Origin of the sequence: Janthinobacterium rivuli, assembly GCF_009208735.1 — a bacterium.
Lineage (GTDB): Bacteria > Pseudomonadota > Gammaproteobacteria > Burkholderiales > Burkholderiaceae_D > Janthinobacterium.
In genome coordinates, this window is the sequence record NZ_WFLJ01000007.1 from 226864 (window position 1) to 279986 (window position 53123).

Here is a 53123-nt window from a genome sequence, read left to right on the forward strand (position 1 = left end):
ACTTCACGGCCACTCGGTGTCCGCCTGACGCCTGATGAGGTGGACGAGGTCGAGGGTTATGCAAAGAAACTTGAACGTTCCCGTGCCTGGTTCCTCCGCTTCCTGATCCTGCGCGGCCTCGCCGACTACAAGCGCGAACTCGCCTCCAAACCCACCCACTAAGGACAACGTCATGTACCCCGATGCAAAACGTATCCGCAGCCACCGCGTCATGCTGCGCCTGGACGATTACGAGCACCAGCTCGTTTCCTCGATCGCCAACTACCAGGGCGAAGAGCTTGCGGTACTGGTGCGCCAGATCGTGATGCGTGAAGCCTTGGCCGTGATCGCCTTGGATGACGCGACTATCGACAGCGTACAGCGTCGCAGCGTTTAAACCGAGTCACTTTTGAGCAACTCTAAAGTTACAGAAAATGCCAGACCATCAAATTAACCTCAATGACGAAGAGCGCGCGGTGCTGGAACTCGTGCGCCAACGCCAGGGGCTGGCAAGTATCGATCAGGCGGCCGAATGGCTCGTCAAATCGCGCTTACGCATACAGTCGAAAAACATGACGGGTCGCGGTCGCGCCCTTTACCAAGTGGAAAGAAAGCTGAAATGAGAGTCATCGGCCTGCCCTGCCCGCATTGCGAATACACAGTCCGCGCCGTCAAAAGCCGCACGATGTCTGCCATGTTCAAGGAAATCACCTATATGTGCCAGAACCCGGACTGCGGGCACTCCTTCGTGGCTGGCCTGGAAGTGCTGCGCACCCTCTCGCTGTCCGCCATGCCCAAGCCAGATATCCGCATCCCGATGTCCCAGCATGCACGTACTGCGGCCACCAGCCAGCTGGCCCTGGATCTGACTGCGGGCTGCTGATGACTATCCCGATCCTCGCGCCGCCGTAGCCCGGCCGCTTTAACTCCCCCTCTTTTGCTGTGCCCTGCAGCGCTCCCTTTTGAGCGTGCGGGATTCGTTCAACCTGAAATAAGGAAAACCGATGGAAAACACGCTGCACGCCACCCGTCATGCCGACAAATCCATGGCATCAAGCACGATCCGCCCAAGCTTGCAAAATTGTATTGTTCCCGTGGCGCCGACGTGTTTTCTGCTGCAAGCCAGCGCGGGCATCGGCATCGCGGCGCTGACCGCCCACATCCATGAGATTGCCAAGACCTATCACGCCTACGGCGCGGCCAATCTGACCTTCATCGTCAGCGATGCGCAGGCACTGGAGCGTGACGGCTTTTTCGCGCCAGCCAAACAACGCGCCCTGGTCGGCAAGCTGCCCATCGAGTTGAACTACATTTTCGCCAATGAAGCGGGTTCCCGGCACTGCTGCGGCGCATCGCACACGCTCCCGTACTGGGCAGAACACTTTCTCAAGCCAGGGGCACGCTGATGCTGCGCCTGGCCAAAACCTGCGGCATCTGGCTGCTGACGCTCCTTATTGTCATTGCCCCCGACGTGCTGCGGGCCATCGGCGCCATCAAGGACTGAACCATGCCGGCGTCCCTTATCGACAATCACCTGTCCTTCCAGCCTGCCGCCGAGATTCTGGCCGCGCGCGACAAGGACATGCCGACGCCACCAGGCGCCGGGCATGCGCTGGCCGCCATCGCCGAAGCCAAGGCCCAGCTACGCAACATCAAGCCGCGCAACCTGGCGCCCTTCATGGCCCAAGCCTGGGGATTGTCGCCGCGTGGCGCGCGCCGCTCCGTGCTGATCGCCGCCGGCATGGACGCTGACCGCTGGGAATCGCCCATCCATTCATTTACCGAGGAAGAGCGCATCGAGCTGCGCGCCGCCACCTCCGCCGCTATCCGTGTGTACGAAAGACTGTTGAATGCAATCTAAACAAATCCTGCTGCCGGCCCCGCAGCGTCACGAAGCCTTTTTGCGATCCGCCCAGTTCGCGCCCGAGTTGGCCCGCATCCCGTTCAAGTGGCGCAACCGCGTCATCACGGCCGCCATGGCCAAGATGGCCTGGTCGTCCTGGTACAAGGTCTATGAATCCGTCGCCACCAGCTTTGTGCGCGAATTTGCCGAACAGTACGTGCCGGCCGGCGTGGACCTGTCGCAAAGCGACGCCGACATCGTGGCCACTGCCGAGCGTGCGGCCGATGGCGTCACCAAAATGCTGTGGATGGCCGTGTCAGACACGCATGCCCTGCAGATCATGGCCGACGAATGCGCCTCGTATGGCATCGAGCTGCCCGAGTTCGATGCGCTGGCCGACACCATCGCCCGCCTGGTGGACGCCCGCTGGTGGCGCCGCCAGTTGCGCAAGCGCGTCAAGCGCGCCTTTGAAGCCGGCAATATCCGCCTGGGCTACGTGAACTATCGCGGCGAACCCTACGCCAGCAACGACGCCGTGCTGTCGCGCCTGGCGCAAAACCGCCGCAACGCGGCGGCGCTGGCCGCCACCCTGGTGCAAAACGAAAACGGCCAGCAATTCAGCATCGCCGAGCTGGCCGAGAAAACGACCGCCAACAAGGCAATCCGCCGGGGCGAGCTGATGTTGCGCATCAACGGCTTTGAGCAGATCGCCCGCGAGTGCGGCGACCAGGGCATTTTCATCACCTGGACGTGCCCGTCTCGCTTTCACGCCATGCAGCACAGCGGCAAGCCCAACGACAAATTCGACGGTTCCACGCCGCGCGAGGCCAATGCGTATTTGGGCAAGATGACATCGCTGTGCCGCTCCGCACTGGCGCGTCGTGGCATCGGCCTGTACGGCTTTCGCATCGCCGAGCCGCATCACGATGGTTGCCCGCATTGGCATCTGCTGCTGTTCGTTCGCCCCACCGCGAAATACAAGACGGCCCACCTGCAGGACGTGGCCGGCCGCGCCATCCGCATCATGAAGCGCTACGCCTGGCGCGTGGACCGTGGCGAACCGGGCGCCTTCGCGCGCCGCCTGGACGTGAAACGCATCGACTGGGCCAAGGGCAGCGCCGCCGGCTACATCGCCAAGTACGTGGCCAAGAACATCGACGGCGTGGCCGAGCACAAGACCAAGGAAGGCTATGTCGTCACGGCCGACACCGAAGGCGATGTCGAACTGACGCCATCGGCACGCGTCGAGTCCTGGGCCGCGTGCTGGGGCATCCGCCAATTCCAGCAATGGGGCGGCGCGCCCGTCACGGTCTGGCGCGAACTGCGCCGCATCGAGGCAAGCATGCTCAACGAAGCCCCGGCCGCCATGCGCCGCGCCTGGGACGCCGTGCAAAAGATCGACGGCGAAAAGCGCGCCTGCTGGGCCGAATACCTGCGGGCCCAGGGCGGCGCCCTGGTGCCGCGCAAGGAACTGGTCGTCACGCTGGCCAAGGACGAAAAGACCGTCATCGGCCGCTACGGCGAAACGCTGCGCACCACGCCCTACGGCGTGCGCTGCAGCGACCTGATTGGGGTGGTTTTCAAGTCCGTGCGCCATACGTGGACGCCGGTACAGGCCACAGGCGGGCGCGGGGTGGCTGTTGGGGTTGCCGTTCCTCGGACTCGTGTAAATAACTGTACGCACCCCGACCGCCCTGCCCCGGCCACGCCGCCAGCGGCGCCCATACCCAATCTGCCCGACGAGGCAAAAACAGCGCTGATTGCCGCCTGGGCGGCCGTCAACGCCTGCCCGTATCCCCGGCTGATCGTCCCCGACACCCCACCCCAAGAAAGAAATGGCACATGAGCACCTATGCCGTGATCGTTCGCACGCAAACCGAACGCTTTGAATACGCCGCGATTGCCGCTTCCAGCGGCGACGCGATCCAGGCCGCCCTCGACCACTTCGGCGTGTGCGGCGTTACCGCCAAACTGAAAGGAGCACCGCAATGCTGAACACCCTGACCAATTCGCCGCGGCAAATCGCCCTGGGCGACCGCGTGACATTCGATACCGACGAAGGCTCCCAGGCCGGCACCGTCAACGACCTGCGCCGCGACGTGGGCAATGGCGAGCTGCATGCGTGGGTGGAGCTGGATCACCAGTGGCCGGGTATGTTCCGGGCCGTGCCGCTGGCCGCCATTGAGGCGATCAAGAAGGCAACCGCGCCAATCGGGTGCTCAGCATGACAACGGCATCCCCCGCCGAGGAAGCGGATTACAAGGAATTTTGTCGACTGCGCGATTACCGCAAGCCAGGCGCTGAGGTGCCGCAATACACGGAGGCCGAAGCGTTTGCTTTGGCGGTACAAACCGATTCCGAGAATAGGAAAAAGAAATGCTTCGCTACATGACCATACCGAAGTTCTCTACCGAGTCGGGTTACACGCCCGACGCGATCAGAACAAAGATCCGAGACGGGATCTGGCCGAAAGACGCCGTCTGGATCAAGGCGCCAGACAATCGAATTTTAATTGACGTGAAAGGGTATGAATCATGGGTAGAGACGGGCGAGGTGTTAAAGCTGCATCGGAAAGCAGCATCGAAATCACCTTCATGTATCGCGGCACCAGGTGCCGGGAAAGGATCGCGCTCAAGCCCACCTCCGCTAACCTGAAACGGGCCGAGAACCATCGGGCGGCGATCCTTCATGCGATCACCACCAACAGCTTTGACTACACGGCCACCTTTCCGCAGTCGTCCAATGCAGCCAAGTTTGCCGACCAGGTCGGCGACGTGCAGACCATCGAGGCGTTTCTGGATAAGTGGCTGGACAGGCAGAAAAAGCACCTTAAGGCCAGCACGTACAACGGCTATCGCAAGATAGTCGTTGGCCAGCTGATCCCCTGGTTCGGCACCATCATGCTGTCGGCACTGCGCAAGAAGGATGTACGGGCGAAGCTGGAACCCATGAACGCGACCAACAAGACCATGGCCAACATCCAGAGCGTGCTGCGCAAGGCGCTGGACGACGCGATAGAGGACGAGCTGATCGAGGTCAACCCGCTGGCGCGCTGGTGCTATTCCAAGGTCGAGGCGCCGCAACCAAAGGATGATATCGACCCGTTCACGAAAGAGGAGCAGGCGGCGATTCTCACGCAAGCAACCGGCCAGGGGCGCAACCTGCTGCAGTTTGCCTTCTGGACAGGCTTGCGCACGTCTGAACTGGTAGCCCTGGACTGGGGGGACGTCGACTTTGTGCGCGGTGTGGTGATGGTAACGCGTGCCCTCACCCAGCACTCCAAAATGGCAGAAAGCACCAAGACAAACGCAGGCCGCCGCGAAGTCAAACTGCTGGAGCGCGCCATGCATGCATTGCAGGAGCAAAAGGCATTCACCTGGGTGAAGGGCGAGGAAGTCTTTCAAAATCCGCGCCTGGAACGGCGTTGGGAGGGCGATCAGCCGATCCGCAAGACGCTATGGACTGGAGTCCTGCAAAGTGCTGGAGTGCGCTATCGCAACCCGTACCAAACGCGACATACCTATGCCAGCATGATGCTATCGGCCGGCGAGCACCCGATGTGGGTGGCAAAACAGATGGGGCATGCGGACTGGACAATGATTGCACGGGTGTACGGGCGATGGATGCCAGATGCGGATATGGGTGCAGGGACAAAAGCAGAGGCCATTTTTGGTTTTTGACACTCTACAAAAAAGCCACGTTCGTAGGAACGTGGCTTCGGAACTTACTCAAGAGGACTAATTCAGGACTGCTGATCTGGAATCTGTGCCTTTAATCTGCTCAGCGCATAGACATATCGCGGCGCCCTGTTTCTCTCCCGAATCTCTCGTGTCTTAACATCTACCTTCCATGCCCCTTGAGTCACTTGTCTCACATCAATATGTTCCTCGCCAAGCTCCTGCTGGCCAGCCAATTGTTTCAATACTTCGGGTCCTAAAATACCCTTCAGTACAACCCGTTCACCATTTTCGGAACTAATCAAATCGAAGCGCCGCGACTCCGGCAGTAGGAAAAGCGTACCAACATACTCTTTCCCACTTTCAATAATTTCCATTTCCTTAATTCGATTGCGAGCCAAAGAAACAGCGTCCCGATCAAGCATAAAGTCTCGGCCGCCTTGGACAATCCTCAACGTCGCACCTTGTTCATCTAAACGCTGAAAAAATTGTTTTAATGTAACAAGAATTCGCTCATCCAATTGAGCTGCGGCCTCATCAAAAACAGCCTCATCAGCAGCACCGATCCGCGACAAAATATCAGACACTTCGTCAACAACGTCTTTCAACGGCGTACTCACCATCTCAACGGTATCTCCGGCCTCTTCCAGAACGAAACCAAACGAACCACGCATGACATCGGTGACGATCATTTGTGATTGGTCGTGGAACGGCAGCCGTCCTCGTTGCTTTAACGGGCCAATCTCTCGGCCCGAAAAGCGCTTCGAGATCAGCGCCTGGATGTCCTCTAGTGCCTTCCCTGCAAAATCAGCATTTATTCCACGCGACCCTTGAACAGGTCCCCCACCGAAGAAAATTCCCAACTCAGCATGCATGCACATCTTAGCGTCAACACTAGCTATCTTGCCCTCAAGCATCGTCTTACGTGCAGCGAATTGAAAGTAACCTATCGGATCGTCCTCCCGTGTCCGCGATTCTAGAAGTGCCTCAACGGACGACAGATCTGCCTTAAGGGCATCCAGCTCAAGTTTCTTAAGCATGTTGCACCTCCTGCTCTTCAAGTTGTACTGCGGCCAAAAATTCCATGGCATCATCATCGTTAGATTGCATCGGTACTTGAATCATACCCTTCCACAACGAAGTGGCGCGTTGATGCGAAAACAAACCGAACCAGTAACTGGTATCTTGAACCAAAAGATCAGGGCGTTTCCGAAGATCAACGAAAAACGCGTCACATCTAAAATTTTCCTTAGTCTGACTTGGATCAAACAGGGCCCCATTTGAAGTGATCCACTGCTGCATATCGGGACCGTCAGAGCCTGCTGGCCTTGAAGCAAACGTCACTAAATCGATGTCTGCAGGGGCACGGTTCCGCACCCGCTCCACATCTTCAACGAAGCTACCATCAAGCCATTGAAAGCCATCCACAACACCACATTGCCTCAATGCCTTGCGATACGATAGCAATCCTATCAACAACGCAACACGCTCTGCGGACGTAGCAAATCTTTTTACTACATCAAAAATTTGTACTTTGTATGGCGACATCGATGCACGAATGCCTGGATTATCCCCAACAAATGGAGGAAGTACCATAGATGCATTAAACGCTGGGATCACAACTTGGCTCCATGACAAGTATTTCGGTTCGCGATTATGACACACGAAAGTGTATAATTTCCAAAATGCAACAATGTGTGAGTTTTCGGAAAAGCCATCTTTATGGCGGCCATTGTGCGGTATCCCGCAAGAAAGCTGAATAGAAGGTAGGTTCGATTCCCGCCGTCTCCACCACTGAATAAATAAAAGGGCTTCCCCGTTTTGGCGGGGAGGCCCTTTTTATTTATTCCATGCATGCAGAGCGCGGGCGTCGAATCCGCGTCCGGTACGGACGCGGGGGTTTTGCGGGGCTTCGGCGAGCGCAGCTCGGCGCCGCAAAACCGGGTTGCGCTTGCAAGCGCAACCCCCTCCGATTCGTCTGACTAGGTTTTGCGCCGCAGGCCGTTTTTCCTAGCGACAACATCAGCCGCTCAGGTCGTGTACGAATGGCGAACCTGCCCCTCGCCCTTTAGCCGGTAAAATCATACGCAAAGGTGGCCCGGCAAGCCACGCCGGCGACGAGAAAAATAGCAAGCAAGACTACAAACACGGCCAGCGAGCCATATTCAGCAAAGACAAGACTATCCAAGTAACCAAACAGAAGGGCCAGCTAATCTGCGCTATCTCAAGGCATTGGCAGAAAAACCCAAACCATGAAAATTGCTCGCCTGCTTTCCTCCAGTTTCCTCGTGCTAGCCGTAGCCCTCGTCGCCTATGGTCTTTTCGGCTTCTCCCGTTTTACCTGGTACACGGGACCATACTATGATGAACGCATGATCCTGTTCGACCACGGCTTCTATCCCTTTGTGTGGGGTATCGCGCTGCTGCTGATGGGGCAAATCGCCCGCTTGCACCATCGTCGGCCGGCCATGCTGCTCGCCGCGGGTGCCGCACTGATGCTCCTTCTCTGGAAACGAGCAACCGTGCCCGATGCCGTCTCCAATCAGCAACTTTTCCCTGACCCTGATTTACTGGCGGGACTGATTGTGACCGCTGTCGTGGTCATCGTTTTGGCGCTGATAGACCGCCCCGTCGAACAAGCGATCCGCAAAGCTCTTGCTCGTACCCGGTGACCGGCCGCCCCCACTACTCCCCACACACCGCCCCACCCACCGCTCCACCAATACTCAACCCCGTCGACAAATCAAAACCAAAATCACAACGATAACCATCTTTCGGGTGGTGTCGGCACAGCAGCATGTCACGATTGCGAATGCGTATGTGCGGATCGGGGCAGCCATCGCGCATATCCGGCCCGATGGCGTCAAACATGTCTTTGGCAGCGGCTCCCGTCAAACGAAACGCGACTTTGGTATCGCCCGCAACCGGGGCCACCGCATCATCGAGATATGCGCCATAAATCGCGTACGCACCGGAGAATTCCTTCTGCACGAATTCCCATACGGCCCGGGCCTGGTGCGCCAACAGCAAGCACAGTAGCGCAACGAATAGCAGGCTGGAGCGTCTCAGCATAGGGAGCCTCCGATGCTGCGCCCGGTTATCAGATCAAACCCGAAGTCGCAATGGTGGCCGTCACGCGGATGATAGGAACAGCGCACTTCCGCCCGCTGGCGCAGGCGATACTCGCCATCCACGCCGCAGGCATTGCGCAAGTCCGGGCCCATCGCATCAAATAGCTGTTTCGCCACCTTGCCGTCGATCCAGAACGCGATGCGTTTGTCTTTCCTGGTCGGTGGCCGCGGATCACTCAGGCTTCCGCCATAGATGGCATAGCGGCCTTTGAATGACTGATAAGAAAACAACCACTTGGGGGAGGATTGGGCCATGGCCATCGCCAAGACAAGGAGCAGACAAACAGCGAGAAGGCGTTTCATGTGATCCGTCCCGCTATCTGATCGTGACGTGAAAATGGTCGGTAACGCATTTTATTGACGATGCCTCGCTCCGCTTTACCTGGCGGACTCCTCGCACGATCGCCCACAGATGCACGCTCGATGATTTTTGCCGTTATGCATTTTCTGAGCATTGCGATGGATCAAATCCCTGTACGTTAATGGAGTTATCGCTAATAGCAGCCATGACATTGAACCACCACAAGGTCGCCCCGCCCCCCTTTGAAACTAACGAACATCCCCACTTAAATACCCCATCGCCCTTCGATACTTCTCCCCCCGCTCCACATCCTTCTGTGTCGGCATATCTATCCGCGACAAATCGCTGTTCTCAGCCAGATCAGCCAGCTTGACGGCCTTGCCGACCGCGTTCAAGGCCGCGCGGGCGATGAAGTCTTCGTACGATTCGCCCTCGATCTTGGTCACGGCGCGCACGCCGTCGATGACTTCCTGGGAGAATCCTTCGCGCGCCAGGTCGTCGAAGGTGGTTTTTCCATCGCTGTCTTCCACCACATCATGCAGCACGGCGACTATCTGCTGGATGCCAGGCGCGACGCGCAGCATCACGCGCAAGGGGTGGAGGATGTACGGCGCGCCGCCCTTGTCCGTCTGGCCGGCATGGGTGGCGGCGGCGATTTCAATCGCGCGTTCCAGGGTGCCGCGTCTTGCGTGTTCACTCATGTTCACTCCTTGTTCAGTCCACTTTGATTGATGTGTCCGTTGCACGCCAGCCGCGGCGCTGCAAATGGCAAACGCTGGTACACAGCAAGGCTGGCAGCAGTAAATTGAGCACCGGCACGAGCATTAGCAGACACAGCAGCAGCCCCAGGGCAAAAATCGCCGGGCGCTGTTCGCGGCGCAACGCCGCTTGCTGCTCCGCGCCAAGCACCTCTTCGGCCGCCGCGCCGTAGATCATCCGGACGTTCCAGGTCAGCAGGTATGAGATCAGCACGCACAGGGCCCACACGGGGATCAGCAGGGAAAACAGCAGCAACAGGCGCCGCCACCAGGCGGGCCGCGCGGCGGATGCATCCAGGCCGGTTGGCGCTTGCCACGCAACATAGCGGCGCGCCACCACGGCCTTGGCGCGCCCCAGCAACAGCCAGCGCAGCGGCAGGCGCGCCGTGCCGATGGCGCCGACGATAAAGACCATCACATAGAAAAAAGCGGCCAGCGCCAGCAAGGCCAGGGCGATCTGGCCGATCGACAGCAGGGCCTTGGCGGTGCTGCCCAGGCCGCCGGCAATATTACCCATCTGTGAGAGGGTGGCCGGCCCATTGGCCAGTGCCCCGACGCCATCCATCACGCCCAGGCCCAGCAAACCGGTGACCGACACCAGCGCCAGCATGGCGCTCAGCTCGACAAAGAAGCGGCCGAAATAGCCATACAGTCCCAGCCACAGCGCCACGACCGCCATGCACCACAGCGCGGAACGCCACCACAGCCCCGCATGACGCGCATCGCCCAGTCCCAGGCCGACGCACGTGAAGGCTTCCCGCCAAGCCAGCAGCCAGGTTTGCAATATTTGTGTCACGCTCTGGCGTACTCCGCAATGAAGGGGCGGATACGTCGATCCGGATGTTGCCGATTGTACATGGACAAGGCTGGCACGCGCGCCGCCGAGAGCAACGGGCAAATCCGTCATGCAGGCATGGTGATCAACGCCTGCGGCGCCATGGCATCGAAGAATCCGGCTCCAGCTTGCCATAGTTTGCGATATCGCAATTCCATATGGAAAGGAATGCGAAACAATGCCAGCTCCCCCACCGTTGCGCATAGCGGAGTTGACCATGCTTGAAGTTCAGCCCAGGGACAAGCGCGGGTTTTTCATCCTGCCGCAAGCTCCGGAAGATGCCGGATATTACGTCTACGGCCCCCCCCGGCAGGGGCGCGGGCCAATATGCACACCCGAACATGATGACGGCACTCCTGTACGTGGAGCGCGAATGGCAAGCGACGGATCATCGGAAATTCGGCATCGGCAACATTAGCCTGGCTAACGGAACCGCCTATGGGCAACACTCAACGCACAAATCCGGCTTGGAAGTGGACATTCGTCCACAGCGCAAAGGTGGCCTGCCCGTCCCGGTATATTGGTACGACAAAGAATACGATCAAGCCGCGATGGCAAAGCTCATCGCGATTTTTCGCGCCCATGCCAGTGTGCGCAGGGTGCTGTTTAACGATACTGGCATTCCATTCGTGACGCCATTCAAAAATCACGACCATCACTTTCACTTGGAACTGCGCGCCTGATATGAAAAAACTGCGGGCTATGGCGCTCGGCGCCCTCACCCTGTTTTCACTGGCATATGCCGGTGGTAACGGCGACTGGGGCGGATACAGGCCGTTCAAGGGTTCTTACCTGATCTATTCGAATGAATTAGGCGAGCAACAGCCTCCTACAGCGCATGACCGCAAGATTTCTTTCATGGTCACGGGGACCGTTGCCAGGGACATGTTTGACTCCATGGCTCCGGATTCGAAAGAGCGCTGCAGTGTGGAGAAAGGCTATCGGGAGCGCAACAAGGAGAATGTCTCGTGCAGCCTGGATCACGACGGTTATGTATGCCACTTCGGCTTTAACCTGCGCAGTGGAAAAAGCATTGCTGGATCGATTTGCTAGATCGCGTGGGGTGACCGGGCCATATCTGCCATTGGTACACCATCCCATCCTTGGCTGGTCGTAAGCCAAGGACAAAACCGCCATTCACGCAAGCTGATCAGCCTTCGTACCGAAGCGCTACCCGAGCCAGTCCAGCACTAGTCCCCCGGTCCTGCAAGCAGGCTGTGCAGATGCGCGCTCTCCATCCAGGCTTCCGCAAGCAACATATCCCAATCATCTGACCGCTGCCCTCCCTCGAAAAATGGCTATCGAAGCGCAAACGCAGTCGCGGCCTGCCGGACAGGCTTGCAAGAAGATTCATGACAGACCTGATTTCTCCCGCATGCCTTGGCCTGGTACAGGGCCTTATCCGCGAGTTCAACCAGCTCGACCGCCGTGTTTTTCAGGTGCGTCGGCATGCAAGTCGCCACGCCGACACTGGCCGTCACCACGCCAAGGGGATTGCCCCGATGCTCGATTCCCAGCGATTGCACGGCCTGGCGGACCCCTTCCGCCACCGCCAAGGTACCCTGCACATCCGTTCCGGGCAATAAAATGACCATTTCCTCGCCGCCGTAACGCGCCGCAAGGTCACCCGGCCTGCGCATGCTGTAGGCGACCACTTTGCCGATTTTTCTCAGGCACTCGTCGCCGGCCACATGGCCATAGATATCGTTGTATTGCTTGAAAAAGTCGACATCGATCAACACCAGCCCAAGCGAGCTGTTGTCACGCTGCGCACGGCTGAACTCGGCAAGCAGCGACTGGTCGAAGTGACGCCGGTTCGCCAGCCCCGTCAAGCCATCCTGGTTGGCAAGGCGGGACAGGGTTTCATTGATCATTTCCAGCTCATTGCGCGCCTCGAGCAGTCCCGCCTCGCTCTTGACGCGCAAATCAATCTGCCGCACCACGCGGTATCCGATGAAGGCAATCAGCAGCACCAGTACGCCACCCACCGCGTTCTGCAAAATCGTATCGAGACGCCACTCGGCCAGCACTTCATCCTGTGACAGTGCGGCGGAGACCACCAGCGGATATTCCTGGATTCTTCGGTAGCTATTGATACGCGTCACGCCATCGACTCGCGACTGGATCACGGCGGTGCCAACGGGACTTTTGGGTAAATAATCGTGAAACAAGGGGAATTGGGAAATATCGCGTCCCAGCAAACTCGCATCGAAGGGCCTTCTCAATAAAATAATACCTTTGTCATTCGCAATGAAGATGGCGCCCTTTTTTCCTATCGAAAAGCGTTCATAAAACAGCCTGAAATAATTCATGTCGATGGTCGCCAGCGCCACGCCGCCGAAACTTCCGTCAGGCATATCGATCCGCCGCGACACCGTAACGATCCAATGCCCCGTCGACTTGCTGCGCACGGGAGGCCCCACATACGGCCCCCGGTCCTGATGCGTCCGATGGTAGTTGAAATACTCCCGGTCAGAATTATTCAGATTGCTCAACAGCGTTTTCTGCGAGTTCACGAGCCAGCTGCCATCCTTGGCATAGAGGAAGATGCCATGTAACTGGGGCAGCTCGGCGACACGGGCGACCAGCAATTTATGCATACGGGCCAGCGCAAGATCGGAGACACCATCCGTCTCCACCCGCTCCACCAGTCCGACCAGCGCCGTATCGGCTTCCTTGATGGTGTCATAGGCATGCTGCGCAACGGATTGCGCCAGATTGGCGCTTTCACGGGCCGCTTCATTCAGCTGCACTTCCCGTGCGCGCAAGGTCATCCATAGCTGGATCGCCAGGAGCGACAGGCACACCAGCACGACAAAGGAAATGGCCAGCGGCAGCAGGGAAAAACCACGAAAACCTGCTCCCAACAAGCGTGGCGGCAAGCTGCGTGACCTGGTCATGGAGGCACTCCCGGATTGATATCCGGCAAAGTGTGCACCAAATAAGCAACAACATACTCACCTATTGTCACAAGCAGCCATGAAGAACACACTTGCTCGATAACATCTCTTCGTCGCCATGGCATCGAAGAATCCCGCTCCAGCCCGCCATAGTTTGTGATACCGCAATTCCAGAGGGAAAGGAATGCGAAACAATGCAAGTTCCCTCAGCCGGAACGCAATCCCCCATCCCTCGCCGCAACGGCGTACACTGGCCCATCTTCCATCAACGCATTGGTCCATCGTGAAACTATCGCGCTTTATTACCGCCCATCTGGAGCAGATCCTGGAGGAGTGGGAACTTTTCGCCAGGTCGCTCCCCATTCCTGGAGCCGCCATCTCGAAAGCAGAATTGCGCGATCATGCAAAGCAGATGCTGCAAACCATCGTGCGCGACATGGACGTCATCGAGAATGCGGCGCAGCGGAAAAAGAAGTCGACCACGGGCGTGTCCGAAATAGAAGGCGAGGAAACGGCGGCCGCCACGCATGGCTCCCTGCGCCAGCAGATCGGCTTCACGCTGCCGCAGCTGACGGCGGAGTTTCGCGCGGTGCGGGCCAGCGTTCTGCGGCTGTGGATGGCACAGGTGTCGGTGGCGTCGAAGACGGCAACGGAAGACATCCTGCGCTTCAATGAAGCGATAGACCAGGCACTGCAGGAATCGGCCATCCGCTATTCGCAGCAGAGCGACCGCACCCGCAATACCTTTCTCGCCATCCTCAGCCACGATCTGCGCAGTCCGCTGACCACGATGACGATGGCAGGCGCGCTGCTGAGCCGGCAGAGCGCGAGCGCTTCTTCCACGGTACAGATCGGTGCGCGGGTCGCCCGCAGCGCGGCCGCCATGACCACCATGGTGAACGATCTGCTGGAATTCGCCAGGACCCAGCTGGGCGGACACATGCCCGTGTCGCCGACCTTGGGCGACCTGGGGGAAATCTGCAAGACGGCCGTCGAGGATGCCTCGGCCGCTCACCCGCAATGCAAGTTTGAACTGAGCACCACGGGCGAGATGATCGGCGACTTCGATGCGCCCCGCCTGGCCCAGCTGTTTTCGAATTTGCTCAACAATGCCGCGCAATATCGCACCGACGAGCAGCCGGTCACCATCACGGCCTCCGGCGACGCCGATACGGCCGTGGTGCAGGTCAAAAATTTTGGCCGCCAGATCCCGGAGTCCTCGCTGAAGAGCATCTTCGACCCCTTGGTGCAGCTGGCCATTTCCGACGATCACAAGGCACCGAATGCCACCAGCATCGGCCTGGGCCTGTTCATCGCGCGTGAAATCGCCAGCGCGCACGGCGGCACCATCGGCGCCGAGTCGAGCCTGGAATGCGGCACGATATTTACCGTACGCCTGCCCAGGGTATCGCTGAACGAAGGCGCGAACAGCGTCTAGGGGCTGATATCCCGGCAGTGGACGACGTCTTCCGCCGGCGCCCCCCGCCGGGACCGGACCGCCCTACCTGCGGCTGAGCGGCACATATTCTCCCGGCAAGCTGGCCGCTTCCAGCGCATCGGCAAAGGCCAGCAGGAACTTCGCCGGGCCATGGTCCGACACCAGCAGCGAGGCGCCCTTGTGGCGCAGCAGTTTCAGTACTTCCTGCTGGTGCTCCTGGTATTCGCTGGAGTGGCCGTAAAACGTTTGATACATCTCAAGGGTTTCCATGGCCTTGGCGGCCAGGATGAATTCGGGTTTGTCCATCATATCTCCTCTTGATCGGCTCGGAAGCACAGCAGACGCATCGGCCCCCTGTGCGCACGGCCATCACCGCTGGCATGGCCGCACTTCCATCATACGCTTCAATGCCTAAGCCCGGTAAGGCTCGCCCGACAGGATGCCCTGATACTGGCTGAGAGTGGCGCCGAGCTTCAAGCCCTCAGCATCGATATCGTAGAAACGGATATCCTTGCTGTGTCCGCTGCCGCGCACCTTCACCACCGATACCACACGCTTGAACTGGCCTTCAAGCTCGATGTAGCGCTGCATGACGATGGCGTCGGCCAGGAAGGCGTTGCCGTAGGAACTGAAACGCAGCACCGTGTACTGGTCTTCCAGCTCGGCCGTCATCAGCACGGACACGCCCATGTCCGTCAAGGCCGCCACCAGGCGGTACAGCGATTCGCGGAAATCCTCGCGGAACATGGAGGCCAGCGCCATTTCAAAGCCGGACAGCGAGTCGATCACCACGCGCTTGGCCTTCATGCGCGTGATCATGCTCACCAGATCATGCAGGATTTCATCCAGCGACAAATCCAGGGTGCGCGTGTTGATCACGCCGATCTGGCCGGAACTGACGAGGGCATTCAGCTGATGGCTGAGCAGCTGGTTCGGACTTTTCTCGAAGGCGGCGATCACGCCGGGCTCGCCGCAGCGCACGCCTTCGGCGAGAAATTGCGTGGCCAGCACGGTCTTGCCGGAACCGGACGGCCCCACCAGCAGCAGCGAATAGCCGGCCGGCAAGCCGCCGCCCATCATCTGGTCGAGCTCCGGCACGCCCAGCGACAGGCGTTCACTACCGGAGATGCTGACCTTGCCCATGCCGCTGGCCTTCAGCACGGCGCGGGAAAAGATTTCCACGCCATCGTCATTGATGCGGAAGGTATGCGCGCCCAGGCTTTGCGACTGGCCGCGCATCTTGACCACCTGGATCTTGCGCACCATGGCGTCGCGGTGCACGAGCTGCGACAGCCACAGGATGCCGTCGGCAACCGTGAACACGGCGCTCGATTCGGCCTCGGGCGTCAGGTATTCGCCGATCAGGAAGGTCGTGGCCAGCCAGCTGGTCATTTGCGCGCCCAGCTGCTGCACGAAATTCTGCAGGCCGGCGGCCCCCGTGTCCATGGCCTTGGCCGACTGCACCACGGAGCGGAAGGAGTCGACGAAGACGAGGCTGGGCGAGAACGCCTCCACTTCTTCGGCGATGCGCGCCAGCACGCGGTCGAAATCGCCTTCCAGCAAGTCAGCCGACAGATTGACAAACTTGATCGACTGGTTGATCTTTTCCACATCGAAAAAGGGAAACTGCTGCTGATAGCGCAGCATCTTCAGCGGTGGCTCGCCCAGGACCGTGAAAAACAGCGCCTTGCGCTCCGGCGTGGCCAGAGAAAACATGATCTGGTGCGCCAGCGTCGTCTTGCCGCTGCCGGGCGTGCCCGCCACCAGGTTGAAGGAAAATTCCGGTATTCCGCCGCCCAGCAGTTCGTCCAGCCCTGGCACGCCAGTAGCCAGGCGGTGGATGGTGACTTTGTTCATTCGTTCGGCTCCGTTCCAGCATTATTCACAACGTCATCACCCCAGGCTTTGAGGAGGATGCTATTCGTTAAGAGTTCGCCAATTAGTAAAATAAGGGTATTGATGAAGTGCATCAACATCGCCGTGCTTGCCGCGCAGGCGACGGTGTCCGCCTGTCCCTGCAAACTGGCGCGCAAGGCGGTCATGGCAGCTTCCAGCGCTTGCGGCGGATGGGGCGTCAGCCAGCTGAACTGTTTCTGACTCTGGTGCAGGCTGCGGGCATACATCGACTCCACGCCCCGCTCACCAATGATCTGATTCAATTCAGTGGCCAGCTGCTCCCAAAGGCGAATACTGACGTCTACCACCGCACCTGGCTCGCGTAACAGCGCGTGTTCTATCCTGCGCTGCCGCTGTTCATGGACTGTGGCCATAATCGGATCTTTTCTCTGCGGTTTCGGTGCATGGACCATGTTTAAAAAAGCATCAGGACTCCCTCGCCTGTCAGCGGGGAGCCTTTGCCGTGATTATTTTCGACAAAGCGTCGATATTGATGGGTTTTACCAGGTAATGGTCAAACCCAGCCTGCCCGGCGCGGTCGAACTCGCCAAGCTGGCTGTAGCCGGACGCGGCGACAAAGCATGGCAGCGGCGCCACCAGGGCCGCGCGCGCCGAACTGATGACCTGAAAGCCATCCATGCCCGGCAAGCCGATATCGCAGACGATCACATCGTAGGGCGCATCGAGCGCGGCGCGCAAGCCGCTGGGGCCGTCATTGCGCACGTCGACATGGTGGCCGTCCTGCGTCAGCAGCAGCGCCAGCATTTCAGCCGCATCGGCATTATCCTCGATCAGCAGTATGCGGCGCGGCGCGGCATGCGCCGCATGTTCCACATGCAAGTCCTGCGATGGCGGAGCCAGCGACGACAAGGGCAACTGCAAGACAAACTGGCTGCCGAAGCCGACCCCGGCGCTGAACACATCCACGGTCCCGCCATGCAGCTGGGTAATGATGCGCACCAGCGACAGGCCGATGCCCAGGCCGCCCTGCGCCCGTTCCAGCGAACGGAAGCCCTGGGTAAACAGGTCGAAGATGAAGGGCTGGATATCGAGCGCGATACCGGCGCCATCGTCGTTGACGGCAATTTCCACCAGATTATCGTGACGCCTGACGACGATATCGATATGGCCAAACTCGTGCGTGAATTTGCTGGCATTGATGAGCAGGTTGGCAAACACTTGCGTCAGGCGCACCAGATCCCCTTCGATCACCAGCGGTTCGCTCGGCACGCTCACGCTCAGCACCTGCTGGCGCTGGCTGATGCTGGTCTGGCCCACTTCCATAGCGCTGGCAAGGATGTCGCTCAGCAGGATGGGTGCCAGCTGCAAGGTGATCTTTCCGCTGCTGACGCGCGAAGCGTCGAGCAAGTCGTCGATCAGGCGCGCCATGTGCGCCACCTGGCGGCCGATCACGCCATGCACGTGGGCCAGCTGGGGATCGAGGTCGACCTTCTTGGCCAGCAAGTCATTGGCCATCGCCAGCGGCTGCAAGGGATTGCGCAACTCATGCGCGAGCATGGCCAGGAATTCCGTCTGGCGCAAGGTCGTCGCTTCGGCGGACGCCTGCATATCCTGTGCGCCAAACGTTGCCAGCACGAGATTTTGATTGGCTTCGCGCAACTGCATGATCAACAGGCCGAAGGCGTCGGATTTATCCTTTTCCTGCACCTGCATCTTGGCCATGATCAACAATTGATTGATCGTCTCGCGCAGCAGCTTGACTTCACGGCAATGCAAGGCATGCAGATTGTTCTCGGAAGGCGACTGCTGGGGCACATCCTCAGGATCCGGCGAGAGTGCTGTGTGGTGCATGGTGACGGTGTACGGCCTGTGGGGGCCGGCCTCAAGGACAACTCTTCGTTCCGCGGCGTTCACTCAGACCTCGCCGCGCACGCCAGCTCTATTGCTGCATACGGTGTATTGCTTTCTATCCGAACACGATACCCTATTTCCCTTACCAAATGAAAGCATTAGATTACTTATCGTCAACAGTGCGCAGGGGTAGCACGTAATTGGCCAGCTGCCAGCCCATGGCCAGGGCCGATTGCTCCGCCTCGTGCTGCGTGCTGCGATTTTCCAGATTGGCTTGCCGGACATCTTCAAAGCCGCACTTGCTCAGAACCAACTGTCCCTGCCAGCATCCCTCGGGCAGCTCGCAGGCGTAGGCCGTGATCAGGAAGCCGTTATGGGTGGTGGGATTCGCATAAGACATGAGGCCTCCGTGGGGTTGCCAGCGCCGCCGTGCACCAGAAGCACGGCTGTCATTTCAGTATAGTCAGACTTAGTGTAACCGCAATGCGGCCCGAATCGCATTTAAATCAAGCACATACGCATCAGGCCGCTTGATATGGCCCGCACGCACGCATTGGCAGCGTTTGGCATCCTGTGCAAAAATATGCCCCTCGATACCCTCCCCCGCATTGCCATATGGACCCATACCATTTCCTCGTTGGCGAATTCAAGAAAAACACCCCCTTCATTGCCGCCACGGCCAGCGCGCAGCTGTTCGCCTGGTTCGCGCAGATCGGCGAACCCGTCGAGCGCTACGGTAACAAGCGCGGCAAGATCGTCAAGTTCTCACAGCGCAATTACGAGAAGATGCTGTTCGCGCCAGAGAACGACGGCATCGGACTGCTTTCGCCGCGCATCGTGCCGCCCGACGAGGCTTACGAGGCCGTCAACTGCGACGCGCAGGCCATGTATTTATCGGGCTCGGAGCTGGTTCTGTCCATACGCGCCAGCAAGCTTGCGCTGGCGCCGTTGTTCGACACCGCGCGGGCCATACCCGGCCTGTTTGAGCATTGCGAATATGTGTACTGCTACGCTGAAACGCAGGGCTATGGCACCGGCTACGCACTCGGCTACCGGCAGCTCGATGAGGCCCATCCGATGACCTTTGGCACTCCTTGCCCCGCAAATAACTGGGCCGCCATCAAGCGGCGCGGGCTGCAAGATTCGCACCTGCGCGATGTCTATCCCATCAATGGTTTCACGCAAGCCAGACTGGATGCGCTGCCGCCCGAGCGCCGCCGAGCGCTGCGCGACGCGATGCAGGCGTATGGCCGCTGCGAAGAGCATGCCGGCCTCACCTTCTGGTACCTGCCGCCCGGGGAACTGGAGGCCGTCCGCACCGCACTCAACGCACACGCCATGCTGGGCGCGTACGTCAACAATTGATACCCATGAGCACACATTTATCGCTGCACTGCTATCTGCAGGACGCCGCCGCCGAGCGGCCCTTGCCCTGCTCCGACGTGACTATCCAGGCCGACCCGGCCACCCTGCGCGCCATCGCCCGCTTCCTGCTGGCCAGCGCGGACACCTTTGAGCAGGCGCAAGACCGGGCCGGCATGCACGCCCACCTGCAAGACGAGTGGGACGGCTGGCAGGACGACTTCCCCGACCTGGTCGTGGTGGCGGCCTAGGTGGCAGCCTAGCCCGGCGCCCGCGTCCGCGCGCGTCGGGTAACATACGCCACCTTTGCCACACAGAGAACACCCGATGCCCGATTTCCGAACCGCCCTGCCGGCGCTGCGCGCCGCCGTGCTGACCGCCGCGCTGGCCAATTTGTCCGCCTGCGCCAGCCCGCCCGCGCACGAGACGCTGTTCCTCGCCACCACCCTGACGCCCGCGCACTCGTTCACCAAGGGCGTCGAAGGCCCGGCCGTGGATGCGGATGGCAATATCTATGCCGTCAACTTTGCGCGCCAGCAAACCATCGGCAAGGTCAGCCCCGCCGGCAGTGGCGAGGTGTACCTGACCCTGCCCGGCACCAGCATCGCCAACGGCATCCGCTTCGGCAGCCGCGGGCAGATGTATTTGGCCGACTACATGGAACACACGATCTACCTGGTCGACCCGACCACGCGCGCGCTCACCATCCACGCGCGCGAACCGCGCATGACGCAGCCGAACGACATCGCCATCACGGCCGATGACGTGCTGTATGCGAGCGACCCGAACTGGAAGGAAAACACGGGTCGCGTGTGGCGCATCGCGCAGGACGGCACGGTGACCCTGGCGCTCGACACCATGGGCACGGCCAACGGCATCGAGGTCAGTCCCGACGGCAAGATCTTGTATGTGAATGAAAGCGTGCAGCGCAATATCTGGATGTATGACATCGCCGCGGACGGCAGCCTGAGCGGCAAGCGATTGCTGATCAAGTTCGACGATTTCGGCATGGACGGCATGCGCGTGGATATCGACGGCAATCTGTACGTGACGCGCTACGGCAAGGGCACGGTGGTCAAACTGTCGCCGCAGGGACGCATCCTGCGCGAGATCAGCGTGCCCGGCGCCAAGCCCAGCAACATCACCTTCGGCGGACCCGATGGCCGCACGGCGTACGTGACGGAAGTGGTGCAGGGGCGGCTGCTGCAATTTCGCGTCGACCGCCCGGGCCTCGAGTGGCAGCGGGCGCGGCAGCATAAAGTAAATGCGGCCAATGCGGCGGCAGCTCCGCCTTCAACTTCTCGAACAGATGGAAGAAGGCGTCCTGCGTATCCTGGTAATCGAGGAAGCCCGCCTTGCGGCTCTTGCCCATGTCCGTCATCACTTCCATCGGCCGGCCCAGGTCGGCATCCGTATGCCACCAGGAGGCGAGGCGGCCGACGTCCGCCTCCACCAGGCCATGCTGCTCCGCGAGGGCGCGCCACTGGGCCGGAGCGTCCTGCATGCGATCGGCCAGCGGCGCCATCGTCTCCGGCAAGTCTACCGCCTCGACGCCGAAGTAGGCGGCCAGGCGCGGCCACAGCCACTTCCAGCGAAACACGTCGCCATTGACGATATTGAAATCTTCGTTGCGCGCGGCCGGGCTGTCCGCCGCCCACGCCAGGTGGCGCGCGATCTGGCCCGCGTCCGTCATGTCGGACAGGCCATGCCACTGCGCGCTTGACCCCGGAAAGACGAAGGGCTGGCCGCTGGCCTTGCACAGGCTGGCATACACGGCCAAAGTTAATCCCATGTTCATGGCATTGCCCAGCGCATAGCCGACGATGGTGTGCGGGCGGTGCACGCTCCACGTGAAGCCGTACTGCGTGGCCGCTTCAAACAGGCGGTCTTCCTGTTCGTAATAAAAATTCTCCACGGGCTGCCGGCCCTGCTCTTCGCGGAACGGCGTGACGGGCACGCTGCCCTTGCCATACGCGTCGAACGGCCCCAGGTAATGCTTGAGGCCCGTCACCAGCGCCGCATGGCGCAGGTGGCCGTTCGGTCCCAGCGCGGCCAGCACATTGGCGACCATGGCGCCATTGACGCGGATGTTTTCCTGCTCGTTCGCCTGGCGCGCCCAGGCCGTGAAAAAGACGTGGCTGGCGTCCAGGCCCGTCAAGGCGGCGTTTACTGCCGCGCCATCCGTGGCATCGAGCGGGAGCGCTGCGCAGCCGGCAGGCACGGGCGTGCGGCCGCGCGAGACGCCCGTCACCCGCCAGCCCTGCGCCAGCAAATGCGTGGCCAGGTTGCTGCCGATGACGCCGCTGGCGCCGATAATCAATGCGTGCTTGTTCATGGGGACTCCCGCCGGTGTAAAGAACCATGATATATCGGACAGAAATTCTTATCCGCGATAGTATTTCACCTTATTCATGAAAAATATTCCGCAATCATGTCCGAACACTTGAAAGGCATCGCGCCATTTCTTGCCACCGCCGACGCCGGCAGTTTCACGAAGGCGGCAGAGCGGCTGCACTTGAGCAGCTCGGCCGTGAGCAAGAGCGTGGCGCGCCTGGAAGCCCGCCTTGGCGTGATCCTGTTCGAGCGCAGCACGCGGCGCTTGCAGTTGAGCAGCGCGGGGCATGCCTATTACGCCACCTGCAAGCGCGTGCTGCAGGAACTGGTCGATGCGGAAAACGTGCTGGCCGAGCAGGAAGGGGAACTGGCGGGCAAGGTGCGCATCGGCGTGCCCGCGTCGTATGGCCGCATGCGCGTGATGCCGGCGCTGATCGCGCTGTGCGAAAAATATCCGCAGTTGCAGCCGTCGATCACCTTCAGCGACCGCTTTGCCGACCTGTTCGAGGAGCGCATCGATATCGCCGTGCGCATCGGCACGCCCGGCAGCTGGCCGCCAACGCTGGGACAGATGGCCTTGGGCGAAGAGCGCCTGATCTTTTGCGCGGCGCCCGCCTACCTGGCGCGGCGCGGCACGCCAGCCGCCATCATGGACCTCGATGGCCACGACTGCATCGCCTACGGCCGCGGCGACGGCACGCCGGCGCCGTGGCTGTTTGCCGGAGAGGACGGGGTGGAACGGCGCGCGGTCCGTCCACGCCTGACGGTGGGCGACGCCGAGGCGCAGACGGCCGCCGTGCTGGCGGGCCTGGGCATCGCGCAGCAGGCGACCTGGCTGGTGCACGAGCACCTGGCCAGCGGCGCCATCGTCGAAGTGCTGCCGGCTTGCGCCACGCCAGGCTTGCCGCTCTCCCTGGCCTGGCCGCTGGCGCGCCAGCTCACTGCAAAGACCGGCACGCTGCTCAAGGAATTGAAGCAGCGCCTGACGATCAGCTGATACGCAGATATAAGACTCAATACAAAACGTTCTTCGCTTCCGGCTGGTCGACATTGGCCTTGGTGACGATCACCACGCCCGTGTTGACGAAGGGCGCGACCTTCTTGCCCTCGATCAGGCTGACGAGGGTCTTCACGCCCAGCGCGCCCATCGAGTAGGAACCCTGCACGGCGGTCGCATACAGCGTGCCATCCTTGACGAAGTTTTTCAGGTCTTCATTGCCGTCGAAGCCCACGGCGATCACCTTGCCGGCCTTGCCCGCCTGCGCGATGGCGCGCCCCATGCCCACGGCCGTCGGCTCATTGGCGCCGAAGATGCCCTTCAAGTCCGGGTTCGAGGCCAGCACGTCGGTCGTCTGGTTCAGCGCCGTGGCCATCTGCGACTGCGAGTAATACGTGCCGACGATCTGCAGCTGCGAGTTCTTTTCGATATAGCGCTTGAAGCCGCCCACCCTGCCCGTCTCGGAACCGGCGCCCGCCACGTAGGACATCACGGCGATCTTGCCCGTCTTGCCGACCTGCGAAATGAGGGCCTTGGCGCTTTGCTCGCCGGCCGCTTCATTGTCGGTCGACAGGAAAGACTGGTAGTAACGCTTGCCGCTGTCGGCCACCAGCGAGTCGATCAGCACCACGGGAATCTTCGCTTCCCACGCCTTCTTCAGGGCCGGCACCAGCGCGTCCGGGTCGGACGCGGCCAGCACGATGCCGGCCACTTTGCGCGTGACGGCGTTTTCCACCATGCTGACCTGGTCGGCGATGGCCGATTCCGAGGCCGGTCCTTGGAAGGTCAGGCTGTAGCCCTTGGCATCGGCGGCGCTGGCCGTGGCGCCCTTCTTGACGTTTTGCCAGTAGTTGGAATTGGTCGTCTTGACGATCACGGCGATCTCGCCCGGAGCGGCGAAGGCGGCGCTGGAGTTCAGGGCGAAGGCTGCGGTCAACAGACCGAGCAAGATGGTATTGAAGGCTTTGATGGTGTTCATTGTCGTCCTCATGTCATTTTAGATTTATGGGTGTGACTACTTTCAGCTGCTGCTTCAGGCGCGGTTGCGCTTCTGATCGATCCAGACGGTCAGCAAGATGACCAGTCCGATAATGATTTGCTGGATAAAGCTCGATACCCCGTTCATGTTCAAGCCGTTGCGCAGGATGCCAATGACGAAGGAACCGATGACGGTGCCGGAAATCGTGCCGATGCCGCCGATCAGCGAGGCGCCGCCGATCACGGCGCTGGCGATGGCATCGAGTTCGTACATCACGCCCTCGTTCGGCTGCGCCGTCACCAGGCGCGACATCAGCACGCAGCCCGTCAGGCCGGACAAGGCGCCGGACAGCGTGTACACCAGCAGGGTCACGCGGCCCACCTTCACGCCCGACAGGCGCGCCGCTTCCGCATTCGAACCGACGGCATAGATATGCCGGCCGAAGGTGGTGCGGCTGAGCATGATGGAGACGGCCACGGCGATCACCGCCATCAGCACCACCGGATATGGAATGCCGGGGAAGACGACTTCGGGAAAGGTGCCGCCCGTGTCGCGCTCGATGCGCCACAGCACGCCGTTGCCCAGTTCCCCGAACGATTCGCCCAGGCCCGAGATGGCGCGCGCGCCCGTCACCTGCAGTGCCAGGCCGCGCGCGATCAGCATCATGCCCAGGGTGGCGATGAAGGGCGGCAGTTTCAATTGCGTGATGCAAAAGCCGTTGACGGCGCCGCACATGGCGCCCACCACGACGCCGCCCAGCATGGCGACCGGCACGGGCACGCCGCTTTTCACCAGCAGCGCGGCGGCCACGCCGGCCAGCGCCAGCACGGAGCCGGAACTCAAGTCGATGCCGCCCGTGATGATGACGCAGGTGGCGGCGATGCCCAGGTAGGCGATCGACGTCACCTGCAAGGCCACGCTCATGCCGTTGCTGACGGAGAAAAAGGCGTTGCTGGTCAGGGAAAACACCAGCAGCAACAGCGACAAGCTGCCCAGCGCGGCGAATTTTTGGATCAGTTCTTTGTTCATTTTTTTAAGCTTTCTGTTTTTAATGGGCTGCCGCCTGGCCAGGGGTGGGATGGACTACGCGCCCCGACGCCAGCTGCATGATCTCTTCCTGCGACGACTCGCGCGTATTGACGATGCCGCTGATGCGCCCTTCATGGAACACGGCCACCCGGTCCGTCATGCCCATGATCTCGGGCAGTTCGGACGTGATCAGCACCACGCCGATGCCTTCCGACGCGAGTTTGTCGAGCAGCTGGTAGATGGCGAACTTGGCTCCCACGTCGATGCCGCGCGTCGGTTCGTCGAAGAAGATGATGGTCGATTCGCGGTACAGCCATTTGCTGATGACGATCTTTTGCTGGTTGCCGCCCGAGAGGTTGCGCGCGATCTGTTTCGAGGTCGGTGTCTTGATGCCGAGCGCCGCGATGTACCTCTGCGCCACCGCCTCTTCCCGGGCGAAATCGATGAAGCCGAAACGGTTCGCCAGCCCCGATACATTGGTCAGTGTCAGGTTGGCCGCCACCGACATGCGGATGGCCAGGCCGTGGCTCTTGCGGTCTTCCGACAGATAGGCGATGCCGTGTCCGATGGCGTCGATGGGGCTGGTGATCGATACTTGCGTGTCGCCCAGGTGGATCGCGCCGCCGGTGAGGGGGTCGGCGCCGAAGATGGCGCGCGCCACTTCCGTGCGTCCCGCGCCCATCAGGCCGGAAAAGCCGAGGATCTCGCCGCGCCGCAAATCAAAGCTCAGCGGGCCGAAAACATCCTTGCGGTGCAAATCGGTCACGCGCAGCAGCACGTCAGCGGTCGGCTTCGAGACGCGGTCGGGAAACTTTTCATCGAGGGTGCGGCCCACCATCCTGGCCACGATGGCGTCCAGGCTCGTGCTGGCGAAATCGTCGGTGCAGACGAATTTCCCGTCGCGCAGCACCGTCACCCTGTCGATGATGTGCTGCATCTCCTCCAGCCGGTGCGAGATGTAGACCACGCTCACGCCGTTGCGCTTGAGTTCATTGATAATGTCGAACAGCTGGCCCGTCTCGCTTTGCGTCAGCGAGGACGTCGGTTCGTCCATGATCAGCACTTCCGTATTGAGCGACAGCGCCTTGGCGATTTCCACCATCTGCTGCTGCGCGCAGGACAGGTTCTTGACCAGCTGGCGCGGGTCGATGCGCAGTTTCAAGCGGTCCAGCAGGGCTTGCGCATTGGCGCGCATCTTCTTGCGGTCGATGAAGATGCCGCGCACCGGTTCGCGCGCGAGGAAGATATTCTCCGCCACGCTCAGGTGCGGGATCAGGTTCAGTTCCTGGTGGATGATGGCGATGCCGGCCGCCTCCGCCTCCACGCTGCTGGCAAAACTGCACACCTTGCCCTTGTAGACCAGTTCCCCCTCGTCGGCCTGGTACACGCCGCTCATCACCTTCATCAGGGTGGACTTGCCGGCGCCGTTTTCGCCGCACAGCGCATGCGCCTCGCCCTTGCGCAGGCTGAAGCTGACGTTGTCGAGCGCCAGCACGCCGGGAAAGCGCTTGCTGACCTTGTTCAGCGCCAGTATCTCTTCGGATTGATTCATGGTGTGTCTCCTCCACTCCACTGCCATAGGCCGGCGCGCCGATGTCTGAGCACCTTGGCGGCACGCCGGTCAGAAATTCGCTTAACCGTCGATCAGCTGCGGATTCCATGCATGCACAGTCTGCCGCTGTTCGCCCAGGCCGTCGATCCCCAGGCGCATGGTATCGCCCGGCTTCAGGTACACGGCCGACGGCTTTTGTCCCATGCCCACGCCGGGCGGCGTGCCGGTGCTGATGATGTCGCCCGGGTACAGGGTCATGAAGCGGCTGATGTAGCTGACCAGATTGGCCACGCCGAAGACCATCGTTCTGGTATTGCCGTCCTGGACGCGCTTGCCGTTCACTTCCAGCCACAGGCCCAGGTTTTGCGGGTCCGCCACTTCGTCGGCGGTCACCAGCCAGGGGCCGATCGGGCCGAAGGTGTCGCAGCCCTTGCCCTTGTCCCACTGGCCGCCGCGCTCCAGTTGATATTCGCGTTCGGACAAATCGTTCACCACGCAATAGCCGGCCACGTGCGACAGCGCCTCCGCCTCGCTCACATAGCGCGCGGTGGTGCCGATCACCACGCCCAGCTCCACTTCCCAGTCGCTTTTCCGCGAGTCCTGCGGCATCACCACGGCATCGTGGGCGCCGATGATGGCGCTGCTGGCCTTCATGAACAGCACCGGCTCCGGCGGCACGGCCATGCCCGATTCGGCCGCATGGTCGGCATAGTTCAAGCCCACGCACAGGAACTTGCCCACGCCCTTCCACGGCGGCGCGATGCGGCCAGGGTTGGCCACCACCGGCAGGCTGTCGATATCGACGGCGGCCAGGGTCGCCAGGCCATCTTTGCCCAGGGTCGCGCCCGTGATATCCGACAGCACGCCGGACAGGTCGCGCACGGCGCCATGCGCATCGATCAAGCCTGGTTTTTCAGCGCCCTTGGCGCCATAACGCATCAGTTTCATGTGGTTCTCTCGTTGTAGTGATTAATTTGACCAACCGCCATCGATGACGTGCGTCATGCCGGTGGTGAAGGCGGATTCGTCGGAAGCCAGATAGACGGCCAGGGCGGCGATTTCCTCTGCCCTGCCGACTCTGCCCATCGGCTGGCGCGCGACAAACGCGGCTTGCACGGTTTCCACGCTGACGCCAGTGGCTTCGGCTTGCGCCGCAATGCGTTCCTGCAGCGAGGGCGATTCGATGGTGCCGGGGCAGATCGCATTGCAGCGGATGCCGCGCGTGACAAAGTCCGCCGCCACCGACTTGGTCATGCCCACCACGGCCGCCTTCGAGGTGCCGTAGATAAAGCGGTTCGGCGCACCCTTCACGCTCGACGCCACCGACGCCATATTGACGATGGAGCCGGCGCCCCTGGCCAGCATGCCGGGCAGCACGGCGCGCATCAGCCGGTACATGGAGCGGGCGTTGATGTCGATGGAGCGATCCCAGGCGGCGTCGTCGCAATCGAGGATGGTGCCGCCGTCGACGAAGCCGGCACAGTTGAACAGGATATCGACGGGGCCGATCTCGTCGACCAGCGCGGTGATGGCCGCGCCATCGGTGACGTCGAGCAGGCGGATGGCGCAGCCCGTCGCTTCCTTCAGCGCGTCAAGCTGCGCCTGGTTAATATCGGTGGCGATCACGGTCGCGCCTTCGCGCACGAACGCTTCGGCCGTGGCGCGGCCGATGCCCTGGCCGGCGGCGGTGAGCAGGGCGATTTTGCCTTGTAGTCTGGCGGTCATGTTGTCTCCTTTTATTTTTTGACCCAACACCTTTAACTGCTGGGGTCAGACCCGGCGGGTCTGCCTCCGGATTCTTGCTAAGCGAGGTAGAAAACCTGCTCCATCATCGCCCAGTGCTCGCCCTCGGCGCGCGAAGCCAGGGGCAGCTGGCATGGGGCGCAGAAGGTCCACCAGCGCTGCGTTTCCGGGTCGGCGGCGATGGCCGCCATGTCGGCGTCAAAATCGTCGCCGTGGTATTCCCAGTAGCCGAACAGCAGGTTTTCCGGTTCGCGCAAAAAGATCGAATAATTGCCGACATGCGCCGCCGCCAGTGTGGCCAGCACCTGCGGCCAGACGGCGGCGTGCAGGGTCTTGTATTCGGCGATGCGCTCCGGCGCGATGCCGATGACCATGCCCATTCTTTTCATGGCGTTTCCTCGTCGATGTCGTAAAAGCGCAGTGCATTGAGTCCGAAAATAGCGTCCCTGTCCTGCTGCCCCAGATGCGCCAGCAGCGCCTCGCCGGCGGCCAGCCACGCCGCAAAGCCGCCGGCCAGGTCCACCACGGGCCAGTCGCTGCCCCAGATCACGCGCCGGGGGCCGAATACTTCCAGCACATGGGCGACATAGGGGCGCAGGTCGTCCACGTTCCAGCCGGGCCGCGCTTCCGTCACCAGCCCGGACAGCTTGCAGTGCACGTTCGGCAGCGCGGCCAGCTGCGCCATGTCTTCGCGCCAGGCGCCGAAGGCGGCATCGGCTATCGGCGGCTTGGCCGCATGGTCGATCACGATGGGAAGCAGCGGATAATCGCGGGCGCAACGCAGCAGCGCGGGCAAGTGGCGCGGCAGCACCAGCGCGTCCAGCCGCAAGCCGTGTTCCACCATGGCGTTCAAGGCCGGCGCCAGCGCGGGATCGGCGATCCATGCCTCGTCGTCGAGGTCTTGCAGCATGGGCCGCAAGCCTTTGAGCTTCGGTTGCGACGCCAGGCGGGCGATGCTGGCCGGCGCGTCGGGCGCCAGCAGCTCCGTCCAGCCGACGACGGCGCGGATGAAGCTGTGTTTTTCCGCCAGCGCCAGCAGCCAGTGCGTATCGTCTTCGGACGGCAGCGACTGCACCAGCACGGTGCCGGCGACGCCGTGCGCGGCCAGCAGGGGTGCCAGGTCGGCGGGCGCGAAGTCGCGGTGGATGGCGGCCAAGGATGGCGGCGGCCAGCTGCCGGCGCGCGCGGCCAGCTGCCAGAAATGCTGGTGGGCGTCGAGGCGCATCATGCGGCCACTCGCGCAGGCAGAGGCGCACGCGCATCGAGCAAGTCCGCTTCCCGCAGCGCCTGCCACAGGGCGTCGGGCAGCGGCGCGGCGAACCAGTCCAGGTTTTGCCGCAGCTGCGCCAGGTCCTGGCCGCCCGGGATGCACGAAACGACGGCCGGATGGGCGAGCGGAAACTGCAGGGCGGCAGCCTGCAGCGGCACGCCGAATGCGCGGCAGACGGCGTCCAGGCGCGCCACGCGCTTGAGTATCGCGGCCGGCGCATCGGCGTAATTGAATTTGCCATTCCCGGCCAGCACGCCCGAGTTGAACGGGCCACCGATCACGATGGCGTTGCCGCGTTCCACGCACAGGTCCAGCAATGGCGACAGCGACGCCTGTTCCAGCAAGGTGTAGCGGCCGGCCAGCAGGGTGCAATCGAGGTCGAATTCCGCCATCGCGCGCAGCACGATCTCGCATTCGTTGACGCCGAGGCCCACGGCTTTCACCTGCCCGCTGGCGCGCAGCTGGTCGAGCGCGCGAAAGCCGCCGCCGGCCGTCAGCTGGCGCCAGTAGTGCTGATCGTGTTCGCCATGCGTGACCTTGCCGATATCGTGCACGAACACCATGTCGATGCGGTCGAGCCCCAGTCGCTGCAGGCTGTCGTCGTGCGAACGCAGCACGCCGTCATACGTGTAATCGTAATGGGGGCGGAACGGCAGCGGCGCGGCAAAGCCGTCGTCGCCGGGGCGCACGGAGGCGTCGGGCCGCATCAGCCGTCCCACCTTGGTGCTGACGACAAAATGATCGCGGGGCCGCTCGCGCAGCGCCGCGCCCAGCCGGTGTTCGGACCGGGTATAGCCGTAGAACGGCGCCGTGTCGAAGTAGCGCACGCCGGCCTCCCACGCGCCATCCAAAGTGGCGCGCGCCTGCGCGTCGCTGACGGGCTGGTACAGGCCGCCCAGCGGTGCGCAGCCCATGCCGACGCAGGGCAGCGAGAGGCCGCCGCGCGGCAGGGTACGCAATTGTGTGACGTCCATGAACTCGGTCCTCAAGCAGCGCGCAGCGGGAAGCAGCCTGGCCCCACCGCGTCGAATTGTTTATAGGTCAGCACGAACTCCTGGTGGCCCAGGTCTTCCGAGCGGCTCGGTTCCCCATTGGCCACGTTCAGCACAGCGGCGACGATCTCCGCGCCCACTTCTTCCAGGGTGGCTTCGCCCGTGAGGATCTTGCCGGCGTTGATATCCATGTCGTCGGCCAGGCGCTCGAAGGTTTGCGGATTGGCGCATACCTTGATGACGGGCGAAATCGCCGAGCCCACCACGGAGCCGCGGCCCGTCGTGAACAGGGTGACGTGGGCACCGCAGGAAATGAGTTCGACGATTTCCGCGTTGTCCGACACGTTCGGGAAACCGAAGCGCGGCTCGCCGTCCGGCACCACGTCGAGCAGGTACAGGCCGCCGCCGGCCGGCTGGTCGCCCGGTTTCAATATGCCGACAATGGGCGAGGAACCGCTCTTGGCGTAGGCGCCCAGCGACTTTTCTTCCTGCGTGGTGAGGCCGCCATCAGCGTTGCCCGGCGAGAAACTGCCATGGCCCATGATGGTGTAGTAGCGCGCCGCCTTGGCCACGGTATCGACGATGGCATTGCCCAGCTCCGGGCTCACGGCGCGCCGCTGCATGTGGTATTCGCAGCCTACCAGCTCGCCCGTCTCCTCGAAGATGCAGGGGCTGCCGGCCGCGATCAGGGTGTCAAACGCCACGCCGACGGCCGGGTTGGCGCTGATGCCGCTGGTGCTGTCGGAACCGCCGCAGATGGTGGCGACGACCAGTTCGTCGATGCCCATCGGCACGCGCTCCTGCCGCGCCAGGTGTTCCAGCGCCCAGCCTATCCATTCGACGCCGCTGCTCACGCTGGGACGCGTGCCGCTGTTTTCCTGGATGGTGATCGTGTGCACGGGACGGTCGCTGTCGGCCACCGCGCTGGAGAGACCATACTTGTTGAATCCTTCGCAGCCCAGCGACACCAGCAGCACGGCGCCCACGTTCGGGTGCGTCAGCAAACGGCGCATCACCTGGTCCGCGTATTCGTTCGGGAAGCAGCCAGTAAAGCCGATCAGGTGCACGGGCTGGCCGGGAAAGGCGTTGACCATCAGGCGCGCCACGTGGTGCGCGCATTCGACCATATAGGCCACCACCACGATATTGCGGATGCCCTTGCGGCCATCGGCGCGCAGGTAGCCCGACAGGGCGGGAGTCGTCACGGGAGCGTTCATGCTTGGTCGTCCTTGTCCAGGAAATGGTGGCCGTCCTGGCCCAGGGTAAACGTGGGGATGTAATCGCTTGCCAGGTTGTGCGTGTGGATATGCGCGCCGATGGCGACGGGGGCCGTGATGCTGCCGATCAGGGCGCCGTAGCGCAGCACCTTGTCGCCCACGGCCAGCGCGCGGCGCGCCACCTTGTGGCCGATCTGGATGTCTTGCGCCAGGGTGACTGGCAGGCCATCGATGGCGACGACGTCGCCGCTGGCCAGGGCCGTCCTGGCGATCAGGCAGTTATCCTCGGGCGACATCAGCAGCAGGCTGGCAGCTTGGGAAGCGAGGCTCATGGCGCACCCTCCCCTGCCAGGACGGCTAGGCGCCCGGCTGGCTCAGTTTTTCGCGCGTGCCGATCGATGACAGCATGGTGCGGCGCGAGGAATCGAGGTGCGAGCGCATGGCATCGAGCGCCTTCGGTATGTCGTGCTCCGCCAGCGCGCGCAGGATCGCCAGGTGCTCCTGCACCGCGTACTGGTTGCGGCCCTTTTCCTCGCCCTTGTCCCACTGGTAGTGGTAGTGGAAGACAAACGAGACGATATCGTAGAAGCCCTGCGCGAAGCGGTTGTTCAGCAAGCCGATCAGGAAGGTGTGAAACTCGCGGTCCAGCGCCGGAAACGCGTTGTGGCGCGTGTCTATCCTGGCCGCCAGCTTCTCGTGCTGCTTGATCAGCCGCGCCAGTTCCGCATACGCCGGATCGCCATGCGGCAGGTGCGCAAACTGCTCCACGGCCGCCATCTCGAACATGCGCCGCATGTCCGCCAGCTCGGTGGCGAACGAGCGGTCGAACGCGCACAGGCGCCAGCCGCCGCGCGGTTTCTTTTCGATCAGGCCGAAGCGCGAAAAGCCGATCAAAAATTCGCGCACGCTGACGGTACTGGCGCCCGCCTCGCGCGCCAGCTCCGCTTCCGAGAATTCCGCGCCGGGCGGCATGTCGCGTTGGTACACGCGCTCCATCAGCACTTGCTGGATGCGCTCGGCCCCCGACTGCAATTCGGAGATATCGAAGTAGTCGCCCGGTATGGGCTTCCTCAGCAAGCGCCGGTCCGCCGGGCTGCCGATCAGCCGCCGCGTCGACAGGTAGGCGATCGCGCTGCGGATCGCCGTGCGGCTGCCCTGGCAGATGGTGGTCAGGAACTGCTCCGTCGGCAGCATCTCGCCCACTGCGACATTCTCGGCGAGAAATTGCAACAGCAGATTGGTACTGCGCTTGAAGACGGTGGCGGGTTTGGACATGGATGAATGAACGCGCTATGCCAGCGAAAGGGAAAGTGGATGAGTGGGCCATTTTAGTCGATATCGGATTGGATCGGCATGCCAAAAAAGAAACAAGCGCGCTGAGCGGGGCGTTCACGGCTGCGCTCCCGGCGCCAGCATGGCGCGCAGGCGCGGCTGCGCCAGGGCGGGACAAAGCTGCCGCGCCAGCGCCGCCACGGGCGCCACGCGGCGCTCGATCTTGCCGGCGTGGTGCTGGGCGATGTCGGCCAGGCGGTGCGCGAGGAAGGGATTGGCGAAGCGTTCCCTGACCTGCGCCACGTAGGCCAGCGCGGCGTCGCCCTGCGGCGCACCCATGGCGGCAAACACGGGCAGAACTTCCTCATGCCACACGGCTTCCAGCGCGGCGCGCATGGCGTCGTCGTCCATCGCCTCGCGCACCGTCATGCCGGCCGGGCTGCCCCGGTCCATCCACAGCTGCGCCAGATAGGTGTGGCCCAGGTTGAGCAGGAACAGCTTGCGCTGTTCATATTCGCGCAGGCTGCCCGTCAGCACAAGCTGCGGGTGGCGGCACGGCAGCAGCATGCCTTCCTGCGCCTCGATGGCCCACAGGGCATAGGGTTCGGCCACCGCGCCTATCGGTTCGATCGGTTCGGACACGATGCGGTCGACGAGGGAATTGATCCACAGGCAGCCCGTTTCCAGGTAGCCGATGAACGCGGCATCGCAGCGCCACCGCCGCGCCAGTGTCACGATCACCTGGCGCAGTACATGACCGTTGTCGGCCACCAGTTCGCACGGAAAAATCGAGATGGGCGCGGCGCCGGCCAGGAAGCGGCCGTGCAGCAGCACCAGCAGCTTGGCGGGAAAGCTGGCGGGGACGCTATCGCCGTCGAGCATGCCGGCGTGGTCGGCGTCATCGAGCCGGTAGCCCGTGTCGCCCGTATTCGAGAGGATCACGCGCGCGGCCACGGCCGCCGCGCGCACCTGGCGCCAGTCGCTGCCGGCTTGCCACGCTTGCGTGACGGCGTGGGCACGGCGCTCTTCATCGACTTGCGCGCCGTCCTGCCAGCCGCGGATGCGCACGGGATAGCCGCCGGCCGCGCGAAACGCCGCCACCCTCGCCGCGCCCTGCGCGCTGCTGGTCGTTTGCACGATGGTCACATGGCCCAGCGCCTGGCCTGACTTGGCCGCTTCGCTGACGAACAGGTCGGCGTGCGCCTGCAGGAAGCGGCTGGTGCCAAATTGAAGGATGGGATTGAGATCGCTCATCTCAGACCTCGACGATGGCCTTGATGACGCCCGCCTCGGGCTGCATCCAGCGATCGAGCACGCCGGTAAATTCGTCGAGCGTGGTGCGGTGGGTATTGAGCAGCGCGGTGGGCACTTTCCCCGCCTTCATGGCCGCCACCACTTCCTCGAAATCGTCGACGGTGGCGTTGCGGCTGCCCAGCAAGGTCGTTTCGCGCTTGTGGAATTCCGGGTCGGAAAACGACAGGCGGTCGCGCACGATGGACACCAGCACATAGGATCCGCCGTGGGCGACGAATTCCAGACCCCGCTCCATGGCGGCGATGTTGCCGGTGGCGTCAAACACCACGTCGAAGAATTCGCCGCCGGTGGCCTGCGCCAGCTGCTCCTTGTCGCCCTCGCCCAGCGCCACCGTGCGGGCGATGCCCAGCGCCTCGCGGCAGAACTGCAGGCGGTCGGCGCGGCCGTCGAGCACCGTCACGTCGGCGCCTTTCAACGATGCGAACAGCATCACGGCCATGCCGATCGGGCCGGCGCCCACCACCAGCACGCGCTTGGCCGCATCGACCGCGCCGCGCTTGACGGCATGCGCGCCGATGGCGAGAAATTCGATCATGGCCGCGTCGTCGAGCGAGATGCCTTCCGTCTTGAAGACGAAGCGTTCGGGCAGCGCCAGGTATTCGGTCATGCCGCCGTCGCGGTGCACGCCCAGCACTTCGATGCGGGTGCAGCAGTTGGTCTTGCCCTGGCGGCAGGCCACGCAGCTGCCGCAGGACAGGTAGGGCATCACGTAGACCTGGTCGCCCACGGCCAGGCGCGAGCCGGCTGGGGCGCTGTCGATATGGCCGGACAATTCATGCCCCATCACGCGCGGATAGCTGAGGAAAGGCTGGGTGCCGCGGAAGATATGCATGTCGGTGCCGCAGATGCCGACGCGGCGTATGCGCAGCAGCACTTCGCCCTCGCCGGGCACGGGCACGGGGCGCTGCTCCATGCGCAAACTGCCGGGCGTATCACAAACGATACTTTTCATCATGGTCGTCTCTCTCGCCGACCGGATCTTGCCGGCGGCATATTATATTTAACGTACAAACCAACTGTGAAAAAAAATCCGTCTGCGCGGATTGTCTTTCCAGCCCTGCCAAGCCCCCATCTTGCTGCGCCGCACAACGATTACTCCATCATGCCTCCTGGCCCGAAGCTCCATGTTTTGCTGAAGTCGTCGTTCGGTTTTATAAATATACCGTACAAAAAAATGAAGGTCAACGGATTCTTTTTGGCTATGTCACCGTCAAGTGTGGGAACGCTCCCAGCGTTGCCTTCAATAACGTTTCGGGTGAACGGATGCGTCTGGCGTCGAGTATCCAGCGCCAGCCCAGATAGTTCTGCAGATAGCGCGTCGCCACGCCGTGAAACGGCCTTAACCATTCGCGCAGGCGGCTGTGATACGCATTGACGTTCTGCACGTGGGCGGCGCCGTGTACACGGATGCCGGCGCGCAAGTTGACGGCCTCGTGGCTGAGGCCCGCTTCCCGCGCAAAAGCCCGGTAGGCGGCATGGCCATCCGTGACCAGCAGGATATCCTTATCGATGACAGGCAACAAACAGCGGTGCAGTTGCGCCTTCGTCAGTGTGCCCCTGCCTGTGACGAAATCGAGGGTCTGGCCCGTGCGGTCGCGCGCCACCAGGATGCAGACTTGCTCGTTCGATATGCCGCGCCGCTGCGCATGGCCGCCCCGGCGGCGGGCCGGACGCGTCATCTGCCTGGATCCCTTTTCCGATTCCAGCACATATAACTCGTCAGCCTCGGCGATGCCATGCAGGCCATACGGCCGGTCCGTCTTCGCGACGCTGAGAAAACGGTGGCGCCAGCGAAACGTGGTGTTGCGGTGCACGCCCAGATGTAACGCCGCCTTGCGCACGGAATCCGATGCAAGCAGGCAATCGGCATACGCGAGCCACAGCGATTTATGGCGCAGGCGAGCCAGCGGCGTGCCGGTGAGCGCATTGAAAGTGCGCCCGCAAGGCACGCAGCGGTAGCGCTGCAAGCCGTGCGCATGGCCATGCCGATGCAGGTGGGACGAGTGGCAAGCTGGGCACGCCAAGCGCGATTGCGCCACGTCCTCCAGCAGCGCGACGGTCGCGTCGAGTGGCGTGTTGCCACGCAGCAGGGCCATGCCTGCCTGCCGCTGGCGCTGGTTCAACTGCGCAAACTGCGCGATAAAGCTGATCCATTCGGCTGGCTGCATGATTTGCTCCCTGTGCGGTGGGTATGCAGATTCAGACAACTCAGCCAAGCGAAGATTCCGGCATTTCCCCTATTTGCCGATGACAGAGCCTTCTTTTTCCGGTTTTTCCGGGTCCTCTGCTACATTTCTGCTTGACCCTGACGTAGCGTCAGGCGCCATCGTGGTTGCACGTACTGAAGACAAGGAGAAGACGATGCTGTTGAAAATCGGTGAACTGGCCAGGCTCACGGGCTTGAGCGTGCGCACCCTGCACCATTACGACAGCATCGGCCTGCTCTCGCCTTCGGCGCGCACGCAAGCTGGCTACCGTCTGTACCAGCACGGCGACATGGACCGGCTGCACCGGATCATGGCGCTGCGCAAGTTCGGGCTGTCGCTGGCCGATATCGCCAACGCCCTCGCCGGGCCGGATCTTCCCTTGCACTCCATCGTGGCGCAGCAGATCGCCATGCTGGAGCGCCAGATCGCGCAGGCGTCCACCTTGCGCGAACGTCTGTGCACCCTGCAGGCGCAACTGGCGCAGGGGCAGACCCCGGAACTGGCCGAGTGGCTCACCACTATGGAGTTGATGACCATGTACGACAAATACTTTAGTCGCGAAGAACTGCAACAAATGCCGCTGCTGACAGATAGCGCCGTGGAACAGGAATGGAAGGAACTGGTCGCGCGCGTGCGCGCCGCCAAGGAGGCGGGCGCCGGCCCTGGCGATGCGCAAGCACAGGCGCTGGCCACGGAATGGATGGTCAAGCTGGTGCGCGACACGGGCGCCCATCCGGGCCTGTTCGCGCGCCTGAACGACATGCACGCGCAGGAACCATCGATGCAGGCGACGACCAGCGTCGACGCGGAAGTGATGCGGTTCATCATCGCCGCCTTCAATGCCTCGCGCATCGCGCTGTACCAGCCTTTCCTCGACGAGCAGGAATACGCGTATTTACTCGCCAACTACGGCAAACGCTCGGGCGAATGGCCGGCCCTGATCGCCGCCGTGCGCGCCGCCATGGATGCGCGCACGCCGCCCACCGACCCGGCCGTGCTGCAACTGGCGCGGCAGTGGCTGGAACTGTTCCGCTCGTATGCGGGCACGAACCCGGCCACGCAGCTGAAATTCCGCCAGGCGCACCAGCAGGAACCGCGGCTGATGGAAGGCAGCTTCGTCGACGCCGCCATGCTGCACTACCTGGGCGCGGCGATGGCCGTGGTGGCGCAGGAGCGTCCCGCCAAATAAGTTGACGTGTGGCATCTCGAGGGCGGGGCCATGTAGAATCGGCCTTCGCCCACGAGAGGAACAACCGATGCGCCGCTTTCTGTTTGCCTGCCTGACCCTGCCCGCCCTGCATGCCGCCGTGGCGGCCGAGCCGCCCGTGCAAGGGGTGTGGCAGGGCACTCTGGGCAAGGCCAATATCGTCGCCTGCTTCAACCAGCCCAGCTCCACGCAAGGCGCGGACCGCAGCGGCAACTATTACTACACGCGCTACAAGACACCGATCATGCTGGCCAAGCCGAACGGCAAGAGCGACTGGAGCGAGTCCGACACCAAGGGCGACACGACGGGCACGTGGAGCCTGGGCGCGCCACGAGATGGCAAAGTCACCGGCACCTGGACGGACCCGAAAAGCGGCAAGACCCTGCCGCTGGCCTTGACCCTGCTGGAAGCGGCGGGCGACCGCGAGCACCCATCGTGCGCCAGCGACGCCTACAACCTGGCGCTGGAAGATTTTCCCAATACCAAGACAAGCAAGCCGATCGCCTTCGAAGGCAAGCAATACCGCAACCTGCAAATCGGCGACACCATCACGGTGGAATTGATCGCGCCCGGCGACGGCGTGGCGAAAATCAACGCGCAGCTGCGCGCCGTGCTGGCAAAAAATAAAAAAGACCTGGCCGACTTCTATGCCACGCGCCGCGAATACCTGGGCCGCAACGGCTTTACGACGGAAGACGAAGTGTATGCGGAACCCACTTACTGGTCGCCGCGCTGGGTGACAATCAAACTCTACCGCTGGCCAGCCGGCTATGGTGCCCGCGGCATCTCGATCAAATTCCGCACCTGGGACGTGAAGACGGGCCAGGAAACGGATGTGTGGAACTGGTTTGGCGCCAGCGCCAGCGATGGCGACGACAAGGCCGAATTGCCGGACCGCCTGCGCCAGGCCCTGTTCAAGGACGTGAAAATCGACGCCGAGTGCAAGGGCACGGATTACGACGGCCGCGGCCGCTTCCACCTGTCCTTGAAACCCGAAGGCGTGTCGTTCTGGGAAGACTCGAACGGCAGCGGCTGCGAAAACGATTTTCTGCTGCCCTACAACAAGGTCGGCCCCTTCCTCACCGTCAAGGGCCGCGCCGCGCTCAGCGATTTGCTGCCGAAGAACTAAGCAGCCCCTCGGCCACCATCTCCGCCGTGGCGGCCGCCAGGGTCCAGCCCAGGTGGCCGTGGCCCGTGTTGTAGTACACGCCGGGCGCCTTGCCGGGCCCCACTTTCGGCAACATGTCGGGCAACATGGGGCGCAAGCCCGCCCACGGGATCACCTTGCGCGTATTGACGCCCGGAAAACACTGCTCGACCCAGCGCACCAGCGGGCCGATGCGGTCGGCGCGGATGTCGTCATTGTATCCATTGAATTCCGCCGTGCCCGCCACTCTGAGCCGGTCCTCGCCCAGGCGGCTGCTGACCAGCTTGGTCGCGTCGTCGAGCAGGCTGACCTTCGGCGCCGCCGCGCGGCTGGCTGCATCGTCGAGCTGCACGGTGATCGAATAGCCTTTCACGGGATACACATTCACGTGGTCGCCCAGCATTGCCGCCATGGCGCGGCTGGCCGTGCCCGCACAGACGACGACGGCATCGAACACGCTGCTGTCCTCGCCCACGCCGTCTCCCACGCTGACGCGCACCTTGCCGTGCTCGCTTGCCAGCGCGGTGACCTGTGCACCGTAGCGGCACGCCACGCCCAGGCGGGCGCAGGCGTCGGCCAGGCCGCTGGTGAATTTGTGGATGTCGCCCGTGGAATCGCTGTCCGTGTAATAGCCGCCGTAAAAGTCGCCTTGCAAGGTCGGCTCGATGGCGCACATTTCCTGCCGCGTGACGGCGCGCCGCTGCAAGCCGCCCTGCGCCAGCAGGCGCGACACGCCGGCCGCCCGCTCGAAGCCGGACTTGTCCCGATACACGTGCAGGATGCCGGCGCGGCGGTGATCGAAATCGATGTGTTCAGCTTCCGCCCAGGCGAACAAATGTTCGCGCGCGGCGATCGCCATGCGCGCCGTGGCGATGGTGTTGCGCTCGTAGGCGGGCATGGCGGCGAGGAATTCCGCAAACCAGCTCAGCTTGTGCCAGCCGGGAGTCGGATTGAGCAGCAGGGGCGCGTCGCGTCGCGCCATCCATTTCAGGGCGTTCCATATCGTCGCCTTGTGGTTCCACACTTCCGCGTGCGAGGCCGACAATTGGCCGCCGTTCGCATACGACGTTTCCATGGCGGCGTAGCGGTGGCGTTCGATCAGGGTCACGTCCACGCCCCGTTTCGCCAGCGCGTAAGCGGTGGTGACGCCCGTGATGCCGGCGCCCAGCACGGCCACCCGCGTCATGATGGCGACACCTTGTGCACGACGGTATCGCCCGCCTGCAAGACGCGGCCATCCTCGCCCAGCACGTCCATCCGACGCACGGGCAAGCTTGAGGCGCGCTGCAGCAGGGTCGAGTGCGCCTCGCCCGCCTCGAACAGTTGCGCCTCGCTCCACTGGCGCAAACCGACGACGACGGGAAACAGCGCCAGCCCCTTGGGCGTCAGCACGTATTCCTGATAGGCCGTGCCATCCGAGGCGGGGGCGACCGTAAAGATGCCCTCTTCCACCAGGGTGTGCAGGCGGTCGGCCAGGATGTTCTTCGCCACGCCCAGGCTTTTCTGGAATTCCCCGAACCGGCGCATGCCGTCGAAGGCGTCGCGCACGATCAGCAGCGACCAGCGCTCGCCGATCGCGTCGAGCGCGCGCGCCACGGGACAGGGGTCGGTTTTCAGGCTCTTGCGCTTGGCCACGGGTATGCTCCAGGATTGACTGGTTGCATTTTAAAACTTCTCGGCGTAGACTCCAACTGGTTTTAATTTGAAACCACTTGATTGACACTCCATGCGCGATACAAACCTCCCCATCACGACAGCACTTCCCCCCACCCTCGTCTGGCTGTTTGCCACGGCCGCCGGCCTCAGCGTGGCCAATGTGTATTACGCCCAGCCCTTGCTCGCCACCCTGGCGCACGAATTCGGCATGACGGAAGCGGCCAGCGGCATGGTCATCACGGCCACGCAGCTCGGCTGCGCGCTGGCCCTGCTGCTGCTGGTGCCCCTGGGCGACATGCTGAACCGGCGCCGCCTGACCCTGTTCCAGCTGGGCTTGCTGGCCGTCACGCTGGCGGCGCTGGCCTGCGCCCGTTCCACGGCCGCCTTGCTAGGCGGCATGCTGCTGGTGGGCTTGTTGGGTACGGCCATGACGCAGGGCTTGATCGCGTATGCGGCCAGCGCGGCGGCCAGCCACGAGCGGGGCCGTGTGGTCGGCATGGCGCAGGGCGGCGTGGTGATCGGCTTGCTGCTGGCGCGCACCCTGTCCGGCGTGGTGGCCGATCTGGCCGACTGGCGCGCCGTATATGTTGTTTCGGCGGCCATCGCCTGCGCCCTGTTGCTGCTGCTGTGGCGCAAGCTGCCACCGGCGCAAGCATCGCATCAGAAACTGGCCTACGGCGCCCTGCTCGCTTCGATGGTGGACATGCTGCTGCACAACAAGGTGCTGCGCGTGCGGGGCATGCTGGCGCTGCTGATGTTTGCCGTCTTCAATATTTTCTGGAGCGCCCTGGTGCTGCCCTTGACGGCGCAAGGCTATGGCCATGCGGCCATCGGCGCGTTTGGCCTGGTCGGCGTGATCGGCGCGCTGGGCGCGGCGCGCGCCGGGGCGCTGGCCGATAGCGGCCGCGCGCAATGGACGACGGGCGCGGCCCTGTTGCTGCTGCTGGCCGCATGGCTGCCGCTCGGCTTTGCGGGCAAGGCCCTGTGGCCCCTGATCGTCGGCATCATCGCGCTGGACCTGGCGGGCCAGGCCATCCACGTGACCAACCAGAGCCTGATTTTCAAGGGCGACAGCGATGCGCACAGCCGCCTGGTGGCGTGCTACATGCTGTTTTATGCGGTGGGAAGCGGACTCGGTGCGATTGCCGCCACCAGCGTGTATGCGCTGGCGGGCTGGCATGGGGTATGCGCGCTGGGCGCGGCGGTCAGCTTGCTCGCCCTGCTGTTCTGGCGACTGACCTTGCCTGCTGAAAAAACTTAGTTCAAGAGCGCCGTGGCGGAACCATGGCGGTAGGTTTTCAAAGCATCCGGCTGGATCTGGATCAGCGAACCGCTGACTTTAATCAGGTGCAAGTCCGTCAGCTGGTGCAGCACGCGCGACAGGGTGGCGGGCGCCAGGTTCAGGAACGATGCCAGCAGACTTTTCTTCAGGTCCAGCTTGACCTCGTTCGAACGCTGCTGGTCCGACGCCTGCAACAGGTACTCGACCACGCGCTGGGTGGCGTTCTGCACGGAGCAGCGCTCCACGTTGCGGATGAAACCCATCAGGTGGTGCGACAGGCTGTTCATCATCTGGCGCGCGATGCGCGGCGACTGGTCCAGCAGGCGCAGCAGCGCGTGCGGCGGGATGCGCAGCAGCAGGCAGTGCTCGAGCGCTTCGGCGCAGAATGGATACGGCTCATCGAGGAAAATCATGGCTTCGCCGAAGCTCTGGCCTGGACGGATCAGTTCCAGGACCTTGTCGGTCCCTTCCATGGAAAACACGCTGAGCTTGACGAGACCGAAGACCACCACGTAGGCGCCTTCCGCCACTTCGCCCTTGCGAAACAGCACCTTGCCTTTTTCCACTTCGACGCGCACGACATCCTGGCGCAATTGCTCTAATTGCGAAGGGGAAATATGGCGGAACAGAGCCTGGCTCGATAGCAAGCCATCGACGTTGACCTTATGCATGACACTCTCTTATTAGATTAGCGAATGACTAAGAGTGTAATGCGCAGGCACGGTCAAGGCCATACGTCAAAGGAACTAGGGTTGTCTAGGCCGGAACGCCATGCAGATCAAACAATCGCGCATTCCTTGCGCACTATTTGTACTTTGTTTGATCTTTATTTGCTTAACTCACGCTCGACGGCGTACACGGCGATCTGCACGCGGCTGCTGAGCTTAAGCTTTTTCAGGATGTTTTGCACGTGGATTTTCACCGTGCTTTCGGCCACGTCCAGCTGGCGCGCGATTTCCTTGTTGCTCAGTCCTTGCGCCAGGCAGGCCATGGCTTCGCGTTCGCGCGGCGTCAGTTTGTCATAGTCGGCCTGGGGCGCGTTCTGCCCCGCGCGGAACTGCGACACGAGCTTGGCCGTCATGGCGTCGGCGATCACGGATTCGCCGGCGGCGGCGCGGCAAATGGCCTGGCCCAGCTGCTCGGCCTCGATATTTTTCAGCAAGTAGCCGCGTGCGCCCGCGCGCAGGGCCGCGCCCAGGTCGGCCGCGTTTTCCGACACGGTCAGCATCAGCACCACCATCTGCGGCATGTCCTGCAAAATCAGCTGCAGCGCCTCGACGCCGGACACGCCGGGCATGTTCAAGTCCATCAGCACCACGTCGGGCCGCAGTTCGGCCGTCAGGCGCACGCCGTCCAGCCCGTTCGATGCCTCGCCCACCACCTGGAATTGAGGATTGCGCTGCAGCAGCAGCTTGACGCCGCTGCGCAGCAAGGTGTGGTCGTCGACCAGCAGGATTTTGATTGGTGCGTTCACTATGTTTGTTGCCTGATAAGGATGATTCATTTGTTACGCGGCCTGGCGCCGGGCTGCCGGCAAGGCCAGCGAGATCGTCGTGCCACCGCCGGGCCGGCTGTCGATGGCAAATTGCGCACCGAGCCGCTCGGCCCGTTCCTGCATGATACGCAAGCCGATCTGCAATTCCGTTTTCTTGTCGCGCAGGTTGGCGGCGAAGCCTTCGCCATCGTCGCGCACCTGCAGCGCGAAATCGCGCCCATTGACCACGCGCAGCGCCACGTTGCTCGCTTGCGCGTGCTTGCGGATATTCGACAGCGCTTCCTGCACGATGAACAGGATCTGCAACTGCTGCTCGGGCGCCAGCGGCGCGCCATTGCCGCTCATGTCCAGGGTGCCGACGACGCCCGTCTGCAGCTCGAACTTGGCCAGCACTTCCGACAGCTTGCTTTCCAGGTCGCTGCCATGCCAGCGCGTGCGGAAATTGACCAGCAATTCGCGCACGTCCTGGTAGCTTTGCTCGACGCCCATGCGCATCAGCGGCAACACTTCGGCCGCTTCGTCGAGCTGGCCACGGCGCACGGAATCGTCGAGCATCTGCACTTGCAGGCTGATGAAATTGAGGCTTTGCGCGATGCTGTCATGCAAGCCTTCGGCCAGCAGGCTGCGTTCGCGCGCCACGGCGAATTCCTTTTCGCGCGCGATCAGGCGCTGGTTTTCGATGGCGATACCCAGGCTCTGGCCCAGGGTTTCCAGCCAGCCCTGCTGCTGCGCATGCACGGCTTGCGGGCGCGCAAAGTGCAGCGAAAAACTGCCCACCACCTGCTCGCGCGCGAGGATGGGGAAGACGGCGATGGCGACGAACCCTTCGTCCTGGCAACGGAAGCGCTGCAGCGCATCGACCTGGCGGAAATCGCGGATCTGGATCACGCCCTGCGCCACGGCCGCGCCGCACAGGCAATCGTTGTTGCGGATGCAGTGTTCCTCTTCCACCATGGCGTCGGAAATCCCCTCGTGCACGATGATGTGCACGGTATCGTGCTGCGGATCGAGGATGCGCACGGTGCCCCCTTCCGCTTGCGCGAACTGCATCACGTGGCGCAGGAAGCCGCGGCACAGCGCATCGATGGCGTGCTGGCCCGCCAGCAAGGTGGAAATCTCATGCAGGGTGGCCAGCTGGCGTTCCTGCGCGGCGCTCAGGCCCGATGCGGCTTGCGCCAGGCGGCGCTGGCGCCAGCGCGACGCTGGAAGTTGTTTGCGGGAAGGTTGACTGCGCGGCGCATGCATGAAGAACTCGAATCTGAAAAGAGGTGCGCCCGGCAAGCGCTGCGGCCTGCCGGGCTGGTAAAGGTTACAAACGGATCTCGGTACCGAGCAGCTTGACGAACTGCGCCAGCCAGGCCGGATGCGCGGGCCAGGCGGGCGCCGTGACGAACTGGCCATCCGTGACGGCGTCCGTGACGGCGATGTCGGCATACGTGCCGCCCGCCAGCGTCACTTCCGGCGCGCAGGCGGGATAGGCGGAAATGCGCTTGCCGCGGATGACGTCGGCGGCGGCCAGCAATTGCGCGCCGTGGCAGACGGCCGCGACAGGCTTGCCCGCCTCGGCGAAATGGCGCACGGCGGCGATGACCTTGTCGTTCAGGCGCAGGTATTCGGGCGCGCGGCCGCCGGCGATCATCACGGCGTCATAGTCGGCCGGGTCGATCTCGTCAAAGCTGGCGTTCAAGGTGAACAAATGGCCCGGCTTTTCCGTATAGGTCTGGTCGCCCTCGAAATCGTGGATGGCCGTCTTGATCGTCTGGCCGCTCTTCTTGCCGGGACACACGGCATGCACGGTATGACCGAGCATCAGCAGGGCCTGGAACGGCACCATCGTCTCATAATCTTCTGCAAAATCGCCGGTCAAAAACAGAATTTTCTTCGCTGCCATTTAGTTCTCCTATGAAAGATTGATCCCATATCCTTGCCTGCAGGACACACCGCAAGCCGTATCTTAGCGCGACTTGGCAGCCATACTGGATATTTATCAAACTTTTGCGCCTTGATCGAGGATTTTACAGGCTGAGACAGAATTATTTACAGGCTGCCAGGTCAAACTCGGACACCCTGACTCGAAAGCCTGGCCATGAACACCGCCACCAGCCCCCTTGTATCGCCTGCCCTGATCCGTATCTTCGACCATTTTGCCGATGCGCAGCAGGCCCGCAGCACCCTGCTCCACGATGGTTTCCCCGCGCACGCCGTGCAGCTCGACACGGTCGATGACGAGGCCGTGCCCCTGCAGGGCAAGGCCGCGTGGCGCGGCATGTTCCGCCTCGTCGTGGCCATCGGCAATGCGCAGGAAGGGGAACGGGCGCACGCCATCGTGCAGGCCTGCAATGGCCGCGATATCGAACAGCGCACGGCCAGCCATGCGGGCGGCCAGCGCACAGGCGCGCACGCGCTGGCAGGCTGACGCCCTCCCCCGCGCGGCCAAATTATGGCAAGATCAAGCTTCCTTCATTCCACAGTGGAACTTGCCATGATTTTTGAAATTGCCCACATCCAGATCAAATCGGCCACGCACGCTGCCTTCGAAGCGGCAGTCGCCAAGGCCGTGCCCCTGTTCCAGCGCGCGCGCGGCTGCGAATCGATGCGCCTCGAGCGCTCGATCGAAAACGGCGATGCCTACCGCCTGGTGGTCGGCTGGACAACCCTGGAAGACCATACCGTGCATTTCCGCGGCAGCGACGATTTCCAGGCATGGCGCGGCCTGGTGGGCGAATTCTTCGCCGCGCCGCCCCAGGTCGAGCACATGAGCACGGTGCTGACGGGATTTTAAACAGCCGGCGCCTGCCCCGCCGCCGTCATACGGCAGGGTGGTGAAACACCTGCCGCAAATACGCAAGGAAGGTTTCATCCTTGCACAGGGTCTTGCCCGGCGAATCCGACAATTTCGCCACGGACTGGCCATTGCAGCGCACCAGTTTCATGACGATGTTGAGCGGCGTCAAACCGACGTCGTTGGTGAGATTGGTGCCGATGCCAAAGCCCGTCATGATGCGGTCGGCGAAGTGCTGGTACAGGGCGAAGGCCTTGTCCAGGTCCAGGCCGTCGGAAAACACGAGGCGCTTGGTGTTGGCGTCGATGCGCAGGGCCGCGTAATGGGCCAGCGCCTTCTCGCCCCACTCGACCGGGTCGCCCGAATCGTGGCGCAAGCCGTCGAACAGCTTGGCGAAATACAGGTCGAAGTCGGCCAGGAAGGCATCCATGCCGACCACGTCCGTCAGGGCGATGCCCAGGTCGCCCCGGTATTCCTGCACCCAGTCTTCCAGGGCCGCCTTTTGAAAGTCGCGCAGGCGCACGCCGAAGGACTGGAACGATTGCATGTATTCATGCGCCATGGTGCCGATCGGCACGATGCCCAGCTTTTTCGCCAGGTACACATTCGACGTGCCCTTGAAATATTCGGGCACCTCGCGCGCCAGGCGCTGCACCACCTCGTCGTGCCAGGCGCCGGAAAAGCGCCGGCGCACGCCGAAATCGGAAAACTCGAATGGATGCTTGCGCCGCGGCAGCTTGCCGAATTCCTTGACGGCCGCCACTTTCAAGCCCAGGCGGTGGCGCCCTTCGCGCATGGCGGCATCCAGGTCAAAACGGCGGAAATACAGCTCGTTGATGATGTACAGCACGAAAATCTCGAAACCCATCACGTGCACCTGCGGCCCGGCCGCGTGCACGAGCAGAGTGTCGCCATCGGTGCTGACGTCGATGAACTTGCGCTGGAAGCGGAACACCGTCAAAAAGTCGACGAAGTCGCTCTTCATGAAGCGCAGGGTGCGCAAATAGGCCAGCTCGTCGTCGGCAAACGACATCGAGCACAGGTGGTCGAGCTGTTCTTCCAGCTCATCCTTCAGTTCGGCCAGGGGAAAGGCGGTGGCGTTACGGCAGACAAATTCGTATTCGGTATGGGTATTCGGATGACCGTGCAGCAATGCTTGCCACATTGTAAATTTATACAGATCGGTTTCCAGCAAACTGCGCACTATCGGGGTCATGTGTGTTTTCTCCAACTTCCTGAAGCCAGAATAGTACGCCACCGCAGGCATTTCAGCAGGGCGCGATGCACAAATGGCTCAGGCAGTCGCGTTCGCCAGCAATTCCGGCAAGACGTCGGCGGACGTGGCCAGCCGCGCGCCGCGCGCGCGCATGGCGGCCAGGAAGTCGCGCTGCTGCGCTTCGAAACCCGTGACGGGACTCATGCAGTCCGTCAGCAAGACCAGCCGTGCCAGCGCCTGTTTCCCCTGCTGCGCTTCCAGGTAATCGGCGATGTGCTCGGTGCTGGCTTTCACGCAATGGCTGCCCGCTTCGCCGCAGAGGTAGAGTTGCTGCGCCGGCAGCAGGGTGTCGAGGAAGGCACGGTTGAGCTGGGTGGCCGCATCCTGCGCATCGGGCACTTCCGCCATGACGGCCGAGTAATGCTCGGTCCACGGGTTGGAACCCTTGCTCAGCTTGGCCACCACTTGCAGGTGATCCACTTCCCACGCGTTGTAGGCGGCGCGCACGGCCGCGTGGATATTCTGGCCCCAGCTGCCGATCTCGCAATGCACGGGCCACACCATCAATTGATAGCGTCCCGCTTGCTGCAAGGCATCGAGGTAGGCCAGCGCGCGCGGCAAGGCGCCGCTGGCGGCCGGCAGGAACAGGCGGTCGCGCACCTGCTGCGCGCTGATCTGCGTAAACGGCGCGACGGGGCCGCCATCGCCCGTGCGCCAGAAGGCGGGGTGGGCGATGTCGTAGCGGTGGTGGGCGTCGAGCGTGATGCTGATCTGCGTCAGCCCGCCGCCGCCTTCGCGGATCAGTTGCGCCACGCGCAGCATGTCGGCTTGGGCGCCCGGCACGGGCAGGGCCGGTGCGGCATCCGGCGGCAGCCAGGTGGCAGGCAAGTCGCAAAAATCGTTTTGCGGGTCGATGACGAGCAGGTGCAGCTGGCGTTTCATGGCGGTCCTCGTACGTGGCGGGTATTGCATGATAATGGCAAGCTCGTCATCACGCCAATCCGGAGCCCGCCATGCACCATGCCAATCGCAATAACTTGCGTCCGAACAAATTACTCAACAGCAAATGGACGGCCGTCACCCCAGTCAACAAGGAAAAACACTTCCTCGTCGTCAAGCTGTGCGCAACGGCCACGCCGGATGAACCCGTCACGCACGTGGAACTGGAAGCCGTGCATTCGGGCCGCGTGCAGATTCTGCCCTGGCGCGCGCTGCAGGATGCGGCGCGGTGGCATCAGGGGTGGAAGACATAACGGCGCTGGCGCCGCTCGACCAGCTTGACGGCTGCCTCGCCCGCTTCCGCCATGGCGTCCGCTTCCGTTGTAAACTGGTGGTCAGCCGACACCCGGCGCTTGCGCAGCAGATTCACCCGGTGCATGGGGTTGGACGACGGGGCATAGATGGCGACGTAGGCGCCCCATAGTTTACAGCCCGGCAAGCGCTCTGCCGTGTAATTCACTTCATAAAAATCAACATACTTTATCGGCACGATGTACGCTCCAAAAATGACATGGCCGGACAGCTTGTCTCTACGGACTGACGCGGTGAGGGTAAAACCATGCGCTCGCGATTGCTCAGGATACTCAATTCAGCTCTCTTCTTATCACGCGGCACAGGAGAAAAAGGTGAATGACTACATCATCTTCATGCGGCGGCTCCATCTGGCCCGGCCTCTGCGTGCACCGCTCTGGCACAACCACAGCGGTGACACCACACTTGTCAGGCTATCTACGTGTGCAAGCTGAAAGTATAGACGATGCGAAAAAATTATTGCTGGGCAACCCTGTACTGAACGCAGGTGGCACGGTGGAAATCCGCGAACTGCCGCGCGACTGACGCGGCCTGGCGCGCAGCTACTTCCCTGCCGCCGGCGCGGGATGCATGGACCAGACGACGCTGAGGATTTTCCATTCGCCGTCGCGCTTGACCATTTGCCACGCTTCCACGCCATAGTTGGACAATTTATTACCGACGAGGAATTCGTAGTCGAAGTTGACCCACGCCACATGGCGGTCCTGGGTGATCTTGACGTTGTAGAATTTTTCTTCCGTGCGCTGGGGTTCGCGCTTGATGAAGTTGGCAAAACCGACATAGCCGGCCGCCCCGACGCCGTCGAAGTGGACGTCCGTCGTGTCGCGCATTTTCTTGATGAAATCATCGTCGGCCGGCGCGGCGAACAGGATGTTGGTGTGCAGCATCAGCGACGACAGCAGCTTGACATCCTTGGCGATCAGGGCCGCCTGGAAGTCGGCGACGACTTGCTCGATGGCGCGGATATCCTCGGGGGTGGAGGCGTGGCGGCCCACGTGGGGCGGCGCCGGTGGCGCGGCCTGCGCCAACGCCATGCCTGCTGAAAACAAAGAACATCCGAACAATACTGCGCTTGCCAACTTGTGCATGAGGGACTTTCATGGCGAACGGCTCGCCGGCCTGGCACGGGGCGTGCCGCCGGCAAGCTTATGTCAACCATGGCAGATTGACAATCCCTCTTTGGAACTAGACGGGGCTAGACTCAGGCAGCCAGGGCCGCGATCGAGGCACGGCCCTTGGCGATCGCGCTGGCGACGGCGTCCTCGCCCATGGCCACGCCTTCGGCTTGCACGAACTCGATGTCGGTGATGCCGATGAAGCCCAGCGCCGTGCGCAGATAGGTGCTCAGGTAATCATACGCGGCGCCCGGGCCTTCGCTGTAGACGCCGCCGCTGGCCGTGAAAATCACGGCTTTCTTGCCCGTCGCCAGGCCGACCGGGCCCGTCGCCGTGTATTGGAAAGTGCGACCGGCGCGCGCCACGTGGTCGATCCACGCCTTCAGGGTCGAGGGCACGGAAAAGTTGTACATGGGCGCGGCCAGCACCAGCACGTCGGCGGCCAGCAATTCATCGACCAGGGTATCGGACAATTGCACGGCCGCTGCCGCCTGCGCGCTGCGCTGGTCGGCCGGCGTGAAGAAGGCGCCCATCACCTCTTCCGTCAGGTGCGGCACGGGCTGCGCCGCCAGGTCGCGTTCGACCACGCTGGCGCCTTGCGCGGCCAGTGTCGCGACGAATTCGCCGGACAATTGGCGCGACAGGGAACCGCTGTTGCGCACGCTGCTATTGATGTATAAGACCTTGCTCATGAAGTGCTCCAGTGAAAACGGGTGACGGGAATGGCCGCATCGCAGCCCTTGCACACAGCATAATTCGGGTCTACCATCGATGAAACCGTATAAATATCAATGGTTAGCATCGAATTTTTAGATAGGGAGTTTCCATGAGAGAACCGGGCCAGCCTTCGCTCGACCAGTTGCGCGTGTTCGTCGCCGTCATCGACGCGGGCGGCTTCGCCCACGCGGCGCGCCAGCTGCACCGCACGCAGTCGGTGATCAGCTACACCATCGCCAACCTGGAAGAACAACTGAACGTGGTGCTGCTCGACCGCGGCAAGCGCAAGCCCACCCTGACGGATGCGGGCAAGGCCCTGCTGGCCGACGCGCGCGCCGTGGCCCTGAAGGTGGACGGCATGCGCGCGCGCGCCAAGGCGCTGGCCGGCGGGCTGGAAGCGGAGGTGTCGGTGGTGGTCGACGTGATGTTTCCCACCTGCGTGCTGGTGCGCGTACTCGAGGCCTTTCAGGCGCAGTTCCCCACCGTCGCCCTGCGCCTGCGCATCGAGGCCATGGGCGCCGTGGCGCAGCTGGTGATGGATGGCAGCTGCCACATCGGCCTCGGCGGCTGGATGACGGCCACGGCCAGCGTCTTCGAGCGCCTGGCCGTGGGCCACGTGCGCCTCATTCCCGTGGCCGCGCCCAGCCACGCGCTGGCGCAACAGGAAGGGCCGATCGCCTCGAACGTGGCGCGCGAACATGTGCAGCTGGTGCTGACCGACCGCAGCGACCTGACGCAGGGCCAGGATTTCGGCGTGCTGGGATTGCGCAACTGGCGCCTGGGCGACCTCGGCTCCAAGCACGCGCTGCTGCGCGCTGGCCTGGGCTGGGGCAACATGCCCGAAGCGATGGTGCGCGACGACCTGCAGGCCGGGCGCCTGGTGCACCTGCCGCTGGCCGTCGACAATGGCGAGAATTACCCGATTTACCTGATCCAGCGCGCCGACACGCCGCCGGGCCAGGCGGGCAAGTGGTTGACGGAGCGGTTTGCGGAGCAGTTGCCGTTGCTGGCACAAGGGTTTTAAACGCCAAACAAAACCTACTGCGCGTCGCGCTTTGCGGCCTGCGATGCTCACCGTGCTGGAGCACGGTTGCGCTTCTTAGCCACAAATCGCTGCCGCTCGCTACGGTTTTGTCAGGCGTTGTGAGCTCGCAATTGACACAGGTATGATGCGGGTAACACTTCAACAAGGATTCAACATGGCCGGCATCGACGACTTCGTCAACAAACAGAAACCAGGCGCGCGCTTCGTCATCACGGCGCAGATGCTGCGCATGACGCCGCAGCAGTTCGACTCGCTGGCGCAGGAATGGATGGAAGACGGCGGCCCCGGCTTCGACGTGGCCGGCATCCCGCACCGGGTCGTCGTCGATGGGCGGTTTTATATCGGCAGGATCACCGTGCAGCGGCACGGCGAGCCTGAGTAAAACCTACTCGACGCCCAGCACGTGCAGGCGGCGGCGCAGGCGCGCCACTTCTTCCGATAGGTCGACCACCAGCGCGGCCAGTTCGGCGTTCGCGTCGAACACGGATTCGATTTCATGCAGGCGGCGCGCGCGCACCAGATCCAGGCTGGTGAAGCGCCAGGCCGTCAGCTGCCCCGCTGGCGGGCCGTTTTGCAGCAGCACGCCCGTCTGCACGTGCTGCACCACCCAGTCCGGCTCCACGGCGCAGGCGCGCGCCAGTTCTTCCAGGCTCAGGGCACGGTCTTCGAGCAATTCGCCAATTATCTTGTTGGTCATGATTTACCCTCCCAGCTTCTGGCGCGGATTGAAAGCCATCTCGCGCGCCATGGTTGCATACAGTTCGCGCGCCTTGTCGTCGTTCGCCGGCGGCAGCACCACTTCCAGCAGCAGATACAGGTCACCCGCCTGGGCGGCGGGGATGCCGCGCCCCTTCAGGCGCAGCTTGCGCCCTGTCTGCGAATTGGGCGGCACGCTGACGGACACCGTGCCCGATGGCGTGGGCACGTCGATTTCGCCGCCCAGCGCCGCTTCCCACGGCGTGACGGGCACCGTCTCGAAGACGTCGCGCCCTTCCACCTTGTAGCGCGCATCGGGCCGGAAGCGGATCTCCAGGTACAAATCACCGGCCGGCGCGCCGCCGCTGCCCGGATTGCCCTGCCCTTTCATGCGCAGCTGCTGTCCTTCCGTGACGCCTTTCGGTATCGTCACTTCCAGCGTGCGCTCGCGCGTCACTACATGGCCTTGCGCATCCGCTTCGGGCACGCGCATGACGATGTGGCGCCTGGCGCCCTGGTAGCTGTCCTGCAAATCGATGGTGATGGCGGCGTGGCTGTCCTCGCCCTGCATCTGGAAACTGCCGCCGGCGCGGCGCCGCCCGCCCACGTGGGCGAA

The 53123-nt window shown here is 62.6% G+C and carries 67 protein-coding genes and 1 pseudogene (2 of these 68 only partly in view); 28 read left to right on the forward strand and 40 right to left on the reverse strand.

Annotation, left to right across the window (positions count from 1 at the left end; translation table 11 throughout):
• From GCN78_RS11540 to GCN78_RS11585, 11 genes are all read left to right on the forward strand, one after another.
• Nucleotides 1-162, forward strand: the 3' portion of a protein-coding gene (locus GCN78_RS11540; protein ID WP_152251830.1) for a hypothetical protein. It extends 42 nt beyond the left edge of the window; only the last 162 of its 204 coding nucleotides appear in the window; its start codon lies off the left edge, out of view; its stop codon occupies nucleotides 160-162.
• Between the two features lie 10 nt (nucleotides 163-172).
• A complete protein-coding gene (locus GCN78_RS11545) occupies nucleotides 173-376 on the forward strand; it encodes a hypothetical protein (protein WP_035820909.1) in 204 nt (67 codons plus the stop codon).
• A 37-nt stretch (nucleotides 377-413) separates the two neighbouring features.
• Nucleotides 414-602, forward strand: a complete 189-nt coding sequence (locus tag GCN78_RS11550; protein ID WP_046682347.1) for a hypothetical protein — start codon at nucleotides 414-416, stop codon at nucleotides 600-602.
• Nucleotides 599-862 (forward strand): Ogr/Delta-like zinc finger protein, encoded by a 264-nt coding sequence (locus GCN78_RS11555; RefSeq protein ID WP_071079002.1) that lies wholly within the window; start codon nucleotides 599-601, stop codon nucleotides 860-862. Before GCN78_RS11550 ends, GCN78_RS11555 begins: the two co-directional genes overlap by 4 nt.
• A gap of 121 nt (nucleotides 863-983) precedes the next feature.
• A complete protein-coding gene (locus GCN78_RS11560; protein WP_152251831.1) occupies nucleotides 984-1385 on the forward strand; it encodes a hypothetical protein in 402 nt (133 codons plus the stop codon).
• Between the two features lie 101 nt (nucleotides 1386-1486).
• On the forward strand, nucleotides 1487-1840 hold the full coding sequence (locus GCN78_RS29625; RefSeq protein WP_226939583.1) for a hypothetical protein: 354 nt from the start codon (nucleotides 1487-1489) through the stop codon (nucleotides 1838-1840).
• Nucleotides 1830-3668, forward strand: coding sequence for a replication endonuclease (locus GCN78_RS11570; RefSeq protein WP_152251832.1), 1839 nt, complete (start codon nucleotides 1830-1832; stop codon nucleotides 3666-3668). The genes GCN78_RS29625 and GCN78_RS11570 overlap by 11 nt, the downstream gene beginning before the upstream one ends.
• A complete protein-coding gene (locus tag GCN78_RS29290; RefSeq protein WP_162995787.1) occupies nucleotides 3665-3817 on the forward strand; it encodes a hypothetical protein in 153 nt (50 codons plus the stop codon). The genes GCN78_RS11570 and GCN78_RS29290 overlap by 4 nt, the downstream gene beginning before the upstream one ends.
• Entirely contained in the window at nucleotides 3811-4050 is a 240-nt protein-coding gene (locus GCN78_RS11575; protein WP_152251833.1) for a hypothetical protein, read from the forward strand. The genes GCN78_RS29290 and GCN78_RS11575 overlap by 7 nt, the downstream gene beginning before the upstream one ends.
• Complete coding sequence (locus GCN78_RS29295) at nucleotides 4047-4214, forward strand: hypothetical protein (RefSeq protein ID WP_193316697.1); 168 nt, start codon at nucleotides 4047-4049, stop codon at nucleotides 4212-4214. The genes GCN78_RS11575 and GCN78_RS29295 overlap by 4 nt, the downstream gene beginning before the upstream one ends.
• 142 nt (nucleotides 4215-4356) lie before the next feature.
• Nucleotides 4357-5502 carry an Arm DNA-binding domain-containing protein gene (locus tag GCN78_RS11585; protein WP_152251834.1) on the forward strand — a complete coding sequence of 382 codons (1146 nt, stop codon included), beginning with the start codon at nucleotides 4357-4359 and terminating at the stop codon, nucleotides 5500-5502.
• 62 nt (nucleotides 5503-5564) lie between these two features.
• Here GCN78_RS11585 and GCN78_RS11590 read toward each other — a convergent pair whose 3' ends face one another.
• Together GCN78_RS11590 and GCN78_RS11595 are read right to left on the reverse strand one after the other, a co-directional pair.
• Nucleotides 5565-6539: a hypothetical protein gene (locus GCN78_RS11590; RefSeq protein ID WP_152251835.1), complete on the reverse strand. Its 975-nt coding sequence runs from the start codon at nucleotides 6537-6539 to the stop codon at nucleotides 5565-5567.
• The gene (locus tag GCN78_RS11595) at nucleotides 6532-7119 is read right to left on the reverse strand and encodes a DUF6932 family protein (protein ID WP_152251836.1); all 588 of its coding nucleotides are present in this window, start codon (nucleotides 7117-7119) and stop codon (nucleotides 6532-6534) included. The genes GCN78_RS11590 and GCN78_RS11595 overlap by 8 nt, the downstream gene beginning before the upstream one ends.
• 632 nt (nucleotides 7120-7751) lie before the next feature.
• Between GCN78_RS11595 and GCN78_RS11600 the strand changes: the two genes are divergently transcribed.
• Complete coding sequence (locus GCN78_RS11600) at nucleotides 7752-8171, forward strand: hypothetical protein (RefSeq protein ID WP_152251837.1); 420 nt, start codon at nucleotides 7752-7754, stop codon at nucleotides 8169-8171.
• A gap of 13 nt (nucleotides 8172-8184) precedes the next feature.
• On the opposite strand, the gene GCN78_RS11605 is transcribed toward GCN78_RS11600, so the two are convergent.
• From GCN78_RS11605 to GCN78_RS11620, 4 genes are all read right to left on the reverse strand, one after another.
• A complete protein-coding gene (locus tag GCN78_RS11605; RefSeq protein WP_152251838.1) occupies nucleotides 8185-8571 on the reverse strand; it encodes a hypothetical protein in 387 nt (128 codons plus the stop codon).
• The gene (locus GCN78_RS11610) at nucleotides 8565-8933 is read right to left on the reverse strand and encodes a hypothetical protein (protein ID WP_152251839.1); all 369 of its coding nucleotides are present in this window, start codon (nucleotides 8931-8933) and stop codon (nucleotides 8565-8567) included. Before GCN78_RS11610 ends, GCN78_RS11605 begins: the two co-directional genes overlap by 7 nt.
• Before the next feature lie 246 nt (nucleotides 8934-9179).
• Nucleotides 9180-9632, reverse strand: a complete 453-nt coding sequence (locus GCN78_RS11615) for an HD domain-containing protein (RefSeq protein WP_152251840.1) — start codon at nucleotides 9630-9632, stop codon at nucleotides 9180-9182.
• Nucleotides 9633-9645: 13 nt separating this feature from the next.
• Nucleotides 9646-10485 carry a hypothetical protein gene (locus tag GCN78_RS11620; protein ID WP_152251841.1) on the reverse strand — a complete coding sequence of 280 codons (840 nt, stop codon included), beginning with the start codon at nucleotides 10483-10485 and terminating at the stop codon, nucleotides 9646-9648.
• A gap of 380 nt (nucleotides 10486-10865) precedes the next feature.
• Between GCN78_RS11620 and GCN78_RS11625 the strand changes: the two genes are divergently transcribed.
• Together GCN78_RS11625 and GCN78_RS11630 are read left to right on the forward strand one after the other, a co-directional pair.
• A complete protein-coding gene (locus GCN78_RS11625; protein WP_193316698.1) occupies nucleotides 10866-11207 on the forward strand; it encodes a hypothetical protein in 342 nt (113 codons plus the stop codon).
• A 1-nt stretch (nucleotide 11208) separates the two neighbouring features.
• Nucleotides 11209-11577 carry a hypothetical protein gene (locus tag GCN78_RS11630; protein ID WP_226939584.1) on the forward strand — a complete coding sequence of 123 codons (369 nt, stop codon included), beginning with the start codon at nucleotides 11209-11211 and terminating at the stop codon, nucleotides 11575-11577.
• A 245-nt stretch (nucleotides 11578-11822) separates the two neighbouring features.
• Here GCN78_RS11630 and GCN78_RS11635 read toward each other — a convergent pair whose 3' ends face one another.
• A complete protein-coding gene (locus tag GCN78_RS11635) occupies nucleotides 11823-13424 on the reverse strand; it encodes a sensor domain-containing diguanylate cyclase (protein WP_152251843.1) in 1602 nt (533 codons plus the stop codon).
• A 412-nt stretch (nucleotides 13425-13836) separates the two neighbouring features.
• On the opposite strand from GCN78_RS11635, the gene GCN78_RS11640 reads away from it, so the two are divergent.
• Complete coding sequence (locus tag GCN78_RS11640; RefSeq protein WP_413465204.1) at nucleotides 13837-14862, forward strand: sensor histidine kinase; 1026 nt, start codon at nucleotides 13837-13839, stop codon at nucleotides 14860-14862.
• 63 nt (nucleotides 14863-14925) lie between these two features.
• Here GCN78_RS11640 and GCN78_RS11645 read toward each other — a convergent pair whose 3' ends face one another.
• The 5 genes from GCN78_RS11645 to GCN78_RS11665 form a co-directional block, all read right to left on the reverse strand.
• The gene (locus tag GCN78_RS11645; RefSeq protein WP_152251845.1) at nucleotides 14926-15168 is read right to left on the reverse strand and encodes a hypothetical protein; all 243 of its coding nucleotides are present in this window, start codon (nucleotides 15166-15168) and stop codon (nucleotides 14926-14928) included.
• Between the two features lie 105 nt (nucleotides 15169-15273).
• Nucleotides 15274-16719, reverse strand: coding sequence for an ATPase domain-containing protein (locus tag GCN78_RS11650; protein WP_152251846.1), 1446 nt, complete (start codon nucleotides 16717-16719; stop codon nucleotides 15274-15276).
• Entirely contained in the window at nucleotides 16716-17132 is a 417-nt protein-coding gene (locus GCN78_RS11655) for a hypothetical protein (protein WP_152251847.1), read from the reverse strand. Before GCN78_RS11655 ends, GCN78_RS11650 begins: the two co-directional genes overlap by 4 nt.
• A gap of 70 nt (nucleotides 17133-17202) precedes the next feature.
• Nucleotides 17203-18570, reverse strand: a complete 1368-nt coding sequence (locus tag GCN78_RS11660; RefSeq protein ID WP_226939585.1) for a hybrid sensor histidine kinase/response regulator — start codon at nucleotides 18568-18570, stop codon at nucleotides 17203-17205.
• Nucleotides 18571-18733: 163 nt separating this feature from the next.
• The gene (locus GCN78_RS11665) at nucleotides 18734-18970 is read right to left on the reverse strand and encodes a hypothetical protein (protein ID WP_152251848.1); all 237 of its coding nucleotides are present in this window, start codon (nucleotides 18968-18970) and stop codon (nucleotides 18734-18736) included.
• A gap of 215 nt (nucleotides 18971-19185) precedes the next feature.
• Between GCN78_RS11665 and GCN78_RS11670 the strand changes: the two genes are divergently transcribed.
• The 3 genes and pseudogenes from GCN78_RS11670 to GCN78_RS11680 form a co-directional block, all read left to right on the forward strand.
• A complete protein-coding gene (locus GCN78_RS11670; RefSeq protein WP_152251849.1) occupies nucleotides 19186-19935 on the forward strand; it encodes a hypothetical protein in 750 nt (249 codons plus the stop codon).
• Nucleotides 19936-19940: 5 nt separating this feature from the next.
• Nucleotides 19941-20183, forward strand: coding sequence for an Imm32 family immunity protein (locus GCN78_RS11675; protein WP_152251850.1), 243 nt, complete (start codon nucleotides 19941-19943; stop codon nucleotides 20181-20183).
• 76 nt (nucleotides 20184-20259) lie between these two features.
• Nucleotides 20260-21054 (forward strand): annotated as a pseudogene (locus tag GCN78_RS11680) (SMP-30/gluconolactonase/LRE family protein); the annotation flags it as partial.
• 19 nt (nucleotides 21055-21073) lie between these two features.
• Here the strand turns inward: GCN78_RS11680 and GCN78_RS11685 are convergent.
• Complete coding sequence (locus GCN78_RS11685; protein ID WP_226939586.1) at nucleotides 21074-22267, reverse strand: SDR family oxidoreductase; 1194 nt, start codon at nucleotides 22265-22267, stop codon at nucleotides 21074-21076.
• 96 nt (nucleotides 22268-22363) lie between these two features.
• Here GCN78_RS11685 and GCN78_RS11690 point away from each other — a divergent pair, with 96 nt between their 5' ends.
• On the forward strand, nucleotides 22364-23263 hold the full coding sequence (locus GCN78_RS11690) for a LysR family transcriptional regulator (RefSeq protein ID WP_152251851.1): 900 nt from the start codon (nucleotides 22364-22366) through the stop codon (nucleotides 23261-23263).
• A 16-nt stretch (nucleotides 23264-23279) separates the two neighbouring features.
• Here the strand turns inward: GCN78_RS11690 and GCN78_RS11695 are convergent, their stop codons facing one another.
• The 14 genes from GCN78_RS11695 to GCN78_RS11760 all read right to left on the reverse strand — a co-directional run bounded on the left by GCN78_RS11695 (nucleotide 23280) and on the right by GCN78_RS11760 (nucleotide 36799).
• Nucleotides 23280-24242 carry an ABC transporter substrate-binding protein gene (locus tag GCN78_RS11695; protein WP_152251852.1) on the reverse strand — a complete coding sequence of 321 codons (963 nt, stop codon included), beginning with the start codon at nucleotides 24240-24242 and terminating at the stop codon, nucleotides 23280-23282.
• A gap of 54 nt (nucleotides 24243-24296) precedes the next feature.
• A complete protein-coding gene (locus GCN78_RS11700; RefSeq protein WP_152251853.1) occupies nucleotides 24297-25271 on the reverse strand; it encodes an ABC transporter permease in 975 nt (324 codons plus the stop codon).
• 19 nt (nucleotides 25272-25290) lie between these two features.
• Nucleotides 25291-26823, reverse strand: coding sequence for a sugar ABC transporter ATP-binding protein (locus tag GCN78_RS11705; RefSeq protein ID WP_152251854.1), 1533 nt, complete (start codon nucleotides 26821-26823; stop codon nucleotides 25291-25293).
• An 81-nt stretch (nucleotides 26824-26904) separates the two neighbouring features.
• Entirely contained in the window at nucleotides 26905-27771 is an 867-nt protein-coding gene (locus tag GCN78_RS11710) for a fumarylacetoacetate hydrolase family protein (protein ID WP_152251855.1), read from the reverse strand.
• A gap of 21 nt (nucleotides 27772-27792) precedes the next feature.
• Complete coding sequence (locus GCN78_RS11715; RefSeq protein ID WP_152251856.1) at nucleotides 27793-28548, reverse strand: SDR family oxidoreductase; 756 nt, start codon at nucleotides 28546-28548, stop codon at nucleotides 27793-27795.
• Between the two features lie 77 nt (nucleotides 28549-28625).
• Entirely contained in the window at nucleotides 28626-28955 is a 330-nt protein-coding gene (locus GCN78_RS11720; RefSeq protein WP_152251857.1) for an L-rhamnose mutarotase, read from the reverse strand.
• Nucleotides 28952-29794: an amidohydrolase family protein gene (locus tag GCN78_RS11725; protein WP_226939587.1), complete on the reverse strand. Its 843-nt coding sequence runs from the start codon at nucleotides 29792-29794 to the stop codon at nucleotides 28952-28954. The genes GCN78_RS11720 and GCN78_RS11725 overlap by 4 nt, the downstream gene beginning before the upstream one ends.
• Nucleotides 29791-30810, reverse strand: coding sequence for an aldo/keto reductase (locus tag GCN78_RS11730; protein ID WP_152251858.1), 1020 nt, complete (start codon nucleotides 30808-30810; stop codon nucleotides 29791-29793). Before GCN78_RS11730 ends, GCN78_RS11725 begins: the two co-directional genes overlap by 4 nt.
• 11 nt (nucleotides 30811-30821) lie before the next feature.
• The gene (locus tag GCN78_RS11735) at nucleotides 30822-32045 is read right to left on the reverse strand and encodes a UxaA family hydrolase (RefSeq protein ID WP_152251859.1); all 1224 of its coding nucleotides are present in this window, start codon (nucleotides 32043-32045) and stop codon (nucleotides 30822-30824) included.
• On the reverse strand, nucleotides 32042-32377 hold the full coding sequence (locus GCN78_RS11740; protein ID WP_152251860.1) for a UxaA family hydrolase: 336 nt from the start codon (nucleotides 32375-32377) through the stop codon (nucleotides 32042-32044). Before GCN78_RS11740 ends, GCN78_RS11735 begins: the two co-directional genes overlap by 4 nt.
• A gap of 25 nt (nucleotides 32378-32402) precedes the next feature.
• Nucleotides 32403-33320 carry a GntR family transcriptional regulator gene (locus GCN78_RS11745; RefSeq protein ID WP_131689083.1) on the reverse strand — a complete coding sequence of 306 codons (918 nt, stop codon included), beginning with the start codon at nucleotides 33318-33320 and terminating at the stop codon, nucleotides 32403-32405.
• A gap of 114 nt (nucleotides 33321-33434) precedes the next feature.
• Nucleotides 33435-34571 carry a mannitol dehydrogenase family protein gene (locus GCN78_RS11750; protein ID WP_152251861.1) on the reverse strand — a complete coding sequence of 379 codons (1137 nt, stop codon included), beginning with the start codon at nucleotides 34569-34571 and terminating at the stop codon, nucleotides 33435-33437.
• Nucleotide 34572: 1 nt separating this feature from the next.
• A complete protein-coding gene (locus GCN78_RS11755) occupies nucleotides 34573-35583 on the reverse strand; it encodes a zinc-binding alcohol dehydrogenase family protein (RefSeq protein ID WP_152251912.1) in 1011 nt (336 codons plus the stop codon).
• Between the two features lie 247 nt (nucleotides 35584-35830).
• Complete coding sequence (locus tag GCN78_RS11760) at nucleotides 35831-36799, reverse strand: IS1595 family transposase (protein ID WP_152251862.1); 969 nt, start codon at nucleotides 36797-36799, stop codon at nucleotides 35831-35833.
• Between the two features lie 193 nt (nucleotides 36800-36992).
• Here GCN78_RS11760 and GCN78_RS11765 point away from each other — a divergent pair, with 193 nt between their 5' ends.
• Both GCN78_RS11765 and GCN78_RS11770 read left to right on the forward strand, forming a co-directional pair.
• Nucleotides 36993-38027, forward strand: a complete 1035-nt coding sequence (locus GCN78_RS11765) for a MerR family transcriptional regulator (RefSeq protein ID WP_152251863.1) — start codon at nucleotides 36993-36995, stop codon at nucleotides 38025-38027.
• A gap of 67 nt (nucleotides 38028-38094) precedes the next feature.
• Complete coding sequence (locus tag GCN78_RS11770) at nucleotides 38095-39174, forward strand: hypothetical protein (RefSeq protein ID WP_152251864.1); 1080 nt, start codon at nucleotides 38095-38097, stop codon at nucleotides 39172-39174.
• On the opposite strand, the gene GCN78_RS11775 is transcribed toward GCN78_RS11770, so the two are convergent.
• Nucleotides 39149-40378: a D-amino acid dehydrogenase gene (locus GCN78_RS11775; protein WP_152251865.1), complete on the reverse strand. Its 1230-nt coding sequence runs from the start codon at nucleotides 40376-40378 to the stop codon at nucleotides 39149-39151. The genes GCN78_RS11770 and GCN78_RS11775 overlap by 26 nt on opposite strands.
• Nucleotides 40375-40827: a winged helix-turn-helix transcriptional regulator gene (locus tag GCN78_RS11780; RefSeq protein ID WP_152251866.1), complete on the reverse strand. Its 453-nt coding sequence runs from the start codon at nucleotides 40825-40827 to the stop codon at nucleotides 40375-40377. The genes GCN78_RS11775 and GCN78_RS11780 overlap by 4 nt, the downstream gene beginning before the upstream one ends.
• 91 nt (nucleotides 40828-40918) lie before the next feature.
• On the opposite strand from GCN78_RS11780, the gene GCN78_RS11785 reads away from it, so the two are divergent.
• The gene (locus GCN78_RS11785; protein WP_152251867.1) at nucleotides 40919-42109 is read left to right on the forward strand and encodes an MFS transporter; all 1191 of its coding nucleotides are present in this window, start codon (nucleotides 40919-40921) and stop codon (nucleotides 42107-42109) included.
• Here GCN78_RS11785 and GCN78_RS11790 read toward each other — a convergent pair.
• The 4 genes from GCN78_RS11790 to GCN78_RS11805 all read right to left on the reverse strand — a co-directional run bounded on the left by GCN78_RS11790 (nucleotide 42106) and on the right by GCN78_RS11805 (nucleotide 45516).
• On the reverse strand, nucleotides 42106-42801 hold the full coding sequence (locus GCN78_RS11790) for a Crp/Fnr family transcriptional regulator (protein ID WP_092798371.1): 696 nt from the start codon (nucleotides 42799-42801) through the stop codon (nucleotides 42106-42108). The genes GCN78_RS11785 and GCN78_RS11790 overlap by 4 nt on opposite strands.
• Before the next feature lie 155 nt (nucleotides 42802-42956).
• On the reverse strand, nucleotides 42957-43634 hold the full coding sequence (locus GCN78_RS11795) for a response regulator (protein ID WP_193316699.1): 678 nt from the start codon (nucleotides 43632-43634) through the stop codon (nucleotides 42957-42959).
• Nucleotides 43635-43637: 3 nt separating this feature from the next.
• Nucleotides 43638-44870 carry a GAF domain-containing sensor histidine kinase gene (locus GCN78_RS11800; protein ID WP_152251868.1) on the reverse strand — a complete coding sequence of 411 codons (1233 nt, stop codon included), beginning with the start codon at nucleotides 44868-44870 and terminating at the stop codon, nucleotides 43638-43640.
• Nucleotides 44871-44934: 64 nt separating this feature from the next.
• Nucleotides 44935-45516 carry a DJ-1/PfpI family protein gene (locus GCN78_RS11805; protein ID WP_152251869.1) on the reverse strand — a complete coding sequence of 194 codons (582 nt, stop codon included), beginning with the start codon at nucleotides 45514-45516 and terminating at the stop codon, nucleotides 44935-44937.
• 195 nt (nucleotides 45517-45711) lie between these two features.
• On the opposite strand from GCN78_RS11805, the gene GCN78_RS11810 reads away from it, so the two are divergent.
• Together GCN78_RS11810 and GCN78_RS11815 are read left to right on the forward strand one after the other, a co-directional pair.
• Nucleotides 45712-46041: a hypothetical protein gene (locus GCN78_RS11810; protein WP_152251870.1), complete on the forward strand. Its 330-nt coding sequence runs from the start codon at nucleotides 45712-45714 to the stop codon at nucleotides 46039-46041.
• Between the two features lie 66 nt (nucleotides 46042-46107).
• Nucleotides 46108-46407, forward strand: coding sequence for an antibiotic biosynthesis monooxygenase family protein (locus GCN78_RS11815; protein WP_152251871.1), 300 nt, complete (start codon nucleotides 46108-46110; stop codon nucleotides 46405-46407).
• A 25-nt stretch (nucleotides 46408-46432) separates the two neighbouring features.
• On the opposite strand, the gene pncB is transcribed toward GCN78_RS11815, so the two are convergent.
• Both pncB and GCN78_RS11825 read right to left on the reverse strand, forming a co-directional pair.
• A complete protein-coding gene (gene pncB, locus GCN78_RS11820) occupies nucleotides 46433-47623 on the reverse strand; it encodes a nicotinate phosphoribosyltransferase (protein WP_086138129.1) in 1191 nt (396 codons plus the stop codon).
• Between the two features lie 78 nt (nucleotides 47624-47701).
• Complete coding sequence (locus tag GCN78_RS11825; protein ID WP_152251872.1) at nucleotides 47702-48565, reverse strand: cysteine hydrolase family protein; 864 nt, start codon at nucleotides 48563-48565, stop codon at nucleotides 47702-47704.
• A 71-nt stretch (nucleotides 48566-48636) separates the two neighbouring features.
• On the opposite strand from GCN78_RS11825, the gene GCN78_RS11830 reads away from it, so the two are divergent.
• Complete coding sequence (locus tag GCN78_RS11830) at nucleotides 48637-48876, forward strand: TIGR02450 family Trp-rich protein (protein WP_152251873.1); 240 nt, start codon at nucleotides 48637-48639, stop codon at nucleotides 48874-48876.
• Here GCN78_RS11830 and GCN78_RS11835 read toward each other — a convergent pair.
• Nucleotides 48858-49112 carry a hypothetical protein gene (locus tag GCN78_RS11835; RefSeq protein WP_152251874.1) on the reverse strand — a complete coding sequence of 85 codons (255 nt, stop codon included), beginning with the start codon at nucleotides 49110-49112 and terminating at the stop codon, nucleotides 48858-48860. The two genes, GCN78_RS11830 and GCN78_RS11835, sit on opposite strands and share 19 nt — an antisense overlap.
• 140 nt (nucleotides 49113-49252) lie before the next feature.
• Here GCN78_RS11835 and GCN78_RS11840 point away from each other — a divergent pair, with 140 nt between their 5' ends.
• Nucleotides 49253-49459: a YciI family protein gene (locus GCN78_RS11840; protein WP_152251875.1), complete on the forward strand. Its 207-nt coding sequence runs from the start codon at nucleotides 49253-49255 to the stop codon at nucleotides 49457-49459.
• A 17-nt stretch (nucleotides 49460-49476) separates the two neighbouring features.
• Here GCN78_RS11840 and GCN78_RS11845 read toward each other — a convergent pair whose 3' ends face one another.
• Nucleotides 49477-49968 (reverse strand): nuclear transport factor 2 family protein, encoded by a 492-nt coding sequence (locus GCN78_RS11845; protein WP_193316700.1) that lies wholly within the window; start codon nucleotides 49966-49968, stop codon nucleotides 49477-49479.
• Nucleotides 49969-50135: 167 nt separating this feature from the next.
• A complete protein-coding gene (locus tag GCN78_RS11850; protein WP_152251877.1) occupies nucleotides 50136-50741 on the reverse strand; it encodes an FMN-dependent NADH-azoreductase in 606 nt (201 codons plus the stop codon).
• 134 nt (nucleotides 50742-50875) lie between these two features.
• Here GCN78_RS11850 and GCN78_RS11855 point away from each other — a divergent pair, with 134 nt between their 5' ends.
• On the forward strand, nucleotides 50876-51790 hold the full coding sequence (locus tag GCN78_RS11855) for a LysR family transcriptional regulator (RefSeq protein ID WP_152251878.1): 915 nt from the start codon (nucleotides 50876-50878) through the stop codon (nucleotides 51788-51790).
• A 175-nt stretch (nucleotides 51791-51965) separates the two neighbouring features.
• A complete protein-coding gene (locus tag GCN78_RS11860; protein WP_152251879.1) occupies nucleotides 51966-52193 on the forward strand; it encodes a hypothetical protein in 228 nt (75 codons plus the stop codon).
• Between the two features lie 3 nt (nucleotides 52194-52196).
• On the opposite strand, the gene GCN78_RS11865 is transcribed toward GCN78_RS11860, so the two are convergent.
• Both GCN78_RS11865 and GCN78_RS11870 read right to left on the reverse strand, forming a co-directional pair.
• Nucleotides 52197-52508 carry a MerR family transcriptional regulator gene (locus tag GCN78_RS11865; RefSeq protein ID WP_102121661.1) on the reverse strand — a complete coding sequence of 104 codons (312 nt, stop codon included), beginning with the start codon at nucleotides 52506-52508 and terminating at the stop codon, nucleotides 52197-52199.
• 3 nt (nucleotides 52509-52511) lie between these two features.
• On the reverse strand, nucleotides 52512-53123 hold the 3' portion of the coding sequence (locus tag GCN78_RS11870; RefSeq protein WP_152251880.1) for a DnaJ C-terminal domain-containing protein. It continues 309 nt past the right edge of the window; only the last 612 of its 921 coding nucleotides appear in the window; its start codon lies beyond the right edge, outside the window; its stop codon occupies nucleotides 52512-52514.

Coding starts and splice junctions, on each gene's coding strand:
- GCN78_RS11575 (WP_152251833.1), top strand. CDS start 3,811: ATGCTGAACACCCTGACCAATTCGCCGCGGCAAATCGCCCTGGGCGAC.
- GCN78_RS11865 (WP_102121661.1), bottom strand. CDS start 52,508: ATGACCAACAAGATAATTGGCGAATTGCTCGAAGACCGTGCCCTGAGC.
- GCN78_RS11770 (WP_152251864.1), top strand. CDS start 38,095: ATGCGCCGCTTTCTGTTTGCCTGCCTGACCCTGCCCGCCCTGCATGCC.
- GCN78_RS29625 (WP_226939583.1), top strand. CDS start 1,487: ATGCCGGCGTCCCTTATCGACAATCACCTGTCCTTCCAGCCTGCCGCC.
- GCN78_RS11570 (WP_152251832.1), top strand. CDS start 1,830: ATGCAATCTAAACAAATCCTGCTGCCGGCCCCGCAGCGTCACGAAGCC.
- GCN78_RS11690 (WP_152251851.1), top strand. CDS start 22,364: ATGTCCGAACACTTGAAAGGCATCGCGCCATTTCTTGCCACCGCCGAC.
- GCN78_RS11685 (WP_226939586.1), bottom strand. CDS start 22,267: ATGAACAAGCACGCATTGATTATCGGCGCCAGCGGCGTCATCGGCAGC.
- GCN78_RS11610 (WP_152251839.1), bottom strand. CDS start 8,933: ATGAAACGCCTTCTCGCTGTTTGTCTGCTCCTTGTCTTGGCGATGGCC.
- GCN78_RS11670 (WP_152251849.1), top strand. CDS start 19,186: ATGGACCCATACCATTTCCTCGTTGGCGAATTCAAGAAAAACACCCCC.
- GCN78_RS11645 (WP_152251845.1), bottom strand. CDS start 15,168: ATGGACAAACCCGAATTCATCCTGGCCGCCAAGGCCATGGAAACCCTT.
- GCN78_RS11755 (WP_152251912.1), bottom strand. CDS start 35,583: ATGAAAAGTATCGTTTGTGATACGCCCGGCAGTTTGCGCATGGAGCAG.
- GCN78_RS11760 (WP_152251862.1), bottom strand. CDS start 36,799: ATGCAGCCAGCCGAATGGATCAGCTTTATCGCGCAGTTTGCGCAGTTG.
- GCN78_RS29290 (WP_162995787.1), top strand. CDS start 3,665: ATGAGCACCTATGCCGTGATCGTTCGCACGCAAACCGAACGCTTTGAA.
- GCN78_RS11860 (WP_152251879.1), top strand. CDS start 51,966: ATGGCCGGCATCGACGACTTCGTCAACAAACAGAAACCAGGCGCGCGC.
- GCN78_RS11605 (WP_152251838.1), bottom strand. CDS start 8,571: ATGCTGAGACGCTCCAGCCTGCTATTCGTTGCGCTACTGTGCTTGCTG.
- GCN78_RS11795 (WP_193316699.1), bottom strand. CDS start 43,634: ATGAATCATCCTTATCAGGCAACAAACATAGTGAACGCACCAATCAAA.
- GCN78_RS11700 (WP_152251853.1), bottom strand. CDS start 25,271: ATGAACAAAGAACTGATCCAAAAATTCGCCGCGCTGGGCAGCTTGTCG.
- GCN78_RS11665 (WP_152251848.1), bottom strand. CDS start 18,970: ATGTCTTATGCGAATCCCACCACCCATAACGGCTTCCTGATCACGGCC.
- GCN78_RS11765 (WP_152251863.1), top strand. CDS start 36,993: ATGCTGTTGAAAATCGGTGAACTGGCCAGGCTCACGGGCTTGAGCGTG.
- GCN78_RS11830 (WP_152251873.1), top strand. CDS start 48,637: ATGCACCATGCCAATCGCAATAACTTGCGTCCGAACAAATTACTCAAC.
- GCN78_RS11640 (WP_413465204.1), top strand. CDS start 13,837: ATGCTGCAAACCATCGTGCGCGACATGGACGTCATCGAGAATGCGGCG.
- GCN78_RS11735 (WP_152251859.1), bottom strand. CDS start 32,045: ATGAACGCTCCCGTGACGACTCCCGCCCTGTCGGGCTACCTGCGCGCC.
- GCN78_RS11600 (WP_152251837.1), top strand. CDS start 7,752: ATGAAAATTGCTCGCCTGCTTTCCTCCAGTTTCCTCGTGCTAGCCGTA.
- GCN78_RS11785 (WP_152251867.1), top strand. CDS start 40,919: ATGCGCGATACAAACCTCCCCATCACGACAGCACTTCCCCCCACCCTC.
- GCN78_RS11840 (WP_152251875.1), top strand. CDS start 49,253: ATGACTACATCATCTTCATGCGGCGGCTCCATCTGGCCCGGCCTCTGC.
- GCN78_RS11740 (WP_152251860.1), bottom strand. CDS start 32,377: ATGAGCCTCGCTTCCCAAGCTGCCAGCCTGCTGCTGATGTCGCCCGAG.
- GCN78_RS11650 (WP_152251846.1), bottom strand. CDS start 16,719: ATGAACAAAGTCACCATCCACCGCCTGGCTACTGGCGTGCCAGGGCTG.
- GCN78_RS11850 (WP_152251877.1), bottom strand. CDS start 50,741: ATGAGCAAGGTCTTATACATCAATAGCAGCGTGCGCAACAGCGGTTCC.
- GCN78_RS11545 (WP_035820909.1), top strand. CDS start 173: ATGTACCCCGATGCAAAACGTATCCGCAGCCACCGCGTCATGCTGCGC.
- GCN78_RS11635 (WP_152251843.1), bottom strand. CDS start 13,424: ATGACCAGGTCACGCAGCTTGCCGCCACGCTTGTTGGGAGCAGGTTTT.
- GCN78_RS11550 (WP_046682347.1), top strand. CDS start 414: ATGCCAGACCATCAAATTAACCTCAATGACGAAGAGCGCGCGGTGCTG.
- GCN78_RS11725 (WP_226939587.1), bottom strand. CDS start 29,794: ATGATGCGCCTCGACGCCCACCAGCATTTCTGGCAGCTGGCCGCGCGC.
- GCN78_RS11615 (WP_152251840.1), bottom strand. CDS start 9,632: ATGAGTGAACACGCAAGACGCGGCACCCTGGAACGCGCGATTGAAATC.
- GCN78_RS11790 (WP_092798371.1), bottom strand. CDS start 42,801: ATGCATAAGGTCAACGTCGATGGCTTGCTATCGAGCCAGGCTCTGTTC.
- GCN78_RS11730 (WP_152251858.1), bottom strand. CDS start 30,810: ATGGACGTCACACAATTGCGTACCCTGCCGCGCGGCGGCCTCTCGCTG.
- GCN78_RS11590 (WP_152251835.1), bottom strand. CDS start 6,539: ATGCTTAAGAAACTTGAGCTGGATGCCCTTAAGGCAGATCTGTCGTCC.
- GCN78_RS11630 (WP_226939584.1), top strand. CDS start 11,209: ATGAAAAAACTGCGGGCTATGGCGCTCGGCGCCCTCACCCTGTTTTCA.
- GCN78_RS29295 (WP_193316697.1), top strand. CDS start 4,047: ATGACAACGGCATCCCCCGCCGAGGAAGCGGATTACAAGGAATTTTGT.
- GCN78_RS11625 (WP_193316698.1), top strand. CDS start 10,866: ATGATGACGGCACTCCTGTACGTGGAGCGCGAATGGCAAGCGACGGAT.
- GCN78_RS11585 (WP_152251834.1), top strand. CDS start 4,357: ATGGGTAGAGACGGGCGAGGTGTTAAAGCTGCATCGGAAAGCAGCATC.
- GCN78_RS11660 (WP_226939585.1), bottom strand. CDS start 18,570: ATGCACCACACAGCACTCTCGCCGGATCCTGAGGATGTGCCCCAGCAG.
- pncB (WP_086138129.1), bottom strand. CDS start 47,623: ATGACCCCGATAGTGCGCAGTTTGCTGGAAACCGATCTGTATAAATTT.
- GCN78_RS11555 (WP_071079002.1), top strand. CDS start 599: ATGAGAGTCATCGGCCTGCCCTGCCCGCATTGCGAATACACAGTCCGC.
- GCN78_RS11710 (WP_152251855.1), bottom strand. CDS start 27,771: ATGAAACTGATGCGTTATGGCGCCAAGGGCGCTGAAAAACCAGGCTTG.
- GCN78_RS11560 (WP_152251831.1), top strand. CDS start 984: ATGGAAAACACGCTGCACGCCACCCGTCATGCCGACAAATCCATGGCA.
- GCN78_RS11815 (WP_152251871.1), top strand. CDS start 46,108: ATGATTTTTGAAATTGCCCACATCCAGATCAAATCGGCCACGCACGCT.
- GCN78_RS11720 (WP_152251857.1), bottom strand. CDS start 28,955: ATGAAAAGAATGGGCATGGTCATCGGCATCGCGCCGGAGCGCATCGCC.
- GCN78_RS11855 (WP_152251878.1), top strand. CDS start 50,876: ATGAGAGAACCGGGCCAGCCTTCGCTCGACCAGTTGCGCGTGTTCGTC.
- GCN78_RS11745 (WP_131689083.1), bottom strand. CDS start 33,320: ATGTCCAAACCCGCCACCGTCTTCAAGCGCAGTACCAATCTGCTGTTG.
- GCN78_RS11695 (WP_152251852.1), bottom strand. CDS start 24,242: ATGAACACCATCAAAGCCTTCAATACCATCTTGCTCGGTCTGTTGACC.
- GCN78_RS11800 (WP_152251868.1), bottom strand. CDS start 44,870: ATGCATGCGCCGCGCAGTCAACCTTCCCGCAAACAACTTCCAGCGTCG.
- GCN78_RS11775 (WP_152251865.1), bottom strand. CDS start 40,378: ATGACGCGGGTGGCCGTGCTGGGCGCCGGCATCACGGGCGTCACCACC.
- GCN78_RS11810 (WP_152251870.1), top strand. CDS start 45,712: ATGAACACCGCCACCAGCCCCCTTGTATCGCCTGCCCTGATCCGTATC.
- GCN78_RS11805 (WP_152251869.1), bottom strand. CDS start 45,516: ATGGCAGCGAAGAAAATTCTGTTTTTGACCGGCGATTTTGCAGAAGAT.
- GCN78_RS11845 (WP_193316700.1), bottom strand. CDS start 49,968: ATGGCGTTGGCGCAGGCCGCGCCACCGGCGCCGCCCCACGTGGGCCGC.
- GCN78_RS11675 (WP_152251850.1), top strand. CDS start 19,941: ATGAGCACACATTTATCGCTGCACTGCTATCTGCAGGACGCCGCCGCC.
- GCN78_RS11825 (WP_152251872.1), bottom strand. CDS start 48,565: ATGAAACGCCAGCTGCACCTGCTCGTCATCGACCCGCAAAACGATTTT.
- GCN78_RS11715 (WP_152251856.1), bottom strand. CDS start 28,548: ATGACCGCCAGACTACAAGGCAAAATCGCCCTGCTCACCGCCGCCGGC.
- GCN78_RS11750 (WP_152251861.1), bottom strand. CDS start 34,571: ATGAGCGATCTCAATCCCATCCTTCAATTTGGCACCAGCCGCTTCCTG.
- GCN78_RS11655 (WP_152251847.1), bottom strand. CDS start 17,132: ATGGCCACAGTCCATGAACAGCGGCAGCGCAGGATAGAACACGCGCTG.
- GCN78_RS11705 (WP_152251854.1), bottom strand. CDS start 26,823: ATGAATCAATCCGAAGAGATACTGGCGCTGAACAAGGTCAGCAAGCGC.